At 69.9% G+C, this 56,563-nt stretch carries 54 protein-coding genes (2 of these 54 cut by a window edge); 41 read left to right on the forward strand and 13 right to left on the reverse strand.

Annotated features, from left to right (window positions below):
• The 10 genes from ABLE88_RS15910 to ABLE88_RS15955 all read right to left on the reverse strand — a co-directional run.
• Nucleotides 1-572 carry the 5' portion of an ABC transporter permease gene (locus ABLE88_RS15910; RefSeq protein WP_348832675.1) on the reverse strand. Its footprint begins 211 nt before the window's first position, so only the first 572 of its 783 coding nucleotides appear in the window; its start codon is at nt 570-572; its stop codon lies beyond the left edge, outside the window.
• 13 nt (nt 573-585) lie between these two features.
• The gene (locus ABLE88_RS15915) at nt 586-1,407 is read right to left on the reverse strand and encodes an ABC transporter ATP-binding protein (RefSeq protein ID WP_348832676.1); all 822 of its coding nucleotides are present in this window, start codon (nt 1,405-1,407) and stop codon (nt 586-588) included.
• 75 nt (nt 1,408-1,482) lie between these two features.
• Complete coding sequence (locus ABLE88_RS15920; RefSeq protein ID WP_348832677.1) at nt 1,483-2,286, reverse strand: AraC family transcriptional regulator; 804 nt, start codon at nt 2,284-2,286, stop codon at nt 1,483-1,485.
• A gap of 134 nt (nt 2,287-2,420) precedes the next feature.
• Entirely contained in the window at nt 2,421-3,221 is an 801-nt protein-coding gene (locus tag ABLE88_RS15925; RefSeq protein WP_348832959.1) for an enoyl-CoA hydratase, read from the reverse strand.
• Nucleotides 3,222-3,289: 68 nt separating this feature from the next.
• Nucleotides 3,290-4,288, reverse strand: a complete 999-nt coding sequence (locus ABLE88_RS15930) for a TRAP transporter substrate-binding protein (protein ID WP_348832678.1) — start codon at nt 4,286-4,288, stop codon at nt 3,290-3,292.
• 72 nt (nt 4,289-4,360) lie between these two features.
• Nucleotides 4,361-5,425, reverse strand: a complete 1,065-nt coding sequence (locus ABLE88_RS15935) for a branched-chain amino acid ABC transporter permease (RefSeq protein ID WP_348832679.1) — start codon at nt 5,423-5,425, stop codon at nt 4,361-4,363.
• 3 nt (nt 5,426-5,428) lie between these two features.
• On the reverse strand, nt 5,429-6,319 hold the full coding sequence (locus tag ABLE88_RS15940; protein ID WP_348832680.1) for a branched-chain amino acid ABC transporter permease: 891 nt from the start codon (nt 6,317-6,319) through the stop codon (nt 5,429-5,431).
• A gap of 11 nt (nt 6,320-6,330) precedes the next feature.
• Nucleotides 6,331-8,574: an ATP-binding cassette domain-containing protein gene (locus ABLE88_RS15945; protein WP_348832681.1), complete on the reverse strand. Its 2,244-nt coding sequence runs from the start codon at nt 8,572-8,574 to the stop codon at nt 6,331-6,333.
• 23 nt (nt 8,575-8,597) lie between these two features.
• Complete coding sequence (locus ABLE88_RS15950; protein ID WP_348832682.1) at nt 8,598-9,401, reverse strand: ABC transporter ATP-binding protein; 804 nt, start codon at nt 9,399-9,401, stop codon at nt 8,598-8,600.
• Nucleotides 9,402-9,504: 103 nt separating this feature from the next.
• A complete protein-coding gene (locus ABLE88_RS15955; RefSeq protein WP_348832683.1) occupies nt 9,505-10,884 on the reverse strand; it encodes an ABC transporter substrate-binding protein in 1,380 nt (459 codons plus the stop codon).
• Nucleotides 10,885-11,268: 384 nt separating this feature from the next.
• Between ABLE88_RS15955 and ABLE88_RS15960 the strand changes: the two genes are divergently transcribed.
• The 8 genes from ABLE88_RS15960 (at nt 11,269) to ABLE88_RS15995 (ending at nt 19,566) form a co-directional block, all read left to right on the forward strand.
• Nucleotides 11,269-12,294, forward strand: coding sequence for a phosphotransferase family protein (locus ABLE88_RS15960; protein WP_348832684.1), 1,026 nt, complete (start codon nt 11,269-11,271; stop codon nt 12,292-12,294).
• Between the two features lie 11 nt (nt 12,295-12,305).
• Nucleotides 12,306-13,511, forward strand: a complete 1,206-nt coding sequence (locus ABLE88_RS15965; RefSeq protein WP_348832685.1) for an acyl-CoA dehydrogenase family protein — start codon at nt 12,306-12,308, stop codon at nt 13,509-13,511.
• Nucleotides 13,511-14,320 (forward strand): SDR family NAD(P)-dependent oxidoreductase, encoded by an 810-nt coding sequence (locus ABLE88_RS15970; protein ID WP_348832686.1) that lies wholly within the window; start codon nt 13,511-13,513, stop codon nt 14,318-14,320. The genes ABLE88_RS15965 and ABLE88_RS15970 overlap by 1 nt, the downstream gene beginning before the upstream one ends.
• Before the next feature lie 15 nt (nt 14,321-14,335).
• Complete coding sequence (locus ABLE88_RS15975) at nt 14,336-15,538, forward strand: CaiB/BaiF CoA transferase family protein (RefSeq protein WP_348832687.1); 1,203 nt, start codon at nt 14,336-14,338, stop codon at nt 15,536-15,538.
• Nucleotides 15,539-15,571: 33 nt separating this feature from the next.
• Complete coding sequence (locus tag ABLE88_RS15980) at nt 15,572-17,242, forward strand: acetate--CoA ligase (RefSeq protein ID WP_348832688.1); 1,671 nt, start codon at nt 15,572-15,574, stop codon at nt 17,240-17,242.
• The gene (locus ABLE88_RS15985) at nt 17,226-17,963 is read left to right on the forward strand and encodes a FadR/GntR family transcriptional regulator (protein WP_348832689.1); all 738 of its coding nucleotides are present in this window, start codon (nt 17,226-17,228) and stop codon (nt 17,961-17,963) included. The genes ABLE88_RS15980 and ABLE88_RS15985 overlap by 17 nt, the downstream gene beginning before the upstream one ends.
• A 44-nt stretch (nt 17,964-18,007) precedes the next feature.
• Nucleotides 18,008-18,682 carry a nitroreductase gene (locus ABLE88_RS15990; RefSeq protein WP_348832690.1) on the forward strand — a complete coding sequence of 225 codons (675 nt, stop codon included), beginning with the start codon at nt 18,008-18,010 and terminating at the stop codon, nt 18,680-18,682.
• An 80-nt stretch (nt 18,683-18,762) separates the two neighbouring features.
• Nucleotides 18,763-19,566, forward strand: a complete 804-nt coding sequence (locus ABLE88_RS15995; RefSeq protein WP_510182907.1) for an SDR family NAD(P)-dependent oxidoreductase — start codon at nt 18,763-18,765, stop codon at nt 19,564-19,566.
• A gap of 19 nt (nt 19,567-19,585) precedes the next feature.
• On the opposite strand, the gene ABLE88_RS16000 is transcribed toward ABLE88_RS15995, so the two are convergent.
• Complete coding sequence (locus ABLE88_RS16000) at nt 19,586-20,350, reverse strand: FadR/GntR family transcriptional regulator (RefSeq protein ID WP_348832691.1); 765 nt, start codon at nt 20,348-20,350, stop codon at nt 19,586-19,588.
• A gap of 513 nt (nt 20,351-20,863) precedes the next feature.
• On the opposite strand from ABLE88_RS16000, the gene ABLE88_RS16005 reads away from it, so the two are divergent.
• Together ABLE88_RS16005 and ABLE88_RS16010 are read left to right on the forward strand one after the other, a co-directional pair.
• Entirely contained in the window at nt 20,864-22,117 is a 1,254-nt protein-coding gene (locus ABLE88_RS16005; protein WP_348832692.1) for a carboxymuconolactone decarboxylase family protein, read from the forward strand.
• 133 nt (nt 22,118-22,250) lie between these two features.
• The gene (locus ABLE88_RS16010) at nt 22,251-23,657 is read left to right on the forward strand and encodes an aldehyde dehydrogenase family protein (RefSeq protein WP_348832693.1); all 1,407 of its coding nucleotides are present in this window, start codon (nt 22,251-22,253) and stop codon (nt 23,655-23,657) included.
• A gap of 202 nt (nt 23,658-23,859) precedes the next feature.
• Here the strand turns inward: ABLE88_RS16010 and ABLE88_RS16015 are convergent, their stop codons facing one another.
• A complete protein-coding gene (locus ABLE88_RS16015; RefSeq protein WP_348832694.1) occupies nt 23,860-25,446 on the reverse strand; it encodes a class I adenylate-forming enzyme family protein in 1,587 nt (528 codons plus the stop codon).
• Between the two features lie 323 nt (nt 25,447-25,769).
• Between ABLE88_RS16015 and ABLE88_RS16020 the strand changes: the two genes are divergently transcribed.
• The 8 genes from ABLE88_RS16020 to ABLE88_RS16055 are packed head-to-tail and all read left to right on the forward strand — an operon-like array spanning nt 25,770 to nt 32,125.
• Nucleotides 25,770-26,981, forward strand: coding sequence for a CaiB/BaiF CoA transferase family protein (locus ABLE88_RS16020; RefSeq protein WP_348832695.1), 1,212 nt, complete (start codon nt 25,770-25,772; stop codon nt 26,979-26,981).
• Nucleotides 26,978-28,141: an acyl-CoA dehydrogenase family protein gene (locus ABLE88_RS16025; RefSeq protein WP_348832696.1), complete on the forward strand. Its 1,164-nt coding sequence runs from the start codon at nt 26,978-26,980 to the stop codon at nt 28,139-28,141. The genes ABLE88_RS16020 and ABLE88_RS16025 overlap by 4 nt, the downstream gene beginning before the upstream one ends.
• Complete coding sequence (locus ABLE88_RS16030) at nt 28,138-28,548, forward strand: MaoC/PaaZ C-terminal domain-containing protein (RefSeq protein ID WP_348832697.1); 411 nt, start codon at nt 28,138-28,140, stop codon at nt 28,546-28,548. Before ABLE88_RS16025 ends, ABLE88_RS16030 begins: the two co-directional genes overlap by 4 nt.
• A gap of 2 nt (nt 28,549-28,550) precedes the next feature.
• Nucleotides 28,551-29,000 (forward strand): MaoC/PaaZ C-terminal domain-containing protein, encoded by a 450-nt coding sequence (locus ABLE88_RS16035; RefSeq protein ID WP_348832698.1) that lies wholly within the window; start codon nt 28,551-28,553, stop codon nt 28,998-29,000.
• A gap of 8 nt (nt 29,001-29,008) precedes the next feature.
• Nucleotides 29,009-29,944, forward strand: a complete 936-nt coding sequence (locus ABLE88_RS16040) for a dihydrodipicolinate synthase family protein (protein ID WP_348832699.1) — start codon at nt 29,009-29,011, stop codon at nt 29,942-29,944.
• The gene (locus tag ABLE88_RS16045; protein WP_348832700.1) at nt 29,941-30,891 is read left to right on the forward strand and encodes a dihydrodipicolinate synthase family protein; all 951 of its coding nucleotides are present in this window, start codon (nt 29,941-29,943) and stop codon (nt 30,889-30,891) included. The genes ABLE88_RS16040 and ABLE88_RS16045 overlap by 4 nt, the downstream gene beginning before the upstream one ends.
• A complete protein-coding gene (locus tag ABLE88_RS16050) occupies nt 30,888-31,187 on the forward strand; it encodes a hypothetical protein (RefSeq protein WP_348832701.1) in 300 nt (99 codons plus the stop codon). Before ABLE88_RS16045 ends, ABLE88_RS16050 begins: the two co-directional genes overlap by 4 nt.
• Before the next feature lie 53 nt (nt 31,188-31,240).
• Nucleotides 31,241-32,125, forward strand: a complete 885-nt coding sequence (locus ABLE88_RS16055) for a LysR family transcriptional regulator (RefSeq protein WP_348832702.1) — start codon at nt 31,241-31,243, stop codon at nt 32,123-32,125.
• A gap of 39 nt (nt 32,126-32,164) precedes the next feature.
• Here ABLE88_RS16055 and ABLE88_RS16060 read toward each other — a convergent pair whose 3' ends face one another.
• A complete protein-coding gene (locus tag ABLE88_RS16060) occupies nt 32,165-32,686 on the reverse strand; it encodes an ureidoglycolate lyase (RefSeq protein WP_348832703.1) in 522 nt (173 codons plus the stop codon).
• 92 nt (nt 32,687-32,778) lie between these two features.
• Between ABLE88_RS16060 and ABLE88_RS16065 the strand changes: the two genes are divergently transcribed.
• The 23 genes from ABLE88_RS16065 to ABLE88_RS16175 form a co-directional block, all read left to right on the forward strand.
• A complete protein-coding gene (locus tag ABLE88_RS16065) occupies nt 32,779-33,702 on the forward strand; it encodes a FadR/GntR family transcriptional regulator (protein WP_348832704.1) in 924 nt (307 codons plus the stop codon).
• A gap of 316 nt (nt 33,703-34,018) precedes the next feature.
• On the forward strand, nt 34,019-34,855 hold the full coding sequence (locus tag ABLE88_RS16070; protein WP_348832705.1) for a transporter substrate-binding domain-containing protein: 837 nt from the start codon (nt 34,019-34,021) through the stop codon (nt 34,853-34,855).
• Between the two features lie 12 nt (nt 34,856-34,867).
• Nucleotides 34,868-35,548: an amino acid ABC transporter permease gene (locus ABLE88_RS16075; protein ID WP_348832706.1), complete on the forward strand. Its 681-nt coding sequence runs from the start codon at nt 34,868-34,870 to the stop codon at nt 35,546-35,548.
• Nucleotides 35,549-35,627: 79 nt separating this feature from the next.
• Entirely contained in the window at nt 35,628-36,338 is a 711-nt protein-coding gene (locus tag ABLE88_RS16080) for an amino acid ABC transporter ATP-binding protein (protein ID WP_348832961.1), read from the forward strand.
• Between the two features lie 31 nt (nt 36,339-36,369).
• Nucleotides 36,370-36,759, forward strand: a complete 390-nt coding sequence (locus tag ABLE88_RS16085) for a tautomerase family protein (protein ID WP_348832707.1) — start codon at nt 36,370-36,372, stop codon at nt 36,757-36,759.
• A gap of 25 nt (nt 36,760-36,784) precedes the next feature.
• Nucleotides 36,785-37,927, forward strand: coding sequence for an acyl-CoA dehydrogenase family protein (locus ABLE88_RS16090; protein WP_348832708.1), 1,143 nt, complete (start codon nt 36,785-36,787; stop codon nt 37,925-37,927).
• Nucleotides 37,924-38,412 carry a MaoC family dehydratase gene (locus tag ABLE88_RS16095; protein ID WP_348832709.1) on the forward strand — a complete coding sequence of 163 codons (489 nt, stop codon included), beginning with the start codon at nt 37,924-37,926 and terminating at the stop codon, nt 38,410-38,412. Before ABLE88_RS16090 ends, ABLE88_RS16095 begins: the two co-directional genes overlap by 4 nt.
• A 28-nt stretch (nt 38,413-38,440) precedes the next feature.
• Nucleotides 38,441-39,292, forward strand: coding sequence for an ABC transporter substrate-binding protein (locus ABLE88_RS16100; RefSeq protein ID WP_348832710.1), 852 nt, complete (start codon nt 38,441-38,443; stop codon nt 39,290-39,292).
• 197 nt (nt 39,293-39,489) lie between these two features.
• On the forward strand, nt 39,490-42,255 hold the full coding sequence (locus ABLE88_RS16105; RefSeq protein ID WP_348832711.1) for a cation-transporting P-type ATPase: 2,766 nt from the start codon (nt 39,490-39,492) through the stop codon (nt 42,253-42,255).
• Between the two features lie 116 nt (nt 42,256-42,371).
• Nucleotides 42,372-43,205, forward strand: a complete 834-nt coding sequence (locus ABLE88_RS16110; protein ID WP_348832712.1) for a universal stress protein — start codon at nt 42,372-42,374, stop codon at nt 43,203-43,205.
• A 226-nt stretch (nt 43,206-43,431) separates the two neighbouring features.
• Complete coding sequence (locus tag ABLE88_RS16115; RefSeq protein WP_348832713.1) at nt 43,432-46,284, forward strand: monovalent cation/H+ antiporter subunit A; 2,853 nt, start codon at nt 43,432-43,434, stop codon at nt 46,282-46,284.
• Nucleotides 46,285-46,287: 3 nt separating this feature from the next.
• On the forward strand, nt 46,288-46,641 hold the full coding sequence (locus ABLE88_RS16120) for a Na+/H+ antiporter subunit C (RefSeq protein WP_348832714.1): 354 nt from the start codon (nt 46,288-46,290) through the stop codon (nt 46,639-46,641).
• On the forward strand, nt 46,638-48,170 hold the full coding sequence (locus ABLE88_RS16125; protein WP_348832715.1) for a monovalent cation/H+ antiporter subunit D: 1,533 nt from the start codon (nt 46,638-46,640) through the stop codon (nt 48,168-48,170). The genes ABLE88_RS16120 and ABLE88_RS16125 overlap by 4 nt, the downstream gene beginning before the upstream one ends.
• 1 nt (nt 48,171) lies before the next feature.
• Nucleotides 48,172-48,663: a Na+/H+ antiporter subunit E gene (locus tag ABLE88_RS16130; RefSeq protein WP_348832716.1), complete on the forward strand. Its 492-nt coding sequence runs from the start codon at nt 48,172-48,174 to the stop codon at nt 48,661-48,663.
• Nucleotides 48,660-48,929, forward strand: coding sequence for a K+/H+ antiporter subunit F (locus ABLE88_RS16135; RefSeq protein WP_348832717.1), 270 nt, complete (start codon nt 48,660-48,662; stop codon nt 48,927-48,929). Before ABLE88_RS16130 ends, ABLE88_RS16135 begins: the two co-directional genes overlap by 4 nt.
• A 9-nt stretch (nt 48,930-48,938) precedes the next feature.
• Entirely contained in the window at nt 48,939-49,298 is a 360-nt protein-coding gene (locus tag ABLE88_RS16140; protein ID WP_348832718.1) for a Na+/H+ antiporter subunit G, read from the forward strand.
• Between the two features lie 128 nt (nt 49,299-49,426).
• Nucleotides 49,427-50,086 (forward strand): DUF502 domain-containing protein, encoded by a 660-nt coding sequence (locus ABLE88_RS16145; RefSeq protein WP_348832719.1) that lies wholly within the window; start codon nt 49,427-49,429, stop codon nt 50,084-50,086.
• A gap of 101 nt (nt 50,087-50,187) precedes the next feature.
• On the forward strand, nt 50,188-50,889 hold the full coding sequence (locus ABLE88_RS16150) for a phosphatidylserine decarboxylase (RefSeq protein ID WP_348832720.1): 702 nt from the start codon (nt 50,188-50,190) through the stop codon (nt 50,887-50,889).
• Nucleotides 50,890-50,892: 3 nt separating this feature from the next.
• Nucleotides 50,893-51,774 (forward strand): CDP-diacylglycerol--serine O-phosphatidyltransferase, encoded by an 882-nt coding sequence (gene pssA / locus ABLE88_RS16155; protein WP_348832721.1) that lies wholly within the window; start codon nt 50,893-50,895, stop codon nt 51,772-51,774.
• A gap of 257 nt (nt 51,775-52,031) precedes the next feature.
• Nucleotides 52,032-53,654: an ABC transporter substrate-binding protein gene (locus ABLE88_RS16160; protein ID WP_348832722.1), complete on the forward strand. Its 1,623-nt coding sequence runs from the start codon at nt 52,032-52,034 to the stop codon at nt 53,652-53,654.
• A gap of 204 nt (nt 53,655-53,858) precedes the next feature.
• A complete protein-coding gene (locus ABLE88_RS16165) occupies nt 53,859-54,872 on the forward strand; it encodes an ABC transporter permease (protein ID WP_348832723.1) in 1,014 nt (337 codons plus the stop codon).
• On the forward strand, nt 54,869-55,753 hold the full coding sequence (locus ABLE88_RS16170) for an ABC transporter permease (protein WP_348832724.1): 885 nt from the start codon (nt 54,869-54,871) through the stop codon (nt 55,751-55,753). The genes ABLE88_RS16165 and ABLE88_RS16170 overlap by 4 nt, the downstream gene beginning before the upstream one ends.
• Before the next feature lie 11 nt (nt 55,754-55,764).
• Nucleotides 55,765-56,563, forward strand: the 5' end (the start) of a protein-coding gene (locus ABLE88_RS16175; protein ID WP_510182908.1) for a dipeptide ABC transporter ATP-binding protein. Its footprint extends 1,049 nt past the window's final position; only the first 799 of its 1,848 coding nucleotides appear in the window; the start codon lies at nt 55,765-55,767; its stop codon lies off the right edge, out of view.

The raw sequence follows: 56,563 nt of genomic DNA on the forward strand, positions 1-56,563 counted from the left end.
ATCAGCGCGTAGGGAACCGACAGGCGCAACCCCGCGAAGACCCATGTAATAGCGGAAGGTAGGACGACTTTCGTGAGCAGATGACCCTCGTTTGCCCCCATGATGCGAATGACGGTAAGCTGTTCCCGGCTCACATTGCGCACGCCCGTATAGGTGTTGAGAAACACAAGGAAAAATACGGTCACCGCGGCGAGAATGATCTTCATCTCAATGCCGATGCCGAACCACAACACAAACAGCGGCGCGAGTGCGACCTTCGGCAGGCTGTAGAATGCTGTCAGGAACGGATCAAGGACGTCGGCCAGGAATTTGGAGCGGCCGAGCCCCACCCCAACAAGCATGCCGGCGCCACCGCCGATCGCGAAGCCGAGAAAGGCCTCGGCGGTGGTGATCGACGCGTGAAACAGGAAGGCGCCCGAGCGCAGAAGGTGCCAGAAGCTCTCCCCGATGGCGATGGGGCTCGAGATGTAGAACTCGAAGCCACCACGCGTTGAGCCGACTTGCCACAGCGCCAGAAGCGCAAGCAGAAAGGCCAGCCGGGTCACGTAAAGCAGATTTCGGTGGGTTGTCATGGGGGAAATGCCTTCAATGCATCTGGGCTGCGCTCGACGCGGGCGGCACGGCAAGGTCCGGGGTCAGCATTGCCCAGAGTTCGTTGGTGAAGGCGTGATGGCGCGGATCGAACCGCAGAGCGCGCAGATCACGGTCCTTCGGCAGCGGGTTCTCGATCACTTTGGCAATCGTGCCCGGCAGTCCCTGGAACACGACGCATACGTCGGCCAGGGCAGCGGCCTCCTCTATGTCATGGGTGACGAAGAGAACCGTCTTGTTGAGCGCGCGGCAGACCTGGAGGAGCTCGACCTGCAGCGTCAGCCGGAGCTGGGCATCGAGAGCGCCGAACGGCTCGTCCAGAAGCAACGTCTCGCGATCCGCGGCGAGCAGGCGGGCGAGCGCCGCTCGCTTCCTCATGCCGCCGGACAACTGGTTCGGATAGGAACTCGCGAAATCCGAAAGGCCGACCAGGGCAAGAAGTTCGGCCACCCGCGCGGTGCGCTGGGCGCGCGATACTCCGGCGATCTCCAGCGGCACGCCGACGTTGCCGGCAACCGTTCGCCATGGGAAGAGATGATCGGCCTGCGTCATGTAGGCGACGCTTGCGTTCAAGCCATCCATCGGCCGGCCCGCATAAAGAACCTGCCCATGAGTGGGTGCAATCAGGCCTGCTGTCAGGTTGAGGAGCGTGGATTTTCCGCAGCCTGACGGCCCTAGCAGGATGACGATGTCGCCGCGCCGCACGCGCAGGGTTACGTCTTTGATGGCCGTGAAACTGGCCGCGCCCAGCGCGAAGGTCTTCGTGACCTCGGTAAAGATCACCAGGTCGCCCGAGCGGACTTCTAGCAAACCCATGTCCCGTTCCGATCTCTGATTGTTATTCGGAACAGGCTAGAAAAAATCGCCCAGGTGCGCGCTTCCGCGCGGGCCCTAACTATTGACCGAACGGGCCATGCCGGCGCGCCGAAGTCGGGTTGGCGAGGAGCCCTCCTGTCGCCGCATGGCCCGCGAGAGCGCGGAGCAACTCTCGAAGCCGACCCGGTAGGCGATCTCGCTGACGGGCAGGTCCGTCTCGACGAGCAGGCGGCGCGCAGCGGCCAGTCGGGTGGCGGCCTGGAACTCGCCGATGGATTGCCCGGTTCTGTCGCGGAACAGGCGGGTCAAATGCCGGCGGGACACGCTGAAGCGGCCGGCAAGCTCATCAAGCGCAAGGTCTTGCCCGATGCGCGTTGCGATGTAGGCCTTCAATTCCGCGACAAGACTGCCGCCGTGGGCGCGATGGGACGCGGGCGGCAGCATCTCTCCCCGCTCCACCACGGCAAGGCACCCGATCAGGAGCGCGGCCGAAAGGTGGTGGCGCATGGTCTCCACGCCGAGAGGATTCGGGGATTCGTCCTGGCACAAGGCCTGGAGGGCGCGGATCTCCGGCGTGACGGGAAAGAGCCCCGTGGCATGGGCAAGGCGCCGGACGCCCGCGAGGGAGCCCAATTGGGACTCCATCCGCGCGAGCGCCGTGTCCGTGACATAGAGCGCCACGTGCGCATGGGGCTCGCGCCAGGCACACGTTTCATGGGCCCGATGGGCCGGGACGAGCGCAAATCGGTCTTCAGAGACCCAGACACCGTCCCGCTGGTCTTCGTGCCGCAGGTCGAGTGCTCCGACGCTCGGCAAAATGAGCATGAGACAATCATGCCAATGCCACGGCATGGCATAGCTGCCTCCGCCTTTCAGCACGGCGCGCTCCTCATCCGCCGAGATCACGGCAGCGGATGTCGCGCTGTGTCGGAGCAAGTCAAAGGACCTCAGCATCCCGGCAAACTACATCAGATTGGCCGACGGTAAAGCCATCATGAGGTGGCCTCCGCAAGTCATCCATGGCGAAACCGAGGTGGGCGCTTTTCCACGAAGGCTGCCATTCCCTCCTTTTGGTCCAGGGTTGCAAAGAGCGCGTGGAAGGTCCGGCGCTCGAACAAAAGCCCCTCCGAGAGGGAGGTCTCAAAGGCGCGGTTGACGGATTCTTTGATCGCCATCGTATTGATGCGGGATTTTGCTGCAATTTCTTCGGCGACGGCCTGCGCCTCGGCGAGCAGAGCCGCGGCGGGTACGACACGCGAGACCAGCCCGGAGCGCTCCGCCTCCGCGGCGTCCATCATCCGCCCCGTCAGGCAGAGATCCATGGCCTTCGCCTTGCCGACGGCGCGGGCGAGGCGCTGGGTGCCGCCGGCGCCCGGCATGACGCCGATCTTCACTTCCGGCAGGCCGAACCGTGCCGTATCCGCAGCGATCACGAGGTCGCACATCAGCACGATCTCGCAGCCGCCGCCCAAAGCATAGCCCGCGACCGCGGCGAGCACCGGCTTGCGCACGCGCGCGATCGCATCCCAGGAGGCGAGAAAGTCCTCGAGAAACGTCTCGGGATAAGTGCGATCCGCCGCCTCCTTGATGTCCGCCCCCGCCGCGAAGGCGCGCTCGGAGCCGGCCACCACCATGCAGCCGATATCGGGATCGCCGCCGAACCCGGCGAGGGCGCGCGCGATCTCCTCCACCATCGCGGCGTTGAGCGCGTTCAGCGCCTCCGGGCGGTCGAGGGTGATCCATCCCACGCGGCCGCGAACCTCTGCGCGGATGGATTTGAATGCCGCCGCCTGCCGCTGCGGAGATGCGTTCATCGCGTGCGCTCCCTGTGTCCCACCGATGGCACGGCGCGCGCCGGACGGGCGGCCGGCGCGCTGACCGGTCACTTGCCTTGCGGCCCGATCTGGGCCTGGAGCGCGCCCCAGGTGTCGGGGAATCGCGCCGCGAACGCGGCCCCGATCGGGGCCACGGCTTCGCGCCACGGCTTGAGGTCGGCGACCGTGATGATCGCCGCGCCCTTCGTCGCCATGTCCTTGAGGATGGCGGCGTCATCCGCCTCCATGCGTCCCCACCCTTCCGTGATGTCCGCGCGGGCGGCAGAAAGCAGCGCCTCGCGATCGGCCGGCGCCAGGCGTTCCACTGCGTCCTTGCGAGCGACGAGAACGTAAGTGATCATCATCAGGCCGGGCGCATGGGTGGCCTTGGGGGCACCCATCCCCAGCTGCGACATCCAGGCCCCGGGCGAGGTGAACACGCCGTCGAGGGTGCCGCGCTCGAACGCCGGCTTCATCTGGGGGATGGGCAGAACGACCGGCTCCGCGGAGAGGCGGCGCATGATCTCCTCATAGGTGCCGGCGCCGGCGACGCGGATCTTCAGGCCCTTGAGGTCCGCCGGTGCGGCCACGCGCTTGTCGCGGAAGATGAAGAGCTGGTCCGCCCCGCGCATCAGGCCGATGACCCGCAGGTCCTGCTTCTGCGCAAGGCTGTCGAGCAGCTCCACCACGCCGCGCCGCGTGGCGGGCCGGGCCATGGCGGTGTCATCGAGGGCGAAGGGCAGGTTGACGAAGCCGAAGCGCGGATCAAGCCGCTCGAGGTTCGCGGCATTGACGAAAGTGAGCTCGGCTTTGCCGTCCTTCAGCGCCTCGATGGAGGCATAGCCGGGATAGATGGTGCCGCCCGGATTGGCCGTCAGCGTCAGCCGGCCGGAGGTCGACCGCGCCACCGCATCGGCCATGGCGGTGAAATAGGGAACGCGCGGATGGTTGAGCGGGATGTCGAAGACGAGCCGCAATTCCTCGGCCGCCGCTGGCACCGGGACGGCAGCAAGGGGCGCGAGCGTCATCAGCGCCGCCAGCGCGAGGCGGCGGTAGACTTTCTTCATGGCGTTTCCTCCAGTTGCACGCGCTTTGGTGCGCGTTGTTCGGCGCGGCCCGGGGGGCACTTTGGGCCAAGCTCAATAGGGCAGGGGCCAGCGGCGCAGGCGCTCCTTCGCCTTCACCGCGAGGCGGGCAAGGCCGCTCGGCTCGATGATGAGGAAGCCCACGATCAGCCCGCCGAAGATCATCAGCTCGAGATTGGCCAGCACGTCCGGCTTCAGCGCCGCGCCGAACATGGTGGCGGCGTTGGCGATGGCCACCGGCAGCAGCACGATGAAGGCGGCGCCGAGGAACGAGCCGAGGATGGAGCCGAGACCGCCGATGATGACCATGAACAGGATCTGGAACGAGCGGTGCAGCGAAAAGGCCTCGATCTCCACGTTGCCGAGATAGAGGAAACTCCACAGCGCCCCCGCCACCCCACAATAGAAGCCGGAGACGGCGAAGGCGGTGAGCTTGGCGCGGGCGGTGTCCACGCCGGTCAACTCGGCGGCGGTCTCGTGGTCGCGCACCGCCATCAGCGCGCGGCCGGCGGAGGAGCGCACCAGATTCTTGGCGAGGAGCGCCAGCACGACCACCGTCGCGAAGGCGGCGAGATAGCGCGCCGGCACCGAGGAGAAGTCGACGCCGAACAAGAAGAGCGTCGGGGTGGAGACGACGCCGGAGGGGGTGTTGAGCACCAGCCACGGAACGTGGGTGCAGAACCATTCGATGAAGAATTGCGCGGCGAGCGTCGCCACCGCCACGTAGAAGCCGCGGATGCGCAGGGAGAGGAGCCCGAAGGCGAGGCACGCGGCCCCGGCCACCATCCCGGCCAGCGCGAAGGAGACCGGGAACGGCAGCCACGGCAGGCGGATGACGAGGTTGATCGCCGCATAGGCCCCCACCGCCATGAAGGCGCCGGAGCCCAGGGACAGCTGGCCGGCATAGCCGGTGAGGAGGTTGAGGCCGATGGCGGCGAGCGAGAGGATCAGGAAGGGCAGCAGGATGGAGCCGAGCCAGTAGGGCCCCGCCACCAGCGGCACCACCAGCGCCCCGACCGCCAGCACGATCGCCACCCCCCAGCGATCGAGGGCGACGGGGAAGATCGCCTGCTCCTGGGCGTAGGAGGTCTTCAGCGCCCCGGCGTCACGGTAGAACATGGCTCAGACCCTCGCGATGCGGGCGGCGCCGAACAGGCCGGCGGGGCGGATGAGGAGGACGGCGATGGCCAGCGCATAGGGAAACCAGTTCTCGATGCCGCCGCCGATGATCGGGCCGAGATAGATCTCGGCGAGCTTCTCGCTGACGCCGATGACGAGCCCCGCCACGATGGCGCCGGCGATGGAGTTGAAGCCGCCGAGGATCATCACCGGCAGCGCCTTGAGCGCCACCAGGGTCAAGGCGAACTGCACCCCGAGCCGGGCGCCCCACACGAGGCCGGCGACCAGCGCGATGAAGCCCGCCGCGCCCCACACCACCGCCCAGATGAAGCCCAGTGGCACGCCGGCCACCTGCGCCGCCTGGGTGTCGTCGGCCACCGCGCGCAGCGCGCGGCCCACCTTGGTGTAGGAGAAGAAGGCCGAGAGCACCGCCACCAGCGCCGCCGCCATCGCCGCGGCGGAGAGGTCGAACTGGGAGATCAGGATGCCGCCGATCTCGATCGGCTCGTCGGAGATGCCGAGGTCCAGCCCGCGCACCCTTGTGCCCCAGATGAGCTGGGCGAAGCCCTCCAGGAAGATGGACAGGCCGATGGTGGCCATGAACAGGATCATGTGATCCTGCCCGACGAGCGGGCGCAGCACCGTGCGCTCGATGGCCACCGCCAGCACCAGCATGGCGGCGAGCGCCGCGAGGAAGGCGGCCCACGCGGGCAGGCCGAATTCCAGGAAGCCGACGAAGGTGAGCGCGGCGAACAGCACCATGGCGCCCTGGGCGAAATTGAACACGCCCGAGGCCTTGAAGATGAGCACGAAGCCCAATGCCACCAGCGTGTACATGACGCCGGACAGCAGGCCGCCCACCAGGACTTCGAGGAAGAAGGAGAAGTCGCTCATGTGCTGTTCCTTCAGGCGGCCTCGCCCACGGCGACGGAGCCGAGATAGGCGGCGATGACCTCGGGATTGGCCCGCACCTCGGCCGGCGTGCCGTCGGCGATCTTGCGGCCGTAATTGAGGACCGCGACGCGGTCGGACAGGCCCATCACCACGCCGATGTCGTGCTCGATGATGAGGATGGTGGTGCCGAAGCTCCCGTTGACCCGGCGGATGAAGCCGCACATGTCGCGCTTCTCCTCGTGGGTCATGCCGGCCATGGGCTCGTCGAGCAGCAGGAGCCTCGGCTCGGTGGCGAGCGCGCGGGCCAGCTCCACCCGCTTCTGGATGCCGTAGGGCAGGCTCGCCACCCGCTCCTTGCGCAGATGCTCCAGCTCCAGGAAGGCGAGGATGCGCTCGGCCGCCTCCCGCTCGCGGCGCTCCTCCGCCGCCGTGGAGGGCAGGCGCAGCAGCTTGCCGAGGAGCGCACCCTTGAAGCGCGCGGCGCGGCCCACCAGCACGTTGTCGATCACGTTCATGCCCTTGAACAAGGCGACGTGCTGGAAGGTGCGGCCGATGCCCGCGCGCGCGGCGAAGGCCGGGCGCATGCGGGCGCGCGCCTTGCCGGCGAAGGTGATGGTGCCGGAGCGCGGATGGTAGACGCCGTTGATGACGTTGAGCAGCGAGGTCTTGCCGGCCCCGTTCGGCCCGATGATGGAGAGGATCTCCCCCTCATGGACGGCCAGCGACACGTCGGTCAGCGCCCGCACCCCGCCGAAGGCGACGTTGACGCCGCGCACGTCCATCAGCAGCACGCCGGCGCCCCGCCCGGCCGGCGCCCCGCGGGGCGCCTCCGCGGCGGCCGGGAACGGCGCGGAGGCGGCATGGCGGGTCTCGCCCTCCAGCGTCAGCTCGTCCGGCGCGAAGCCTCCGGCGGCGATCTCCACCGAGGTGATGGCCTCCGCTCCGGCTTCGGCCGCAAGGCGCGCATTGACCCGCTGGGCCGCCGCCTCGGCGCGACCGGCGCCGGCGCCGCCGTCGGTGGCGCTTCCGGCGGGCATGAGCGCGAGGCGGGCGAGGAGACCGTCCCCGGCCCGGGTTACGCGGGCGCGGTCGATTCCGTCTTCCCCGCGCAGCAGGGCCTCCACGCGCCGCAGCAGGAGCGCATCCCCCGCGGCAAGCGCCGCACGGGAGAGCGGCGCGCCGTCGCCGGCCAGGGCGAGGTCGAGATCGAGCGGCAGGCCCCAGGCCTCCAGCCGGGCGCCGCAGCCCGGTTCCAGCGTGCCGGAGGTGACGAAGGCGAGGCGGCAGCGGCTGAGCCCGAGGGCGTTGCGCAGCGGCGCCGCGAAGACCGGCCCGGAGCCCGGCGCGCCGCGCTCCGCCCGAGCTGCGAGCACCCGCGCCAGTGGCCCGCCGGCGGCGAGGCGGCGGCGGGCGTCGCGCTCCAGAAGCTCCAGCGCACGGGCCGGCGCGGCCAGCACCGTGGGCGCCACATCCCGCATGTCGCTCGGGAGGCTCGCCGGCCCTTCGACGCAATGCACCGTCGCGCCGCAGAGGAGCGGCGCGAGGAGGCTGAAGGCGGCATCGGCAATGCCCGACACGGGCAGGAACGCCATGAGCCGGTCGGAAGGTCCAAGGGCAAGCCGGGCCACGAGCGCCCTTCCGGCACCGAGGAGATGGCCATGGGAGAGCGCCACCGGCCGCGGCGGCCCGTCCGCGCCATCTGTCTGCAGCACGAGGGCGGTGCCCGCGCCCTCCACGGTGGCGGCCCGCCTGGCGAACCACGCGACCGCATCGTCGCCGGCCCCGCTCGGCGCCGCAGCGAGCTCGTCGAGCCTCCGCACCGTGCCGGCGCCGCCGAATGCGCGCCAGGCGCGCGCGGCCTCCTCGCTCTCGCAGATCATCAGCGCAGGCGCGGCCTGCGGGGCGCCGAAGCGGCGCAGGAATTCCGGCGCGAGCGGCATCACGGCGGCGCCGAGCCCCTGCGCGGCCAAGGTGGCGGCGTAGAGCTCCGGCCGGTTCTCGCCGAGGATCGCGACGAAGCCGCCCGACAGGCCGTCCCCCTCGAGCGCGCGGGCCATGGCGGCGACGCGGGCGAGCGTCTCCTCGAACGTCCAGCTGTGCCAGATGCCGCCGCGCTTGTGGCGCAGGGCCGGCTGCCCCGCATGGCGGCGGGCGGCGGCAACGAGCGCGCCCGGCAGCGCCTCCCTGAGGGAGGCGGCGGCCAGCGCGGCATGGTCCGGGGCGAGGTTCATGGCGGGGTCTGTCTCTTCGACCATGGCCGGATCGGCGGGGATGCGGATCACGAGAGCCAGCGCAGACGGCGCCGCGCGGCAAGGGCCGCGCCGTCCGCCGCGGCGGAGGCATCGAGCCCGAGATAGGAGGCGCGGATGTCCGGATCGGCGGCCAGCGCCGCGGCCGGTCCCTCGCGCACCACCCGGCCGCTCTCCACCAGATAGGCATAAGTGGCGTAGCGCAGGGCGACGGCGGCGTTCTGCTCGGCGAGCAGGAAGGTCACGCCCTCCTCGGCGTTGAGACGCCGCAGGGTGGCGAAGATCTCCTCCACCAGCAGCGGCGCGAGACCCATGGAGGGTTCGTCCAGGAGGATCATGCGCGGCCGGGCCATGAGGGCGCGGCCGATGACACACATCTGCTGCTCGCCGCCGGACAGCAGGCCGGCCTGCTGCCGCCGCCGCTCCTTCAGGCGGGGGAAGGTGCGGTAGACCAGATCCAGGCTCTCGGCCACGGCGCCGTCGCGACGCGAGAAGGCGCCGACCTTCAGATTGTCCTCCACCGAGAGGGTCGGGAAGGCGTGGCGGCCCTCCATCACCAGCGACAGGCCACGGCGGGCGAGGTCGGAGGCTTCGAGATGATCGATGCGCGCGCCGTCGTAGTGGATCGCGCCCTTCGTCACCTCGCCCCGCTCGGCGCGCAGCAGGTTGGCGATGGCCTTCATGGTGGTGGTCTTGCCCGCGCCGTTGGCGCCCAGAAGGGCGACGATGCCGCCCTTCGGCACGGCCAGGGTGAGGCCGCGGAGCACCAGCGCGAGGCGCGCATACATCACCTCGATCCCGGCGACGGACAATAACGGTCCCTGCCCGCTCATGGCGTGCCCCGTTCAGTGCTTGGCGTGGGAGGGGGCCGATGCGCTGGCGCGTCGGCACGGTGCGCGGGAACGGCCGATGCGCCGGCGCGCATCGGCCTTGGCGTCAGTTGGTCTCGCTGGCGCAGTCGCGGGGCGCGATGCCCTTTTCCTTGGCGAATTGCGCGGCGGACGCCTCGATCAGCGGGCGCACCATGGACTGGTCCGACTTGATCCAGTCCGAGATCATCACCCATTTGGCGCCGTCCCATTGCTGGAAGCGGATGGCGCCATCGCCCTCGTGGTCGGCGCAGGTGACCTTGATTTCCGGCATCAGGCCTTCGAGGCCCAGTTCCTTGATGCGGTCGGCGGTCATCACCAGATGCTCGAGGCCCCAGCGCACCTCGTCGCCGGTGAGCGGCCGGTTGCCGAACTTCTTCATGGCGGTGCGCATGGCCTCGGTCACGGCGACCCCGTGCAGCACGCCGCGCACGTAGTAGACCGAGCCGATGCGGTTCTCCTCCACATTGCCCTGGCCCTTGGCGTAGACGTATTTCTTGATGTCCTCGAACACCGGATAGTTCGGCCCGGTGGCGTGGAACTGGGCGGTGATGAAGCCCTTGGCGGCGTCGCCCGCGGGGGTCACGTCTTCCTCGGAGCCGGACCACCACCAGCCGATGATGCGGTCGCGGGCGATGCCGGCACGGGCGGCTTCCTTGATGCCCGTGGGGGTGGCCGCGCCCCAGCCGCGGAACAGCACCCAGTCCGGGCGATATTGGCGCACCTGCAGCCACACGGCGCGCTGGTCGAGGCCGGGCGGGGCGATGGGGAAGGTGGTCACCTCGAAGCCATAGCGCTTGGCCTGGGCATCGAGGATGGCCTGGGTCTCGCGGCCGGCGGCAAAGTCCATCACCACATTGGCGATCTTCTTGCCCTTGAGCTTCTCGAGGCCGCCCTCGCGCCCGGCGATGTAGCGCAGGGTGGCGGTGTTCTCGCTCCAGTAATTGGAGATGAGCGGGAAGAAATAGGGGAAGACCCGCCCGTCGGAGGAATCCGTGCGGCCGTAGCCGATGGTGACCGAGGGGATCTTGTCCGCCGTCATGCGGTCGATGAGGGCATAGACGCCGCCGGTGCCGGAGGGAGTGAAGGCGGCCGCTCCGGTGGGGCCCTTCCCCTTCTGGCGCTCGTAGCACTCGATCATGCGGTCGGGCTGGTAGCCGGTCTCGCACTCCTCATAGACCAGCTTCACGCCGTTCACCCCGCCGTCGCGGGCGTTCACCAGCGCCAGATAGTCCGCATAGGCGCCGTAGATGCCCGAGCCGCCCGGGGCGTAGGGGCCGGTGCGGTAGATGGCGATCGGCACGAACTGCTCCATCGCTTTGGCCGCGCCGGGCGCAGGCGCTTGGGCGGCAGCGGGCAGGGACTGCGTGGCGGCAAGGGCCGCGACACCGAGAGCACAGGCGAATGCAAGGGTCGGCACGCGGCGCGTGCCAGGGCGTCGAGACATTGGCGCTTCCTCCCGAGACCGGTGTTTTGATCCGGCATTTTGATCTGATAGTCAGACCATAAATCGAAGAATGGTCAATCGTCAATAGACCGGTGTCTGGGGCTAGGACTGAGCTTAAATATTTGTTTTATATGTATTTATCTCATATCAGAGACGAGGTTTGCTGCGTCGCAGTGACGAATTTTCACTTGACCAAACTTTTTCAGTCGGACAGTTTTGGTCCGACAAAACCCCAACCGGTGCTCCATGGTCGAAGCCGAACGCATGCCCCCTGGTCTGCCATCGCCGTCTCCGGACGAGGGGCCCGCGGCGGTCCCGGCCCGTGGGCGGCAGGCTCCGTCGCCGCCGCCGGGCGTGGCCCTGCGCAGCCGGGCGGAAAGCCGGGTGCTCGACTGGGATGCGGTGGCCATCCATCTTGCCGGCCACGGCATCGGGCTTGACCGCGCGTTCGCGCCACGCCAGTTCGCGGGCGGGCTTGCCAACCTCAATTACCTGGTCCGCCTCGATGGCGGCTGGGCGGTGCTGCGCCGTCCTCCGGACGGCCCCCTGCCGCCCGGTGCCCACGACATGGCGCGCGAGCACCGCATCCTCTCGAACCTCTGGCGGGAGCTGCCGCTGGCGCCCCGCAGCCTGCATCTGTGCGCCGATGCCGGGATTGCCGGCGCCCCCTTCCAGCTGCTGGAATTCCGCAATGGCATCGCCCTGCGCGGCGACAGCCTCGCGCCCTTGCCCGCCACGGCGGAGACCGGCGTCGCGATCTCGCGCCTGCTGGTGGAGACGCTGGCGGCCATCCACGCGGTGGATCCGGGACGCGTCGGGCTGGGCGACCTGGGCCGGCCCGCCGGCTTCTTCGCCCGCACCGCCGCCGGCTGGATCGGCCGGGCCGAGCGGGTGGCGACGGGCGCGCTCTCGCCCGCCGCCCGCGCGGTGTCGACCTGGCTGGCTGCCGCCGAGGTGGCGGACGCCCCGTCGCCGACCTTGCTGCACAACGACTTCAAGCTGGACAACGTCCTGCTCGATCCGGCGACCCGCGCTCCCGTCGCCGTGGTGGATTGGGACATGGGCACCCGCGGCGACCCGCTGTTCGACCTCGCCACCCTGCTCAGCTATTGGACCGAGCCGGGCGATCCGGCGTGCATGCACGATCTGGCGCAGATGCCCACGGCCTATCCCGGCTTCCCGACCCGCGCAGAGGCGGCGCAGGCCTATGCCCGCGCTACGGGGCGGGACCTCTCCCAGCTCAAGCCCTACCGGGTGCTGACCATGCTCAAGCTCGGCGTGGTGTTCCACCAGCTCCATGCCCGGCACCTCGCCGGCGAAACGGCGGACCCGCGCTATGCCGGCTTCGGCCAGCTCGCCGAAGCCCTTTTCGATTTCACCCTCGACATCGTCAACGACAAGACATTCTGAGGCGACGCCCCATGGATTTTGCGCTTCCCCAAGAGCTTGCGGCGCTGGAGGCCGAGACGCAGGCGTTCGTGCGACAGGAGGTCCTGCCCTTCGAGGCCGACCCCCGCCGCACCGCCCACGGCCCCACCGACGATCTGCGCCGCGACCTGGTGGCCAAGGCACGGACCGCCGGCCTGCTGAGCCCCCATGTGCCGCGGGGCTGGGGCGGGCTCGGCCTCTCCCACCTCGGCAAGGCGGTGGTGTTCGACGCGGCGGGCTATTCCATGCTCGGCCCGGTGGCGCTGAACATCGCCGCGCCGGACGAGGGCAACATGCACCTGCTCGCCGAGGTGGCGAGCCCTGAGCAGAACGCGCGCTTCCTCGCGCCCCTGGCGGCGGGCGAGACCCGCTCCTGCTTCCTGATGACCGAGCCCCATCCGGGCGCCGGGGCCGATCCGTCGCTCATGAGGACCACGGCGGTGAAGGAGGGCGACCACTTCGTCGTCAACGGCGTGAAGTGGCTCATCACCGGCGCCGAGGGCGCCGCCTTCGCCATCGTCATGGCGCGCACCGTCGTGGATGGCCGGGACGTGGGCGCCACCATGTTCCTCACCGACCTTCCGGCGGAGGGCTTCCGCATCGCCCGCGCCCTCGACACCCTCGACAGCTCCTTCACCGGCGGCCATGCGGAGGTGGCGCTGGAGAATGTGCGCATTCCCGCCGCCGACGTGCTGGGCGCGGTGGGCGAGGGCTTCCGCTATGCCCAGGCGCGCCTCGTGCCGGCGCGCCTCACCCACTGCATGCGCTGGCTCGGCGCCGCCCGGCGCGCCCACGACATCGCCACCGAATATGCGGGCCGGCGCGAGGCGTTCGGCGGCACGCTGCTGTCGCACGAGGGGGTGGGCTTCATGCTCGCCGACAACGAGATCGACCTTCACACCACCCGCCTCGCCATCCGCCACGCCGCCTGGCTGCTGGACCAGGGCGAAAAGGCGAACGTGGAAAGCTCGATGGTGAAGGTGTTCGCCTCCGAGGCCATCTTCCGCATCGTGGACCGGTCCCTGCAGGTGCTGGGCGGGCTCGGCATGACGCGGGACACGGAGGTGGAGCGCATCTTCCGCGACGTGCGCGGCTTCCGCATCTATGACGGCCCGTCCGAGGTGCACCGCTGGAGCATCGCCCGGCGCCTGGCGCGCGGCGCGGCGGCCAAAGCCATGCCGGCGGGGAGGGCGGCCTGATGAGCATCGCCGTCGCCATGCCTGACCGTGCTCTGGCCCCCGCAGCGCCGTCCGTCGCCGGCCTTCAGGGCAAGGTCGTCATCGTCACCGGCGGGGGCAGGGGGCTCGGCCGCGCCATCTCGGAGGGCTTCGCCGAGGCCGGCGCCCGCGTGGTGCTCACCGGCCGCACCGCCGCCACCGTGGAGGCCGCCGCCGCCGCCATCGTCGCGCAAGGCGGCACGGCGCAGGGCATCGCCGCCGACGTGTCCCGCGAGGACGACGTGGAGGCGCTGTGCCGGGCGGTGGTGGCGCGCCACGGCCGCATCGACGCCCTCGTCAACAATGCCGGCGTCAATCCCTGGTACAAGACCGCCGAGGACACCAGCCTCGAGGAATGGCGCGCCGTGGTGGACACCAACCTCACCGGCGTGTTCCTCACCGCCCGCGCCGCCGGCCGGGTGATGCTGGCCCAGGGCGAAGGCGCCATCGTCAACGTCAGCTCGGTCGCCGGGCGGGTGGGGCTGGCGCGCACCACGGCCTATTGCGCCGCCAAGGGCGGGGTGGAGCTGATGACCCGCCAGCTCGCCCTCGAATGGGCGAAGAGGGGCGTGCGGGTGAACGCCGTCGGCCCCGGCTATTTCGAGACCGAGCTCACCGAGGGCCTGCGTCAGAACCCGAAGCTCGCCGAGCGCGTCACCGGCCGCACGCCCATGGGGCGCTTCGGCCACCCCCGGGAGCTGGTCGGCGCCTGCCTGTTCCTCGCCTCGCCCGCGGCCTCCTACATCACCGGCGCCTCGCTGGCGGTGGACGGCGGCTGGACCGCCGCCTGATCCGAAAGACCACCCATGAACGCCCTCACGCCCACCGCCACGCCGCTCGCCCTCGCCGGCCTCAAGGTGCTGGACCTCACCCGCCTGCTGCCCGGCGCCTTCTGCTCCCTGATGCTGGCCGACCTCGGCGCCGACGTGCTCAAGATCGAGCAGCCGGAAGGCGGCGACTACAACCGAACCTTCCCGCCGCTGAACCGGGCGGAATCGGGCTCCTTCCTGCTGCTCAACCGCAACAAGAGGAGCCTGACGCTGAACCTGAAGTCCGAGGCAGGCCGCGCCATCCTCCTCAGACTGGTGGAAGAGGCCGACGTGCTGCTGGAGGGCTTCCGGCCGGGCGTGATGGACCGCCTCGGCCTCGGCTACGGGACGCTGGCCGAGATCAACCCGCGCCTCGTCTATTGCGCCATCTCCGGCTACGGGCAGGACGGGCCGAGCCGGCTGAAGCCGGGGCACGACCTCAATTACCTCGCCGAGGCGGGGGCGCTGCAACTGTTCGGCAAGGCAGGCGAAGGCCCCATCGTGCCGGGCCTGTCCATCGCCGACGTGGGCGGCGGCTCGCTCATGGCCTCCACCGGCATCCTCGCCGCGCTGCTGGCGCGGGCGACCACCGGGCGGGGCCAGTTCGTGGATGTGTCCATGCATGACGGCGCCATGTCCTGGCTGTCCCTGCACGGCGCCGACCACCTGTTCGCCGGCATCGAGCCGAAGGGCGGCGAGCGGCCCTTCATCGGCCAGGCGCCCTGCTACAATGTCTATGCCTGCGCGGACGGAAAACATGTGGCGCTGGGCCTCATCGAGCCGCATTTCTGGCACCGCTTCTGCGACGCCGTCGGCCTGCCCGCGCTGAAGGACGAGCAATGGCCGCAGGGCGAGCGCGCGGTGGCGCAGAAGGCCATTCTCGCCGACCTCTTTGGCCGCAAGACGCGCGACCAATGGGTGGTGGAACTTGAAGCCGCCGACATTCCCTTCGGCCCGGTCTTCTCCATGGCGGAGGCGTTCGCCGACCCCCACGCCCGCCACCGGCAGATGCTGCTGTCCATGGAGCATCCGGTGGAGGGCACCATTCCCCAGCTCGGCTTTCCGGTGAAATATTCCGGCACGCCCTGCACGCAGCGTTCGCCGCCGCCCTTGCTCGGCGAGCACACTGGCGAGGTGCTGGCGCGCCTCGGCTATTCGCAGGACGAAATCGCCGCGCTCAAGACGAGCAAGGTGATCTGAAAACGAGAGAGCGCAATGCTCCGGGAGGAAGCCATGGCCCCCAGTCCGACCGCCCCCAACATGACCGACTATGCCGAGACGGTCCGCACCTTCCGCTGGAACGTGCCGGAGACGTTCAATTTCGGCGCCGACGTGGTGGACCATCTCGCCGGCACGGCCGACGGCCCGGCCCTCATCTGGGCCAATGCGGCGGGGGAGGAGCGGCGGTTCTCCTTCTCCGACATCTCCCGTCTCACCAATCGCTTCGCCGCGGCGCTGGCGGCGCGGGGCATCCGCAAGGGCGACCGGGTGCTGGTGATGCTGCCGCGCATCCCCGAATGGCAGGTGGCCATGGTGGGCTGCCTGAAGCTCGGGGCGGTGCCGATCCCCTCCATCGAGATGCTCACCGCCAAGGACATCGCATACCGTGTCCGCCACGCCGGGGTTCGCGCCGTCGTCGCCCGGGCCGAACATGCGGCAAAGTTCGCCGATGTGATGGGCGAGGTGCCGGTGCGTCTTGCGCTTGCAGGCCCCCTTGGCGGCGCGCCCGGCTTCGAGCCGCTGGAGGAGGCGCTGGCGACGGGCGACGAGAGCTTCGCGCCGGTGGCAGTCAAGGCCGAGGACCCGGCTGTCCTCTATTACACCTCCGGCTCCACCGGGCAGCCGAAGGGCGTGCTGCACGCCGCCCGCGGGCTCTATGCCTGGCGCGGCTCGGCGGTCTGCTGGCTCGACCTGCGCCCCGGCGACACCATCTGGTGCACGGCGGATACCGGCTGGAGCAAGGCCGGCACCTCCATCCTGTTCGGGCCGTGGAGCTGCGGCGCCGCGAGCTTCTTCTACGACGGTCCGTTCGACCCGAAGGAGCGCCTGCGCCTGCTGGAGAAATATGGCGTCAGCGTCTATTGCGCGCCGGGCACCGAGCTGTTCCGGGTGGTGGATGCGGGCGTCGCCGAGCACGACCTCTCGCGCCTGCGCCACACCGTCTCCTCGGGCGAGACGCTGAATCCGGCGGTGGCGGCACGCTGGCAGAAGGCCACCGGCATCCCCATCCTCGAAGCCTATGGCCAGACCGAGACGCTGATGACGCTGCTCAATTATCCCTGCCTGCCGACGCGGGAGGGCTCCATGGGCAAGCCTTTGCCGGGGCTCGACCTCGCCGTCATCGACGACGCGGGCAACCGCCTTCCGCCCGGCGTGGAGGGCGACATCGCCCTTCTTACCCCGAACCCGCAGATGATGCTCGGCTATCTGGACGAGCCGGAACGCACCGAAGCCGCCCATGTGGAGGGGCCGGAAGGACGCTGGTTCGTCACCGGCGACCTCGGGATGGTGGATGCGGACGGCTATTTCTACCATCGCGGCCGCAATGACGACGTCATCAACTCCGCCGGCTACCGCATCGGCCCGTCCGAGGTGGAGAACGCTCTGCTCGACCATCCGGCGGTGCAGGAATGTGCGGCGGTCGCGGCACCCCACCCGGAGCGTGGCGAGATCGTGAAAGCCTTCGTCGTGCTCCGCCCGGGCTTCGCCGGCGACGAGGCGCTGGCCGCCGCCTTGCAGGATCACGTGAAGCGTGTCACCGCTCCCTACAAATATCCTCGCGCCATCGCCTTCATCGACGAGCTGCCGAAGACCATGACCGGGAAGGTGCAACGCAAGGTGCTGCGTGATCTGGAGAAGGCCCGCGCGGCCGAGAGGACGATCGCCGATGTCGCTCGCGCTTGACCCGGTGCTGGTGGAGCCCGCCTTCCGCCTCGTGGCCCGCACCATCGAGGGCAAGATCCTGTCGGGCGAGATCGCGCCGGGGGACTTGCTGCCCTCCGAGGCGGGGCTCGCGGAGAGGCTGGGCGTCAACCGCTCCACCATCCGCGAGGCCATCCGCGTGCTGGAGCAGAACGGCTTCGTGAAACGCGAGGCGGGGCGCAAGAAGCTCTACGCCTCCATCCCGCACTCGGGCGACATTTCCAAGCGCCTCACCGCCGCCATGGTGCTGCACCAGGTGACGTTCGAGGAATTGTGGGAAGCCATGTATGCCCTTGAGCCGGCGGCTGCGGCCTCCGCCGCCCAGCGCAGCGATGCGCAGGATATCCAGAACCTGGAGCGGAACCTGGAAGCCACGCGCAAGGCGCTCAAGGATTCCACCAGCCTGACCGCGCTCGACATCGAGTTCCACGATCTCGTCGCCCGCGCCACCCGCAACCGCGCCATCCAGGTGGCGCGCATGCCGATCTCCGAGCTGTTCTACCCGCCCTTCCTGAAGGTGATGTCGCGCCTCAATGCCGGCGAGCGCCTGTTGGTGGCGCACGAGGCCATCTATGCCGCGATCCGCGACCATGACGAGAAGCGGGCGCGGGAATGGATGGAGAAGCACATCCTCGATTTCAAGCGCGGCTACGAGCTCGCCAATCTCGACATGGCAACCCCCGCGGACATGCCCGAAAAATGAACGCCCCGCCTTCTGCGCCCTCCGCCCCACCGGCCCGAATCCCCATGTCCGTCGAGGAGGCGATCCGATCGCGCCGTTCGGCGCGTGCCTTCCTGTCGACGCCGGTGCCGGACGCGACGGTCGCGCGCATCCTGGAACTGGCGGCGCGCGCGCCGTCGGGCACCAACATCCAGCCCTGGCGCGTGCAGGTGCTCAGGGGCGAGCCGCTGGCCGCTCTGGCGCGGGAACTCCACGCCCTGGCCCTCGCCGGCGATCCCGGCACGGAGGAATTCGCCTATTATCCCCGCCGCTGGCGCGAGCCCTATTTGTCCCGGCGCCGCAAGGTGGGCTGGGACCTCTACGGTGCGCTGGGCATCGCCAAGGGCGACGCCGAGCGCATGCGGCACCAGCACGCGCGCAACTTCCTGTTCTTCGATGCGCCGGTGGGCCTCATCTTCACCATCGACCGCGACATGGAACGCGGCTCCTGGCTCGATTACGGCATGTTCCTCGAGAACATCATGATCGCGGCGCGCGCGTTCGGCCTCCATACCTGCCCGCAGGCCGCCTTCATGACCTATGGTGCGGTGATCGCCCGGCGCCTGGTCATTCCCGACAGCGAGATGGTCCTGTGCGGCATGGCCCTCGGCCACGCCGATCCCGCGGCGCCGGAGAACAATTTCGCCACCGAGCGCGAGCCGCTGGAGCGCTTCGTGCGGTTCGTCGACACCCTCGCCTGAACCCGCCGCACGGCCGCCCCCCGGCGATCCGCCGTCCTTCCGAGCGGCGGAACGGTTCCGCACGCCTGAAGGAATCCACCATGGCACCGACCGACACCCCTGCGTCCATGCTCCGCCCAGACACCTTCGCCCCCGACACCCTCGCCATCGTCACCGGCGCCGGCTCCGGCCTTGGCAACGCCACCGCCCGCAGGCTCGCCGCCATGGGCGCGCGGCTCGCTTTGGTGGATTTGAAGGCCGAGGGCATGGCCGCCCTCGCCGGCGAGACCGGGGCCCTCGCCCTCGCCTGCGACGTGGCCGACGGCCCGGCCTCGCAGGCCGCCTTCGCCCGCATCCTCGCCGAGCGCGGGCGGCCGCGCGTGCTGGTGAACTGCGCCGGCATCGCGCCCGGCGCGCGCATCATCGAGGCGGACGGGCCCGGCCCGCTCGAGGCGTTCGAGCGCATCGTGCGCGTCAACCTGTTCGGCACCTACAACTGGCTGCGCCTCGCCGCCTGCGCCATGGCGCAGAACCCGCCCGACGCCGAGGGCCAGCGCGGCGTCATCGTCAACACCGCCTCGGTCGCCGCCTTCGAGGGCCAGATCGGCCAGGCCGCCTATGCCGCGGCCAAGGGCGGGGTGGCTTCCCTGACCCTGCCGGCGGCGCGCGAGCTGGCGCGGCACGGCATCCGCGTCGCCGCCATCGCCCCCGGCCTGTTCGGCACGCCCATGGTGGAGGCGATGGCCGACGAGGTTCAGGCGCGGGTGCGCGACATCATCCCCTTCCCGCAGCGCCCCGGCCGGCCCGACGAGTTCGCCCGGATGGCGGTGGAGATCATCACCAATCCCATGGTCAACGGCGCCGTCCTGCGGCTCGATGCCGGGCTGCGGATGCAGGCGCGCTGAGCCCGCGCGGCCCGCGCGATCAGTTCGAATGGCGCGCGGTGCCACCATCCACGGGCTGGTTGATGTCGAAGTCGGCCAGTTCGTAGCCGCGGCGGAAGTCCATGATGTGCTTGTCCATCCAGACCGCGGCGTGCCGGGGATCGCCGTTCTTGATGCCGTTGACGATCTCGCGGTGGGCGGCGAGCATCCGCTCCTTGGCGTTGAGGCGCGACATGACCCGGTAGAAGGCCGGGTAGAAGAACTGCCCGATGGGCTCGCGCGCCAGCAGCAAAGCGCGGTTCCGCGAGGCCTTGGCGATGATGTAGTGGAAGGCGATGTCGAGCGCGACGAGCTCGGCCTCGTGCTCCAGGCAGCGGCTGGTCGCCGCGAGGTTGGCTTCGAGCAGGGCGATCTCCTCCGCGCTCGCGCGCTCGGCGGCCAGCTCGGCGGCCCTCACCTCCAGCGGCAGCATGACCTCCCACAGCTCGAGGAAGGTGATCTCGTGCAGGATCATGGCGCGGGTCATCTGCTGCGCCAGATCCTTTTCCTGCGGCACGCTGATGACGAGGCGGCGCGCGCTCTTGCGGAAGACGAGGCCGTTCTGCTCCAGCACGCGGATCGCCTCGCGCACGGTGGAGCGGTTGACGCCGAGCTGCTTCGCCAGATCCAGCTCCGACGGCAGTTGCTGCCCCGGCGTGAACACGCCCTCGAGAATGCGCTTCTCGATGGAGGAGGCGACGAGCTGATAGGTCGGTAACGTCTCGACACGCTCCAAAGCGAGCGTCTCGTTCCGGGCCTGCCCCATGATCCTGCTTTCGCTTCCATGATCGCCCCGACGGTCGATTTGTCGGGGCATGTCTCACCATAGTCACGGCGTGGCGGCGAGCAACCCGAATCGGTGCAGGCGCGCCCCGTCTTCTATATCATATTGATATTAATAAATAATACTGAGATTCGGCTGCGCCCGAGCGCATCGCGCCATCGGCCTCCTGCCGCTGGACAGGGCCGATTGCGCAAGTTATAGTCCGATAGTCCGACTATAAATGAAGGTGTGCCCTCCCAGACCCGCGCACCGGCCCGCGTGCCGCCAAGCACCGGCCGGACCTGTCGAGCCGCTCGAAAAACGGAAAGTCGATCAGCGGCCTGAACAAGCGGCGGCGGCGCAGCACCTCGGACGACCGGAGGAAGCCCCATGCACGACGCCCAGCCGATTTCCGCCAGCACCCGTCCGTCCGGAGTCCCCGATGGCCCGACATCGTCCGCCCCTTCGCGCCGAGCGCTCCTCTCCACCGCCGTCGGCGCGCTGGGGAGCCTTGGCATGATGGCGGCCGGGCCCGCCGTCGCCGCCACCGGCAACGACACCGCCGACACGCGCTATGCCCGCGGCATCGACGTGCTGAAGCGCATCGGCGGCGCAGGCTACGACATTCCCGTGAAGCGCCTCGCCGAGGTGGCGCCGGACCTTGCCCGCTTCACCGTTGAATATCCCTATGGCGACATTCTCTGCCGCCCCGGCCTCGATCTGCCGACCCGCCAGATCTGCACCCTCTCGGCGCTGATCGCCAACGGCAGCGCCCAGCCGCAGCTCACGTTCCACCTCACCGGCTTCCTCAATGCTGGCGGCAAGCCGCGCGAGCTGGCGGAGCTGATGTTCGTGGCCATCGCCATCTGCGGCTACACCGCGGCCATCAACACCGTCGGGCTGCTGCGCGAGGTGTTCAAGGAGCGCAACATCGCCTTCGAGGCGCTGGCGCCCGTCACCGACGATGGCTCGCAGCGCTATGCGCGCGGCATGGCGACCCTCATGGCGTGGTCGCAGAAGGGGCCGGACGCGGTCACCGGCCCCATTGCCAAGGTGTCTCCCGACCTCGCCCGCTGGGTGGTGGAGGTGGCCTATGGCGACCTGCTCTCCCGGGACGGGCTCAGCTATCAGATGCGGGATTTGGCCATCGTCTCCATGCTGACGGCGGCGGGCAATCGCGCCGACGCGCTGCGCTTCCACATCGAGGCGGCGTTGCGCCACGGCGTCACCAAGGACCAGCTGATCGAGGCCATCACCCAGCTCAGCGTCTATGCGGGCTTTCCCGCCGCCCTCAACGCGTTCGGCGTCGCCAACGCCACCTTCAAGGCCTGGAGCAGCGATGCCGCCCAGGGTCCGGCGCCGGCCGCGCCGGCGGGCCCGTCCGAAACCCGCGAGGCCCGGCGCAAGCGCGGCTCGGAAGTGCTCTCCAGGACATCCGCCGCGGCCGGCGACGCGGTGGTCCGCAGCTTCGCCGACATCGCGCCGGACATCGGCGCCCTGATCGTCGAAAACGCCTATGGCGACGTGTTCGGCCGCCCGCAGATCACCTCCAAGACGCGCGAGCTGACCGCCTGCGCGGCTTTGGCCGCCGTCGGCAGCAAGACCATGGAAACGCCGCTGCGCGTCCATGTGAACGCCGCGCTGACCGCCGGGGCCAGCCGCGAGGAGATCATCGAGACGCTGCTGAACCTCGTGCCCTATTTCGGCTACCCGGTGGTGGAGCAGGCGGTCCGCATTGCCGGCGAGGAGATCGCCAAGCGACCCACCTGATGCGGCGCCCCACCTGACGCGGCGCCGCACCGCGCCGGCCTGCACCTTGACCGACGTGCCTCCCGGCCCGCGACCCGGCGCCGGCCGGGAGCCGTGCGCCCGCCATCCCGCCCCTCGGAACGAAAGCTCCCCCATGGCCCTTCCAACCAAGCTCCTCATCGACGGAAACCTGATCGACGGCGCCGGCGTGCTGAGCGTTGTCGATCCGTCAACCGGCGCGCCCTTCATCGAGGTTCCGCGCGGGTCGCAGGGCGAGATGGAGGCGGCCATCGCGGCGGCGAAGCGGGCGCAGCCCGGCTGGGCGGCGACGCCCCTCGTCGAGCGCCACGCACGGCTTGAACGCTTCGCCGACGCCGTGCACCAGAACGCCGACGAACTCGCCCGCACGCTGGTGATGGAGCAGGGCAAGCCGCTCGGTGAGGCGCGCACGGAGATCGCCCATGCGGAATTCTTCCTCCGCCATTTCGCCGCCGCCGACCTCCCAGCCGCGGTCGTGCAGGACGACGCGGCGCTGCGCGTCGAGGTGCACCATCGCGCGCTCGGGGTGGTCGCCGGCATCACGCCGTGGAATTTTCCGGTGCTCATCGCCTGCTACAAGCTCGGCCCCTCGCTGCTGCTCGGCAACAGCTTCATCCTCAAGCCGGCGCCGACGACGCCCGTCACCTCGCTCATGCTCGGCGCCCTGGCACGCGACATCTTTCCCGCCGGCGTGGTCAATGTCGTCACCGACGCCAACGACCTCGGCGCGCTGCTCACCGCCCATCCGGACGTGGCGAAAATCTCCTTCACCGGCTCGACGCCGACCGGGCGGCGGGTGATGGCGAGCGCGGCCTCGACCCTGAAGCGGATCACGCTGGAGCTCGGCGGGAACGATGCCGCCATCGTGCTCGACGACGTGGATGTCGCCGCCGCGGCGCCGAAGATCTTCGCCGGCGCCTTCCTCAATGCCGGGCAGGTTTGCATCGCCATCAAGCGGCTCTACGTCCACGATCGGATCTATGACGCGCTCTGCAGCGCATTGGTGGCGCAGGCCGGCACCACGGTGCTGGGCAACGGCCTCGACGGCGGCACCTCCATGGGGCCGGTGCAGAACGCCGCGCAATACGCCAAGGCGCGGCACCTGCTCGACGTGGCCGAGGCCGATGGCAAGATCGTCGCGGGCGGCATCGAAGCACGCAACGGGGGCTACTTCGTTCGGCCGACCATCGTCCGCGACATTGCCGACGGCAGCGCGCTGGTCGACGACGAGCAGTTCGCCCCGATCCTTCCCGTGGTGCGCTTCGACGATGTCGACGCCGTCGTGCGCCGCACCAACGCCTCGCCTTACGGTCTGGGAGGCTCCGTATGGTCCGATGACCTCGACCGCGCCTACGCACTGGCGCAACGGATCGACAGCGGCACCGTGTGGATCAACCACCACCTGCATTTCGGCCCGCACATTCCGTTCTCCGGCGCCAAACAATCGGGCTACGGCGTCGAGTTCTCCGAGGCCGGTCTCGCGGAGTTTGGCCAGACCCACGTCATAAGCATCGCGAAGTAAAAGGATGGCTGGGCTTCGATCGGACGGGACGGCGGCTTGTCGCCGACCGACGCTCCAACCGGGTTTTCGCCCTTCGACACCGCCAAGACCCGCAGCGTGGCTGGCTCTGGTCGCAGAACGCCGGCCGCACTCACGCGGCCGGCACGTCCCGATTTTTGTCGGGCGCGATGGGCCGGCGGCACCGTGCGCGCCGGTCAATCCATCAGGCTCCTAGAGCGGGCGGGATCGGGGGCGGGGACGCCGTCCGCTCCGCGCCGTCCGCCTCCAGAGCGGCGCGCACGGCCCGGCGCATGACCTTGCCGAAGCCGTCGCGCGGAAGCGCAGGACGAACGGTGAGGCCCTTGGGCAGCTCGGCCGCCGTGAGCTGTCCCGCGCAGTGGCGACGCAGGGCGGCCAGATCCGGCGGCGCCCCGGCATCCACGGGCTCGGCGACCGCATGCACCGTCTCGCCCCATTCGCGGTCCGGCAGGCCGATCACGACCACGTCGCGCACCGCCGGATGGGCGAGCAGGACCGCCTCGATCTTCTCGGGATGCACCTTGATCCCGCCGGTATTGATGACGTCGTCGCGCCGCCCGGCGAGGTAGACGTAGCCCTCGCCATCCATGCGCGCCATGTCGCCGATGCTGGTGAAGCCGTCCGCGTCGGTGCGCATCTTCGCCTCGGGATCGAGATAGCGCACCGTGCCGTCATCGGCCTGGCGGCGCATGAAGAGCTCGCCCACCGCGCCGGCGGGCACAGGGCGGCCATCGGGGTCGAGGATGCGCGCGTCGGTCTCGAAGGGGCGGCCCACCGTGCCGGGATGGGCCAGCCAGTCGCGGCCGCCGACGATGGTCTGGCCGACATTCTCGCCCGAGCCGTACATCTCGAACACCCGGTCGGGGCCGAGGATGTCGATCCAGCGCCGCTTCAGCCATTCCGCGCACGGCGCGCCGGTATGATAGAACGAGCGCAGCGCGGACCAGTCGCGGCGCTCGATGCCGGGCAGGTCCGCCATGCGCACCATCATGGTGGGCACCGCCACCAGGAACTCGACCCGGTGGGTCTCGATGGCGGCGACCGCGCGTTCGGCCTCGAATTGCTCCAGCACCACCAGATGATGGCCCTCGAACAGGCCGATCTGCGCCCAGGTGAGCGCCGCATTGTGCGACATGGCGGCCGCCACCAGTTGGACCTGATCGGGGCAGAAGCCGAGCGCCGGCGCGACGTTACCCCAGGCCCGGCCCGGCGCGCGCTGCCAGGGCCGATCGTCCGCCATCAGCTTGGGCACGCCGGTGGAGCCGCCCGACTGGACGATCTTGCCCGGCAGCGGCACCAGGTCGGCGACCGGCGCGGCGGCAGCCGCAAGGCAGGCCTGCTCGAAGGCGGAGCGCTGCACGAAGGCGATCCCCTCGACGCTGCGCCCATCCTCGGCGAGCGCGAACCGGGCGCCGGCGCGGCGCAGCACGTCCGCGGCGCGGGCCGCCGGCTGGGCCGCATCGAAGGTGATGATGGTGGCGCCGAGCCGCCAGGCGGCGAGCACGGCGACCACGTGGGCGAGGCAATTGCGCAGGCCGATGCCCACCACCATGCCGGGGCCGACGCTCCGATCCGCCAGCACGTGGGCGGCGCGGTCCACGAGTTCGTCAAGGCCGCGCCAGCTGGCCGCGGCCGGGAGCAGGCCGGGCCCGGTGCGGGCGTCGACGACGGTCACCGCGGGCGCGTCGCCGCGCCGGGCGGCCTGCTGGCGCAGGCGCGCGCCAAAGGAGATTTCGCTGTCGGCGGAAGGGGCGCTGGGTTGGTCGGGCATGGCCGCAAAACTGCCGCCGGGTGTTCGCGCCTGTCAAACCCGGCCGGCGCCCGTTTCGGAGGCGGTCCATCCCTTAGGCCGCGCGATCGCTGCCTGTCCCCGGATCGCGCCGGCCGGCGTAAAATCACATGAAACCATATGGTTAGCGCCGAACGGTGGGGAGCGGACGCCGCTGGCCGCGGGAGGCAGAAAATATCTAAATCGAATAGTGTATGGCGTTATAATAATAATCCTATATTCTTTACCCGGCCGGTCGCCGGGCCCTAGGTTGGGGGTCATCGGGCGCCGGACGTGATCGGCGCCCTCCCACCAAGAGGGCTCAGATGGATCTCCTCGCCGGCGTGCGGGTCGTCAGCTTCAACCATTTCCTGAACGGCCCCGTCGCCGCGCAGATCCTTGCCGACCTCGGCGCCGACGTCATCGCGGTGGAACCCGTCGAAGGCGCCTTCCACCGCAACTGGGCGGTGGCCGACCGCTTCGTGGGCGGCCAGAGCGTCAATCTGCTCACCAGCGGCCGCAACAAGCGCAGCCTCGCGGTGGACCTCAAGAGCGAGGAAGGCCGCCGCGTGGCCCGCCGGCTCATCGCCGGGGCTGACGTGGTGATGGAGAATTTCCGGCCCGGCACCATGGAGCGCCTCGGCCTCGGCCAGGAAGCGCTCCGCGCCGAGTTCCCGCGCCTCATCTATGCGGCGGCGAGCGGCTATGGCTCCGACGGCCCCGATCGCGACAAGCCGGGCCAGGACCTGCTGATCCAGGCGGCTTCCGGCCTGGCCGCCCATACCGGGCGCGCCGACGGGCCGCCGGTGGCGGTGGGCTCGGTGGTCATCGACCACCATGCGGCCGCCTTCTATGCCATGGGCATCATCGCCGCGCTGTTCGCCCGCGCCCAGACCGGCAAGGGCCGCCTCGTGGAGGTGAGCCTGCTGCAGGCCGCCCTCGATTTGCAGGGCGAATCCATCACCGCCTGGGTCAACGGCGCGCGCACCGCTTCGCCGCGGGCGCCGGGCGGGGTCGCCGCCTGGTTCAGCCCCGGCCCCTACGGCATCCACGCCACGGCGGACGGGCACATCGCCTTGTCGCTGTCGCCGCTGAAGGACCTCGCCGGCGCGCTGGAGGTTCCCGCCCTCGCGGCGTTCAGCGCCGAGGAGAGCTTCAGCCGCCGCGAGGAGATCACCGCCCTGGTCGCCGCCGCCCTGAAGGCCCGCGCCACCGCGCAATGGGTGCCGCGGCTTGATGCCGCCAAGGTCTGGTATGCCGAGGTGAAGGACTACGACGCCCTCCTGGACGACCCGCAACTGAAGCATCTCGGCGTGTTCGAGACGCTGGAGGGGGCGGGCGGTGCGCCCGTGACCCTGCTCAAGCACCCCGTGCGCTATGACGGCGTCCTGCCGGAGGTGCGCCTCGTGCCGCAGCCGCTCGGCGCGCAGACGCGGGAGATCCTCGCCGAGGCCGGCCTCGGCGCGGACGAGATCGCCGGCCTCGAGGCGCGTGGCGTCATCCGCTCCACCCCCGCCGGCGCGGAGGACCGCCCGTGATCGACTTCGCCATTCCCGAGGACATCCGCGCGGTGACCGACACGGTGCGCCGCTTCGTCGAGACCGAGGTCCAGCCTTTGGAAGCGGAGGTGGAGGCGCAGGCCGCGATCCCGGCCGAGAAGCTGAAGGCGGTGAAGGCGAAGGCGCAAGCCCTCGGCCTCTATGCCATGAACATGCCCGCCGAGGTGGGCGGCGGCGGGCTCTCCACCGTCGAGATGTGCCTGGTGGAGGAGGAGTTCGGCAAGACCTCCGACGCCTTGATCCGGCGCGTCTTCGGGCAGGTCTATCCCATGCTGCTGGCCTGCACGGGGGACCAGCGCGCGCGCTATCTCCTGCCCACGGTCTCGGGCGAGAAGATCTGCGCCATGGCCATCACCGAGCCCGGCGCGGGCTCGGACGCCGCCGCCATCTCCACCACGGCGCGCCGCGACGGCGAGCTATGGGTGATCGACGGCACGAAGCACTTCATCAGCGACGGCGACATCGCCGACTACGTCATCGTCATGGCGGTGACCGACAAGGAGAAGCGCGCCCGCGGCGGCATCACCTTGCTGCTGGTGGACAAGGGCACGCCCGGCTTCAGCGTGGCCCGCCACCAGCCCATGATGGGCCATCGCGGCTACGGCCATGCCGAGCTCGTGTTCGAGAATTGCCGCATCCCCGCCGCCAACGTGCTGGGCGAGGTGGGCGAGGGCTTCCGCCTCATCATGCGCTCGGTGAGCGCCATCCGCCTGTGCCACATCGGCGCGCGGGCGGTGGGCATGGCGCGGCGCGTGCTCGCCATGATGGCCGAGCACGCGCAGAGCAGGCGCCAGTTCGGCCAGGCGATCGGCGAGTTCCAGATGGTGCAGCAGATGATCGCCGACAGCGCGATCGAGATCTTCGCCACGCGCTCCATGGTGCTCAACGCCGCCTGGGAGATCGACCAGGGCCTCGAACCCCGCGACAAGGTCTCCATGATCAAGGTCTACGCCTCCGAGATGCTGGGCCGGGTGGCGGACCGCGGCATCCAGGTGTTCGGCGGCTCCGGCTTCTCCAAGGACCTGCCGCTGGAGCGCATCTACCGGGATGCGCGCGTCACGCGGATCTATGACGGCACCTCCGAGGTGCACCGCATGCTGATCGCCAAGAGCGTCATCAAGAACGGGCTTCCCCTATGACCAGCGCGCCCTCGACGCCGGCTGTCGGCGACCGCGTCTCCTTCCGCAAGACCATGACCGTGGCGGAGCAGGCCATGTTCACGGGCATCAGCGGCAATCTCGGCCCGCTGCATGTGGACGAGGTGCGCGCCCGCGCCGCCGGCGCCTCCGGCATGGTGGCCTTCGAGCTCGCGGTCGCGGCCCTCGCCACCACCTGCCTGTCCCGCCTCGGCGGGCCGGCGCGGCGCATCGGCCGGCTCGATCTTGCTTTCCCCGCCATGGTGCCGGTGGGCACCACGGTGGAGGCGAGCGCGCTGGTGACCCGCGCCGCGGACGGCATCCTCACCTGCCGCATCGCCTGCATCCTCGATGGCGGTCCGGTCGTCGTCGAGGGCACGGCCGACCTCGTGCCGGTCGCCGGGGCCTGACCATGTACGACGTCAAGCCCTTCGACAGCCTCGCCGTGGGCGACCGGGTCAGCGTCTCCAAGACCGTGACCGAGGCCGACGGCGCCCTCTACATCGCCGCCACCGGCGATTTCGGGCCGGTGCACATCGACGACGGCTATGCGGCGGGAACCCGCTTCGGCCGCCGCCTCGCGCCCGGCATCATGGTGGCCGGGCTGTGCACCTCCGTGCTCACCGCCGAGCTCGCCGGGGTGCTGGGGGTCTCCATCGAGGACCGCTTCTGGTTCACCGGGCCGGTGTTCTACGGCGACACCATCACCATCGACGTGTGGATCGCCGCGCGCGAGCCGGAGACCCGCACGCTGGTGTGGGAAGCCTCGGCCCGCAACGAAGCCGGGCTCGAGGTGCTGAAGGCCCGCGCGACGCTGAAATATCCCCGCCCCAAGGCGGCTGCGCCCGCCAATCCCGCCTGAGGAATTCCATGTCCAGCCTTGATCTGCGCGGCGTCACCGTCGCCACCGTCCTGCCGTTCCACGCCGACGGCGCCATCGACTGGGACGGCTATGCCCGCGTGCTCGATTACTGCGCCGTGCCCGACGCCATCGCCGCCGTGTTCGTGAACGGCCATGCGGGCGAGGGCGGCTCGCTGACGCACGCGGAGCGCGCCGAGGTGATCGTGCGCACCCGGCGGCAGATCGGCGCCAAGCCGCTGCTCGCCGGCATCATCGCCCACGGCACCGCCGAGGCGATGGCCGAGGCGCGCCGGGCGGAGGCCGCGGGCGCGGACTGCGTGGTGCTGTTCCCGCCCGCCCCCCTCGGCGGCGGCGCCGCCGCCACGCCGCGCGCGCCGGTGGCCTATGCCCGCGCGGTCGCGCAGGCGGTCGGCGTGCCTGTCTCCCTGTTTCAGTATCCGCTCGCCTCCGGCTTCGGCTTCTCCACCGAGACCCTGGTGGCGCTGGCGCAGGTGCCGGGCGTGATCGCGGTGAAGGAAGGCAGCGACGACATGCGCGCCTATGAGGAGAACCTGCGCGCCATCAAGGCGGTGGCGCCGCACGTGGCGATCCTGCCCTCCAACTACAACTGGTTCTTGGCCCAGCTGGCGGTGGGCGGCGACGGCCTGCTCTCCGGCCTTGCGAGCCTCACCCCGCTCTGGCTGGCGGACCTCTGGCGCGCCAGCGAGGCGCAGGACCTTTCCGCCATGCGCCGCGCCGCCGACCGGCTCTATCCGGTGGTGCGCGCCATCTATGCGGCAAAGCCCGTCATCGACATGCACACCCGCATCAAGGTCGGCCTCAAGGAACTGGGCATCATCAAGGACGCCACGCCGCGCCCGCCGCTGCTGCCGGTGCTGCCGGAGATCTGCGCCGACATCGCCCGCATCGTGGCGGAGAGCGGCCTCAAGGCCGCCGCGCGATGACCCGCCGCGCGCCGGAGAGCTTCCGCGGCATCTATGCCTCCATCGTCTGCCCCATGCGGGCGGACGGCTCGGTGGACGAGGCCGCCCTGGCCGCCCACGCCGCCGCGGTGGCCGGGGTGCCGGGCATGGCCGGCCTGCTGGTCAACGGTCATGCGGGCGAGAACGCGCTGCTGACCCGCGAGGAGGCGCGCGGCGTGCTGCGCGCGGCCCGCCGAGCGGCGCCGGGCGCGCGCATCGTCGCCGGCATCAATGCGGAGGCGAGCCAGGCCGCCGCCGCCTTGGCGCAGGACGCCGAGGCCGAGGGGGCGGACGCCGTGATGGTGTTCGCGCCCTTCTCCTGGGCGCTCGGCGCGGACCGCAGGACCATCGTGCGGCACCACCAGACCATCGCCGGCGCCACCGGCCTGCCGCTGTTCCTGTTCCAGGGCTCGGTCTGGGCGGGTCGCCTTGCTTATGACGCCGGGACGCTAGAGGCGCTGCTGGCGCTCCCCGCCGTCGTCGCCATCAAGGAAGGCAGCTGGGAGACCTCGGCCCACGAGGTCACCTGCCGCATCGCCGGACGCTGCCGTCCCGACGTGCTGGTGATGGCCTCCGGCGACGAGCACCTGCTCTCCACCTTCATGCTCGGCAGCGCCGGCAGCCTCGTGAGCCTCGCGGCGGTCGCGCCCGAGCTGGTGGTGGCGCTCGACCGGGCCGTCACGGCGCAGGATTTTGGCGCCGCGCTCGCCTGCCACCGCCGGCTCACGCCGCTGGCGGAAGCCATCTACCGCGCGCCCCCGCCGGGCCTCGTGGCGGCGCGGCTGAAGGCCTGCCTGCATCTGCTCGGCGCTCTCGCGGCGCCCGCCTGCCGGCCGCCGGTCGGCCCGCTCTCGGCGGCGGAAATGGCGGCGCTCGCCGAAGCTTTGGAGGCCGCCGGCCTCCCTCCTGCCAAGGACGCCACGCCATGAGCGCCGAACGCCATCTGCACATCGTCCGCGTGGACGTGGACCCGCAATTCGAGGCGGCGTTCAACCGCTGGTACGATGAGGTGCACCTGCCGGCGCTCCTCGCCTGCCCGGGCTGGCTCTCGGCGCGGCGCTTCGTGGCCGTGGACGACGGGCCGAAATACGCCGCCGTCTACGAGATCTCCGGCCCCGAGGCCTATGACACGCCCGAGTTCCACCGCGTGAAGGGCTTCGCGGAATTCACGCCGCACGTGCGTAATTTCACGCGCCTGCGGCTGAAGCCGGTTGACACGATGTGACGGACAGGGGTCTGTTGCCCCCGCAAGCGTGGCGGGGAAGCCAAGGTCCGTCGATGAATCTGCGTCAGCTCGAGATCCTGCGCGCCGTCATGCGCTGCGGAACGACGGTGGACGCGGCGCGCGAGCTGGGCATGTCCCAGCCGGCGGTCAGCAATGCGGTGAAGCACGCGGAATCCCAGCTCGGCTTCGTCATGTTCGACCGCCAGAGCAACCGCCTGCTTCCCACGGAAGAGGCGAAGATCCTGCTCGCCGAGGCCGAGCCGCTGTTTGCCGTGCACGAGGCGGTGCTCAGGACCGCCCGGGACCTGCGCTCGCGCAAGCGCGGGCGCATCCGCATCGTCGCCACGGCGGAGTTGTCCGCGACGCTGATGCCGCATGTGCTGAAACGCTTCCTGCGCCGCGATCCGGACGTGGACGTGACGCTCGACACCCGGCTGCTGGGCGAGGTGGTGGAGGCGGTGGAGCTCGGCACCTTCGACGTGGGCATCGCCATCGAGCCCTACGGGCGGCCGGACCTGACGCTGACGCCGCTGATAAAGCTCGACATGATGTGCATCTGCCCGCCGGACAGCGCGGTGGCGCAGCGCGCCGTGGTGACGCCGGAGGACCTCGCGCACGAGCGCCTGATCGGCCTCCACACCACGAGCCGCCTCAAGGCCATGATCGAGGATGCCTTCCGCCGGCGCGGCGAGACCTTCCAGCCCAATATCGAGGTGCGCTTCTTCAACATCTGCGCGGCGCTGGCGGCGGAGGGGATCGGCGTCGCCATCGTCGATTCGCTCACCGCGCGCTCGCCGGCGGCGGTGCCCTTCGTGGTGCGGCCGTTCGAGCCGGCGATCCAGGTGACGCTCTCGGCGGTCACCGCCAAGGACCGGCCCCAGTCGCGCCTGGTGCGCGCCTTCCTCGAGGATCTTTCGGCGGTTCTCGCCGCGGGCTGAATCTTGCCTGGCCGAACGGTGCGGCGGCCGGGCGCGTCGTCAGCGCGCCGCGCTTTCATCCGGCTCCGGGGCCAAAACCGACGACGCGCTCCCATCGATCGTGAAGGGGCGATCGAGCCGGCGGATCTGCGTGTCCGGCAGATCGCCCGACCAGGTCGCCATCTGGAACTGGCCGGCCCTGTCCAGGCTCGTGAGGCCGAGGTGCCAGACCCCCGGTGCATAGAGGATGCCGTCGCCCGGCGCCGCGATGAACGCTGCCATGGTGTCGAGATCGACGTCGCCCTCGGCCGTCGTGCCGGCCACGACCACGAGCGCCCGGCATGGGGAGACGGGCAGGAAGACCTGGGCCGAATAGGGATGGCGTTCAAGCTCGGAAATGACGATGAACGCCGGGCGCACGCCGACGTCGAACAGCGACAGGCACAGCCGGGCGCTGGGATCGCTGCAGGCTAGGTCGGCGAGCGCATCGCTGCGGGTGGCGAAGCCGTCATTCACCCGGACGGGGTCGCCGCGGCGCAGCACCGAACCATAGGGTGCGAAGGCGTCCTGCGACAGGCGCACGGGAACGAGACGGTCCGGTCCGCCCGCGCCGGCGCGCGAAGACGTGCGGGGCCGCACGGACGTCGCCGCTGTCCCGGGGACGGAGGAGGGGGGTGGGGATTGCGCCTGCGTCGTGCCTGGTGCGTCGAGAGAGGGTCCGCGAGCATCGTCGTCGGGAAGCACTGTCTGCCTTTTCGCGTTTTGACCTGGATCCCAAGCCGGAATCCGAAAATAACATATCTTACCGGTCTGACCAGATGGGCTTGTGCGGATTTTCGTTATGGGTCAAGTCTTCGGCATCCGCCGCGGGCGCAGACCGGCGGGACGGGAGGACGAACGGGATGATGAAGAGCTTCGAGCGGACGCGTCAGCCGGTCCCCATGAAGACCGCCGAGGCGATCCACGAGATGATCCGGGAGCGCAATCTCAAGCCGGGCGACCAGCTGCCCTCGCAGCGGGAGCTGGCCCTTGCCCTCGGCGTCTCCCGCCCCTCTTTGCGCGAGGCGCTGTCGGTGCTCGAGACCCTCGGGCTGATCAGCATCCAGGCCGGGCGCGGCGTGTTCGTGGCCGAGGAGCGCAGCGAGGTGGCGCCGGCGGAAAGCTGGCGCTTCGGCGCCCATTATTCCCTGCGGGAGGTGTTCGAGATCCGGCGCGCCATAGAGGGCGCCGCGGCCTTCCTCGCGGTCCCGAACATGGGGCCGGAGGATCTTGATATGCTTGAGGAAATGAGCCGCGAAATCGAGACGGCCGCGGCCAACCGGGACGTGGTCAAGGTCGCCGAGAACGACGTGCGGTTTCACGATCTGATCTTCGCGCGCTGCGGAAACCGGCTGTTCCGGGACATTTATGCGGAGGTCCGGCGCTTCGTCGTGGAAAGCCAGAAGGTGCCCATGCTCGAGCGCAACCGCCTCGCCGAGACCGCGAAGGAACACCGGCGCCTCGTGGAGGCGTTCCGCGCCGCCAATGCCGACGGCGCGCGCCGCGCCATGGAGCAGCACATTCGCGGTGCCGCGGAGCGGGCGCGCATCTTCCTTTAGCGCCCTGCGCCATCGGGCCGCCGCCGTCGCGGGACGCTCGGAGGACGCGCCTTCCGGCCGCGCTTCGGGCAAAAGCAGGCGCGGCGCCGATGCGCGCGCGAGCTGCATTGCCTTCCCGCCCATCGCCGGGCTCCCGGCGGGGATTGATGGAATTTAGTGCATCCGGCGCCAAAAAATAGGTCTTGCCTGTGATATGGGCTTCGAGACAGACTGTGGTCTGACCAGTCAGAACTGTTGACCTGGACGTTTCTGGATCCCTGACCGCCGGGCATCGACCCGCACCACCCGCCTTCCCTGGACGAACGGACCACGCGCAATGACCAAGACATTGAGCACCCTCTTCGCTTTCGCCGTCCTGTCCGCGACCGCGCTTCAGGCCCGGGCCGCCTGCATCGCTGAGATCAAGCCTGAGGATCTGGTGACGGCGGGCAGCGTGCAGCTCTCCATCAACCCCACCAATCCGCCGCAGCAATATGTGGATTCCGACGGCACCCTGAAGGGGCTCAACGTGGAGCTGGCGGCCGAGATCGCGAAGCGGATCTGCACGCCCGTCATCCTGGTGCGCATGGACTTCCCGGGCATGATCCCGGCGGTGAAGTCCGGGCGCCTCGACGGCATGAACACCGGCATGTTCTGGAACGAGGAACGCTCCAGGATCCTGTTCATGGTGCCGTACGGCACCCAGGGCATGTCGATCGTCGTGGCGCCCAAAGGCGAGGCCGCAATCAAGTCCGCGGCCGATCTCGCCGGCACCGCGGTCGGCGTCGAGAACAACAGCTTCCAGCAGAAGTGGATGAACGAATACAATGCCGCCCAGGTGGCGAAGGGCGCCAAGCCCATCACCATCCGCTCCTTCAACACCGCGACCGACGTCACCGGCGCGCTTCTCGCCGGGCAGGTGGACAGCGCGCTGCTGATCGACAGCGTCGCGCGCGTCCTGGTCGAGAAAGGCCGCGCGCGCGAGGCCGTCACCGGCCTTGGCGAAAACCGCATGTCCATGGCCTTCCGCAACAAGGCCGTGGCGGACGCCGTGGTGAGAGCCTTCAATTCCATGCAGCAGGACGGCACCTACAAGGCGCTGTTCGACAAGTTCGGGCTCAGGGGCCTGCCGGACGGGCAGATGGTGGCCATCGTCGGCCCCGGCCCGCAGTAAAGCGCGCCCGCCATGCACGTTTTCAACGTCGACGCGTTTCTGGGATATCTCGGCAACTGGTTCCTCATCGGCGGCGTCGGCGTCACCATCGCCCTGACGGGCGCCGGCGTGGTCGGCGGCCTCATCCTCGGCATGGGCATCGCGCTGATGAAGATGGCCGAGGCGCGTCCCCTGCAATGGATCGCCGGCTTCTACATCTGGCTGTTCCGCGGCACCCCGCTCTTGGTGCAGCTGGTGGTGATCTATACCGGCCTGCCGCAGCTCGGCATCAAGCTCGGCGCGGTGGAATCCGCGCTCCTGGGCCTCGTTCTGCACGAGGCGGCCTACATGGCGGAGATCATCCGCTCCGGCTTCCTCTCGGTGCCCGCCGGCCAGCGCGAGGCGGCCTGGGCCCTCAGCCTGAACGGCGGCACCGTCTTCTGGCGGGTGATCCTGCCGCAGGCCTTCCGGCTGATGATCCCGCCGCTCGGCAATTCCATCAACGGCCTGCTGAAGGCGACCTCGCTCGCCTCGGTGATTTCGGTCGAGGAACTCATGCGGCGCAGCGAGATGCTGATGCAGGAGCAGTTTCTGACGCTCGAGGTCTATGCGGCGGCGGCCGTCTACTATCTCGCGCTCACCACATTGTGGGATCTCGTGCAGCGGCCGCTGGAAAAGCATTTCGGCCGTTTCGTCCAGAAGAAGAGCCGGTGATGCGCCGACGAGAGAGGATCCGGCCGTGAGCAGATATGTCGACACGTTCAATATCCCCGCCGATGAACGGGCGGTGCGCATGGAGGCCGTCTATAAGAGCTTCGGCGACTTCACGGCGCTGCGCGAGATCGATCTCACCGTGCGCAAGGGCGAGACGGTGGTGATCTGCGGCCCCTCGGGCTCCGGCAAGTCGACGCTCATCCGGTGCGTCAACCACATCGAGAAGCACGACCAGGGCCTCATCTTCGTCAATGGCGTCGAGCTGAAGAGGGGCAATGTGGACCGGGTGCGCCGCGACACCGGCATGGTGTTCCAGAGCTTCAATCTGTTTCCCCACATGTCGATCCTGGAGAATTGTATGCTGGCGCCCATGAGCGCCCTGAAGATGCCGCGCAAGGAGGCCGAGGCGGTGGCCATGGCGCAGCTCGAGAAGGTGCATGTGGAGGACCAGGCGCAGAAATTCCCGAGCCAGCTGTCCGGCGGGCAGCAGCAGCGCGTCGCCATCGCCCGGGCGCTGAGCATGAACCCCAAGATCATGCTGTTCGACGAGCCCACCTCCGCCCTCGACCCCGAAATGGTGAAGGAGGTGCTCGAGACCATGAAGCGTCTCGCGCTGGAGGGCATGACCATGCTGTGCGTCACCCACGAGATGGGGTTTGCGCGCGAGGTATCGGACCGCGTGATCTTCATGAACGACGGACAGATCGTCGAGGTCGAGCAGCCCGAAGAATTCTTCCGCAATCCGAGGTCGGAGCGCGCGAAGCTGTTTCTCAGCCAGATCATCCACTGACGGCGCCAACATCCCGGCGCAAGGACGGCCCATGCCCTATGTCGAAATCCTCTCGTCGGCCGACGCCGCAGCGGCCGCGAAGCAGGCCCTGGTGCGCGCGATGACCGACGCGATCACCGGCGCGTTCAACGTGCCGCCCACCGCCGTCACGGTCTTCTTCCTGCCGGTGGCGCCGGAGAATTACGGGTATCGCGGCGCGTTGGGCGAAGCCGGGGACGGGCCGCGCGTGTTCATCAAGATCCACGCCTACCAGCGCCCGGCCGGTCCCCGCCGGGCGGTGGCCCTGCCGATCTCGCAGGCCGCGAGCACCTGCTTCGGGACGCCCCTGAAGCACGTTTCCATCTACTTCCTCGAGCGCGCTTTCGACGAGGTGGTCCACGACGGACACCTGGTCTGCGATGGCCCGGCACCCGTGCTGTGAAACTTTGAAAAGACGAAACACCGCCATGCCGGCTTTCCTCACCGACGACCAGCGGGCCGTAAGGGATGCGGCGCGCCGCTTCTCCGACGCGCAGGTGGCGCCCATGGCCCGGGCGCTCGACCGCGACGACACGTTTCCGCGCGCCATCTACGCGGCCATGGCCGAGCTCGGCTTCTATGGCCTGAGCCTCGCCGAGGATCTCGGCGGGGCGGGCCTCGATACGCTCTCCCTGAGCCTCGTGATGGCGGAGCTCGCGCGCAATTCCGCCGCCGTCGGCAATGCGTTTGCGATCCCCGTGGAGGCGGCGCTGTTCCTGGCGCACCACGGCAGCGCCGGCCAGCGGGCGCTGATCCCCGACATCCTCGCCGGCCGCCTCGTCTTCGCCACCGCCATGACCGAGCCGGATTTCGGCTCCGACGCCGCCGGCATCCGCACCCGGGCGCGGAAGGTGGAGGGCGGGTTCCGCCTCACCGGCACCAAGGCCTGGGTGACGCTGGGCGGCGTGTGCGACCGCATCATCGTGTTCGCCCGCACCGGCGAGGGGCCGGGCCATAGGGCCATGAGCTGCTTCCTCGTGGATGCCCACGAGGCCGGTGTCACCCGCGGCAAGGCCGAGGAGCTGCTCGGCATGCACGGCCTCGAGGATTGCCAGATCGTCTTCGAGGACGTCTTCGTGCCGGACGCGGGGCTGATCGGCCCGCGCGACGGCGCCTTCAAGCTCGCCATGGAGAATTTCAACTTCTCCCGCCTGCTGATGTCGTCTCTGGCGCTCGGCGTCGCCCAAGCGGCGCTGGAGGACGGCGTCGCCTATGCGCGCACGCGCAAGCAGTTCGGCGCGCCGATCCTCTCGTTCCAGGCGGTGCAGTTCATGATCGCCGACACCTCCACCGAGGTGGACGCCGCGCGCCTGCTCATCCACCACGCCTGCCGGCTCCACGACGCCGGGCTGCCTTATGTGAAGCAGGCGGCGCAGGCAAAGCTCTTCACCACCGACATGGCCCAGCGGGCGGTGACGAGGTCGCTGCAGATCCACGGCGGCAACGGCTATTCGCGCGACTACCGCATCGAGCGGCTCTATCGCGACGTGCGCCTGACCCAGATCTATGAGGGCACCAACGAGATCCAGCGCCTCATCATCGCCCGGCAGGTGGAACAGGAGCTGGCATGATGGACGGCGCCCCGATCCGCACCGAAATCCCGCGCGACGTCCATTTCGAGGACGTCGAGATCGGCGCGCGCTACCGCACCCCCGCGCGCACCATTTCCGCCGGCGACATCCGCGCCTTCTGCGACCTCACCGGCGACCACCACCCGCTTCATACGGACGCCGCCTATGCCCGCAGCCAGGGCTTTGCCGACATCCTCGCGCACGGCCTCTTCTGCCTGTCCCTCATGGAGGGGCTGAAGACCGCGAGCGGCCTCTACGAGCACACCTCGGTCGCCTCCCTCGGCTGGGACGCGGTGAAGTTCCTCGCCCCGGTGGTGGCGGGCGACACGGTGCACGTGGAGTTCGCCTTCGCCGCCAAGCGGCCCTCGGCCAAGGGCGGCCGCGGGGTGGTGACCGAAGAGGTGCAACTCATCCATCGCAACGGCCGCGTGCTGGTCGGCGCGCGCCATGCGGCGCTCGTGATCATGCGCCTGTCCGCAATCTAAAGCTGAACCGGAAACAGGAGACCATTTCATGCGCAGGCTGCTCGCTCTCTCCCTCTTGCTGGGCGCGCTCGGCGCCGCCCCGGGCGCCCTGGCCCAAAGCGCCCCGGCCCAAGGCTGCGCGCCCAAGGTGTCGGCCGATCACCTGGTGGCGCCGGGCAAGCTGCAGATGTCGATCAACCCGACCCTGCCGCCGCAGCAATTCCTCGACGAGAAGGGCGAGCTGCAGGGTCTCAATGCCGAACTCGGCAAGGCCATCGCCGCCAAGCTCTGCCTCGAGCCGGAATTCGTGCGCATGGACATGCCGCCCATGATCCCGGCGCTGAAGGCGAGGCGCTTCGACGCCATCAATACCGGCCTGTTCTGGACCGAGGAGCGTTCGAAGCTCCTGTTCATGATCCCCTACGCGCAGCAGGCCATCAGCATCTACACGCTGCCGGACAGCCCCCTGAAGATCGCGAAGTTCGAGGATCTTTCCGGCCACTCCGTGGGCATCGAGACCGCCACCTACCAGGAGCGGCAGGCCAAGGTGCTGAACGAGAGGATGGTGGCGCAGGGCCTCAAGCCCATCGACTTCCGCTCCTTCAAGACCGCCTCCGAGACCACCGCCGCCCTCAAGGCCGGGCAGATCGAGGCGGGCATCAACATCGACGAGACGGCGCGCGTGTTCGAGGAGAAGGGGCTGGTCAAGATTTGGGTGCAGGGCCTCAACGGCACCGACATCACCCTCGACTTCATCGACCGCCCGCTCGCCGAGGCGGTGGCCAAGGCGCTCGCCGAGCTCAGCGCCGACGGCACCTACGACAAGCTGTTCGACAAGTTCAAGATGACGCGCCTGAAGGATCGCGCCTTCGCCATCCGCGGCACCGGCCCGGCGCAGTAAGGCCTGAGGCCGCCGCCGCATCCTGCCGCGGGCATGCGCGGTGCGGCGGCAACGCCCTGGGGCGCGTGAGGCTGCGCGCGTCCGTCGCAGAGGTAGCCTCCGGGCTTGCCGCCACGGTATGTAGGACGGCGGGAGCGCGCGGCAGGGCAGGGGCGGTGGCGGCCGCGCCGACGACCGCCGCACCGGAGCCGGAGGCCATGCACCAGCCGAGCGCAGCACGCAAAGCCGCCGGGTCGTCGACGGGGCACAACGCGCCGCCCGACCGGTCGGCCCCCGCCCCCGCCTGGCATGCTCTCGCGCCCGATGCAGCGCTCCACGCGCTTCGCACCGGCCCCGACGGCCTTAGCGAGGCGGAGGCGGCGCGCCGGCTTGCGGCCCATGGCCCCAACCGCCTGCCGCAGGGGCGCCGCCGCGGCGCGCTGGCGCGCTTCCTGATGCAGTTCCACAACCTGCTGATCTATGTCCTCATCGCCGCCGGGGCGCTGTCCGGGGCGAGCGGCCACGCCACCGACGCGCTCGTGATCCTCGCCGTCGTGCTGCTCAACGCGGTCATCGGCTTCGTGCAGGAGGGCCGCGCCGAGGCGGCGCTGGACGCCATCCAGGCGATGATCGATCCGCAGGCCGCGGTCCTGCGCAATGGCCGCCGCGTCACCATCGCCGCCGACGCCGTGGTGCCCGGCGACATCGTTCTGCTGGAGGCCGGCGACCGGGTGGCGGCGGACCTCCGGCTGGTCAAGGCCCGCAGCCTGCGCGTGGACGAGGCCGTGCTGACCGGCGAATCCCTGCCGGTGGACAAGGCGGTGCGCGCCGTCGCCGCTGCCGCCGCCCTCGGCGACCGCCTCTCAATGGCGTTCTCGGGCACCTTCGTGACCGCCGGACAGGGCGTTGGCGTCGTCGTCGCCACCGGCCCGGCCACGGAGCTCGGGCGGATCAGCAGCCTGATCGGCGGGGTGAGGCAGCTCACCACGCCCCTGGTGCGGCAGATGGACCGGCTGGCGCGCCAGATCACGGTGGCGGTGCTCGCCGTTTCCGCGCTGGTCTTCGCCTACGCCACCCTGGCCCGGTCCTTCGGGCTGGACGAGGCCTTCATGGCGGTGATCGGCCTTGCCGTCGCGGCCATCCCCGAGGGTCTGCCGGCGGTGATGACGATCACGCTCGCCGTCGGTGTCCGGCGCATGGCGCGCCGCAACGCCCTGATCCGGCGCCTGCCGGCGGTCGAGACTCTGGGATCGGTCTCGGTGATCTGCTCCGACAAGACCGGCACGCTCACCCGCAACGAGATGATGGTGGGCGCGGTGGTGACCGCCGACCGCCAGATGACGGTCGAGGGCGCGGGCTACGCCCCCGAGGGCGGGTTTCGCACCGCAAGCGGGGCGGCGGTCGATCCGGCGGCCGATCCGCTGCTGGAGGAACTCTCGCTCGCCGCGCTTTTATGCAACGACGCGCATCTCAACCGGCGCGGCGCGGTCTGGACGGTGGAGGGCGATCCCATGGAGGGGGCCCTGGTCGCGCTCGCCGCCAAGGCCGGGCACGACGTCGCCGCCGCCCGCGCCGGCTTTCCCCGGCTGGACGAGATCCCATTCGATTCGCGCCATCGCTACATGGCGACGCTCCATGCCCGCGACGGGGATCCGCCCGTGGCCTATGTGAAGGGCGCGCCCGAGCGCATCCTCTCCCTCTGCACCCGGGAGGCGACGGGCGGCGGTGACCGCCCGCTCGATGCCGCCGCCTGGCATCGCCGGATCGATGCGCTCGCCGCCGGCGGGCAGCGCGTCATCGCTTTGGCCCGGCGCCCGCTCGACGCCGCCTCGCGGGAGGTCTCCCCGGCCGCGCTCGGCCGCCATCTCACGCTCATCGGCCTGGTCGGACTGATGGATCCGCCGCGCCCGGAGGCGATGGCGGCGATCGCCGAATGCCAGGCCGCCGGCATCGCGGTGAAGATGATCACCGGCGACCATGCCGCCACGGCGCGCGCCATCGCGGTCCAGCTCGGCCTCTCCGCCGATCCCGAGACGGTCACCGGCCAGGACCTCGACGCTTTGTCGGATGCCGACCTCCAGCGGCGCGCCCGGGAGGCGAGCGTGTTCGCCCGCACCAGCCCCGAGCACAAGCTGCGCCTCGTGGAGGCGCTGCAGAAGGATGGCTCGATCATCGCCATGACCGGCGACGGGGTAAACGACGCGCCGGCTCTGAAGCGCGCCGACGTGGGCGTGGCCATGGGCCGCAAGGGGACCGAGGCCGCCAAGGAGGCGAGCGAGATGGTGCTCGCGGACGACAATTTCGCCACCATCGTCGCCGCCGTGCGCGAAGGGCGCACGGTCTACGATAATCTCACCAAGGTGATCGCCTGGACCTTGCCCACCAATGGCGGCGAGGCGGCCACCATCGTCCTCGCCATCCTGTTCGGGCTGACGCTGCCCATCACGCCGGTCCAGATCCTGTGGATCAACATGGTCACCGCCGTCGCGCTCGGCCTCACCCTCGCCTTCGAGCCGACCGAGCCGGGCGTCATGCGGCGCCCGGCGCGCCCGGCCGGCCAGCCGCTGCTCTCGGGCCGCCTGCTGTGGCGCATGCTGTTCGTATCGGCCCTGATGGTCGCCGGCACCTTCGGCATCTATGGCTGGGCCACCGCGCGCGGCCTCGGCATCGAGACCGCGCGCACCATGGCGGTGAACACGCTGGTGGTGATGGAGATCTTCTACCTGTTCAGCGTCCGCTACGTGCACGGCACCGCGTTGACCTGGCAGGGGGTGCTCGGCACCCGCGCCGTGCTCGCCGGCGTCGCCACCGTGGCCGTGGCGCAGGCCGCCTTCACCTATCTGCCGGCCATGCAGGCGGTGTTCGGCAGCCGCGCGGTGTCGCCGGGCGATGCCATCGCCGTCGTCGCCACGGGCATCGCGCTGCTGGCCGTCGTGGAGGCGGAGAAGAGCCTGTTCGCCCGCTGGGCCGGGAGAGGCGGCTGAACCGGGCGGTCGATGCGCATCTGCGCGTGCCCGCATGTCATGCTAGAAGCGGATGCGGTCACATCGACGGCGACTCGGCATCGCGACCAGGGACGCCAATCTGCGGAGGAAACGCGATGGTGAAGAACGTGCTGCTCCTGCTCGGCGAGAGCCCCTCCGGCCTTGCGGCGCGCGCCTGCGCCCGCAAGCTCGCCCGGGCGCAGGACGCGCGGATCACGTCGCTGTCCGGCGTCGACCTGGCCTTCATCGAGGCGCCGATGCCCGGCGCCATTGGCGGGGCGGCCTACCACGCGCAGATGGAGACCAGCCTCAAGACCGAGGCCGTCGCGGCGCGCCGGCGCGCCGCCGAGACCTTCGCGGCGGAGTGCGCCGGCGAGGGGCTCGCGCCGATCCATGTCAGCTTCGACGGCGATCCGTTCGAGCAGGTGACCGCGGCGAGCGCCACCGCCGATCTGGTGATCACCGGCCACGACGTCACGTTTCGCGGCACCGGCAGCGAACCCCATTCGGATACCCTCAACCGGCTGCTGTTCACGACGCCGCGCCCGGTTCTCGTCTGTCCCGATGACCTGCCGCCCGAAGGCGAGGTCCTGGTCGCCTATGACGGCAGCCTGCCGGCCATGCGCGCGCTGCAGCTGTTCGTGCTGCTGGGCGCCTGGACGGGCCGCCGGGTGCAGGTCGTGTCCGTCGACACCCGCCTCGAGACCGCGCGGCATCTGGCCGAGCGCGCAGCCGAGTTCCTCAAGCTTCATGGCTACGACGCCGCTGCCCGGCCCCTGCGCTCGGCGGAGCCGGCGCCGGAGGTCCTCGCCGCGCAGGCCGCGCTCGGGACGGTGGAGCTGCTGGTCATGGGCGCCTACGGCCACCGCGGGCTGAAGGAGCTGCTGTTCGGATCGACCACGCAGAGCCTCGTCGGTGCGCCGAGCTGCTGCATCTTCCTCTATCACTAGGACGCCGCCCGCGCGCCAGCGCCGGCACCGCCGCAGCGCCGGCCGCCTCCCGCCCCCGCCAACCGGCACTTGAACCAACAGGACTTCCACCAACAGGACTTCCACCAACAGGACTTCCACCAACAGGACTTCCACCAACAGGACTTGCACCAACAGGACTTCCGCCGGGGCTCCGCGCGAGCTTCATCCACCTGACCCTCCGCCAGGCGTGACGAGGCAACCGACGATGACATTGCTGCTTGTGGTCCTGATCCCCTTCCTCGGCGCGCTCATCCCGCCGCTGGTGATCCGCGCCGGCCGCGACACCTGCGCCCTGGCCACCGGCGGCGTGACGGCGCTGTCCCTGGCTCTGCTCTTGTCCCACGCGCCGGCGGTGTTCTCGGGCGCGGTGCCCAAGGCGGGCGTCACCTGGGTTCCAGCCATGGGGCTGTCGCTGTCGGTGTTCGCGGACGGGCTCGGCTTCTTCTTCGCGGCCATGATCCTCGCCATCGGCCTTCTGGTGATCGTCTATGCGCGCTTCTATCTGTCGCGCGAGGATCCCATGGGCCGGTTCTTCGCCTATCTGCTGCTGTTCCAGGGCGCCATGGTGGGCGTGGTGCTGTCCGACAACGTCATCCTGCTCCTGGTGTTCTGGGAGCTGACCAGCCTCACTTCGTTCCTGCTGATCGGCTTCTGGCGCAAGCGCGCCGATGCCCGGCAGGGCGCGCGCATGGCGCTGGTGGTCACCGGGGGCGGCGGGCTCGCGCTCATCGGCGGGCTGCTGCTGGTGGCAGAGGCGGCGGGCACCTACCAGCTCTCGGAGATCCTTTCCCGCGGCGAGATGGTGCGCGCCTCGCCGCTCTATCTGCCGGCGCTGGCGCTGGTGCTGGTCGGCGCGTTCACCAAGTCGGCCCAGTTCCCGTTCCATTTCTGGCTGCCCCACGCCATGGTGGCGCCGACCCCGGTCTCGGCCTACCTGCATTCCGCCACCATGGTGAAGGCCGGCGTGTTCCTGCTGGCGCGCCTGTGGCCGGTGCTCGCCGGTACCGAGGTCTGGTTTCTCGTCGTGGCGCCGGTCGGCCTCGCCACCATGCTGATCGGCGCCGTCATCGCCCTGTTCAAGGACGACCTGAAGGGGCTGCTCGCTTATTCGACGGTGAGCCATCTCGGCCTGATGACCATGCTGCTCGGCCTCGGCACGCCGCTCGCGGCGCTGGCGGCGGTGTTCCACATCCTCAACCACGCCACCTTCAAGTGCGCGCTGTTCATGAGCGCCGGCATCGTCGACCACGAGGCCGGCACGCGCGACATCCGCCGCCTCGGCGGCCTTTTGGTGCTCATGCCGGTGACCGGCACGCTGGCGCTGCTGGCGGCCGCCTCCATGGCCGGCGTGCCGCTGTTCAACGGCTTCCTCTCCAAGGAGATGATGCTGGAGCACGCGGCGCACACCTCCTATCTGGGGCTCGACTTCCTGTTCCCCGTTCTGGCGACGCTGGCGGCCGCCTTCTCGGTCGCCTATTCGGTGCGCTTCGCCTTCGGCACCTTCCTCGGCCCGGCCCGGAGCGACTATCCGCACCCGCCCCACGATCCCGCGCTTGGCATGTGGCTGCCGGTGGCGGTGCTGGTGGTGCCGGTGGTCGCCATCGGCCTCGTGCCGGGGCCGATCGCCGGGCCGCTGGTGGCGCTGACCGCCGGGGCGGTGATCGGCGGGCCGGTGCCGGAGCATCACCTTGCTCTGTGGCACGGCGTCACGCCGGCGCTGGTGATGAGCCTCATCGCCTTCGCCGCCGGCGCCGCGCTCTTCCGCGCCTTCCGCCAAGCGCAGGCGCTGCGCGCGCGGCTGCCGAGGTTCGAGGCGAAGGACCTGTTCGAGCAGGTGACGGGCGGGCTGGTGCTGGCCTGCCGGCGCACCCTCGGCCTGCTGCATGACGGCGCTCTGCCGCGCTATCTGGGCGTGATCCTCGCCACCCTGGTCGCGGTCGGCGGCTATGGCTTCTGGAGCGCCACCCACGGGCCGGGGACGCGCCCGCCGCTGCCGGTGAGCGTGCCCGCCGTGACCGCCTTCCTCGCCCTCGTCCTGGCGAGCGGGGCGGTGCTGCTGTTCCACGCCGAGCGGCTGACGTCGCTGATTCTCACCGGCGTGGTCGGCGTGGTGGTGGCGCTCGCCTTCCTCCAGTTCTCCGCGCCCGACCTTGCATTGACGCAGATCTCGGTGGACGTGGTGACCACCATCCTGCTGCTGCTCGCCCTCAATCTGCTGCCCAAGACCACGCCGCCGGAAGAGCGCCGCGCCGTGCGCTGGCGCGACGGGCTGCTTGCCGGCCTCGCCGGGCTCGGCGTCGCCGGGCTCGCTTATGCGGTGATGACGCGCAGCGGCACCTCGATCTCGGACTTCTACCTCGCCCAGTCCAAGCCCGGCGGCGGCGGCACCAACGTGGTCAACGTGATCCTGGTGGACTTCCGCGGCTACGACACGTTCGCCGAGATCATCGTGCTCGGCATCGCCGCGCTCGCCATCTACGCGCTGCTCGATCCGCAGCTGAAGGGCGCGGCGGTGCGGCGCATCAAGGCCCTGCTTCCCGACGAGGAGGCCAAGGACGCCCATCCTTTGATCCTGGTGGTGGCGACCCGGGTGCTCCTGCCGTTGTCGCTGGCGGTCGGCGCCTACATCTTCCTGCGCGGCCACAACGAGCCGGGCGGCGGCTTCGTCGCCGGCCTGGTGGTCGCCATCGCCCTGATCATCCAGTACATCGCCTCCGGCTACGGCTGGGCGGCGGAGCGCATGAAGGTGGATTCCCAGACCCTCATCGGCGCCGGCGTCGCCGTCGCCGGCCTCACCGGCATCGCCGCCTTCGCCTTCGGCCGGCCGTTCCTCACCTCCACCTTCGGCTATTTCGACTGGCCGATCGTCGGCCATTTCGAGCTCGCCTCGGCCATGGGCTTCGACCTCGGCGTCTTCCTCACGGTGGTCGGGGTGATGCTGCTGTCGCTGGCCCAGCTCTCCCGGGTGGCGCGGCGCATCGATCCGACGCCCGAGAGCGCGAGCCCCATGGACGTGCCGCTGGAAGGCGCCGCGTCCGGCGCCGGCAGGGAGGGCTGAGCCATGGAGCTGCTCGTTGCCGCCGCCATCGGCCTGCTCACCGCCGTCGGCCTCTACCTCCTGCTGCGGGCCCATACCTTTCCGGTGATCCTCGGCCTTACCTTCCTGTCCTACGCGGTCAATTTGTTCCTGTTCACCATGGGGCGCCTCGTCATCGACCTGCCGCCGGTGATCGCGCCCGACGCCCGCGCCTATGCCGATCCGCTGCCGCAGGCGCTGGTGCTCACCGCCATCGTCATCTCCTTCGGCATGACCGCGCTCATCGTGGTGCTGGCGCTGCGCGGCTATCTGGAGACCGGCTCCGACCGCTGCGACCTCGACGCGCCGCGCCACGGCGGCGAGGAAGGCGGGGCATGATCTTAGCCCGCGACCAGCTCATGATCCTGCCGGTGCTGCTGCCGGCCATGACGGCGGCGTTCCTGGTGCTCGCGCTGCGCCACCATCTGAGGCGCCAGCGCATCGTCTCCATCGCCGCGACGGGGCTGCTGGTGGTGCTCGCCGCCATCCTGTTCGCGCAGGCCGCCGACGGCACCATCCGCGCCTACCGGCTGGGCGACTGGCCGGCCCCCTTCGGCATCACGCTGGTGCTGGACCGGCTGTCGGCGACCATGCTGCTGCTCACCGCCGTCCTCGCCTTGGGCGTTGTGCTCTATGCGGCGGGCGGGGTGGACGGGCGCGGGCGGCATTTCCACCCGCTGCTGCAGTTCCAGCTCATGGGCATCAACGGCGCGTTCCTGACCGGCGACGTGTTCAACCTGTTCGTGTTCTTCGAGGTGATGCTGATCGCCTCCTACGGGCTGATGCTGCACGGCGGCGGACCGGTCCGGCTGAAGGCGGGGTTCCAGTACGTCGCCATCAATCTTCTCGCCTCCACGGTGTTCCTGGTGGCGGTCGGGCTGATCTATGCCGTCACCGGCACGCTCAGCATGGCCGACCTCGCGGTGAAGGTGCCGCAGGTGGCGGCGGCCGACGCGGCGCTGCTGAAGACCGGGGCGCTGCTGCTGTTCCTGGTGTTCGCCACCAAGGCCGCCTTGGTGCCGCTGCACTGGTGGCTGCCGGCGACCTATGCCGGGACCTCGGCGCCGGCCGCCGCCATGTTCATGATCATGACCAAGGTGGGGGCCTATGCCATCGTGCGGGTCTACGGCCTCGTGTTCGGCGCCGATGCGGGTCCGCTGGCGCTGGCGGCGGCGCCGTTCGTCCTCCCCGCCGCCCTCGCCACGCTGGTGGTCGGCACGGTCGGGCTCCTCGGCAGCCGCACCCTGCGCGACCTGTCGGCCTTCGCCGTCATCGCCTCCATGGGCACGCTTCTGATCGCGCTCGGCCTGTTCGACGCGGCCGGATTTGCCGCCGGCTTCTACTACCTCGTCCATTCGACCCTCGCCGGCGGGGCGCTGTTCCTCGTCGCCGGCCTGGTCCAGGAGGGGCGGGGGGCGGCCAGCGACCGGCTCGTGCCGGCCCCGCAGATGGGCGCGGAGACGCTCATCGGCGGCCTGTTCTTCCTCGCCGCCATCGCCCTCGTCGGCCTGCCGCCGCTCTCCGGCTTCCTCGGCAAGGTGATGATCCTTCAGGCCGCGCAGGCCTCGTCCTGGTGGCCCTTCATCTGGGCGCTGATCCTTGCCGCCAGCCTCGTCATGACCTTCGGCTTCGCGCGGGCCGGCTCGGTGCTGTTCTGGGCCAGCGGCCCGACCACCGGGGAGCGCCCGCCGCCGCCGGCCGCGGGGCTCGCGGCGGTGGTGCTGCTGCTGGCGCTCACCGTCGGCTGGACGCTCGCCGCCGGCCCAGCCATGGAGGCGCTCGAGGCCACCGCGCGGCAGGCGCTCGACCGGGCGGCCTATGTCGGCGCGGTGCTGGGGCCGGACGTGCGCCTCGCGGGGGGAAACTGACATGCGCGCGCGGCTTCTGCCCCATCCTTTGCTCACCGTGCTGGTCACCCTCGTGTTCATCCTGCTGATGAACGCGGTGACGCCGGGCGTGGTGGTCCTCGGCCTGGTGCTCGGCATCGCCATTCCGCTCGTCACCGCGCCGTTCTGGCCCGGCCGGCCGCGGCTGAAGGCGCCGCTCGCCATCGCCGAATATGCCGGGCTGGTGCTGTGGGACATCGTGGTGTCGAACATCGAGGTGGCGCGGCTGATCCTGTTCCGGCGCGGCGACAGCCTCAGGACCCACTACGTCGCCGTGCCGCTCGATCTGTCGACGCCGGAGGCCATCGCCATGCTGGCCGGCACCATCACCATGACGCCGGGCACCGTGAGCGCCGATTTGTCCGCCGACGGCAAGGCGCTGCTGGTGCACTGCCTGGAGACCGCCGACCCGCAGGCGACGGTCGCCGCCATCAAGGCGCGCTACGAGCGCCGGCTGAAGAGGATCTTCGAATGATCGCCGCCGCCGTCACCATCGCCGGGGCCGCCATCTGCCTCGCCATCGCGCTCACGCTCTACCGCCTCGCGGTGGGGCCGGACGCCACCGACCGCGTGCTGGCGCTCGACACCCTGGTGATCGAGACCATCGCCCTCATCGTGCTCGGCGGCATCGCCTACGGCACGGCCATGTATTTCGAGGCGGCGCTGCTGTTCGCCATGGTGGGGTTCGTCACCACCGTGGCGTTCTGCAAGTTCCTGCTGCGCGGCAACGTGATCGAATAGGAGACGCTCATGCCTGTCCTCATCGAGGCGCTGGTCGCGGCGCTGATCCTCGTCGGCGCCTTCTTCCTTCTGGTGGGCGCGCTCGGCCTTGCCCGACTGCCGGACATGATGCGCCGGCTGCACGGCCCCACCAAGGCAACCACGCTCGGCATAGGCGCGCTGCTCATCGCCTCCATGGTCTATTTCGCCGGCGTGCGCGGCAGCTTCTCGATCCACGAGCTGCTCGTCACGCTGTTCCTGTTCCTCACGGCGCCGGTGAGCGCGCAGATGCTGGCCAAGGCGCACATCCTGCGCGCGCGGGCCGAACGCAAGCGCCTGCCGCCCACCGGGACCGCCACCGGGTGGGCGACGCTGGACGCGGGCGAGTAGGGCCCGGCAGGACCCCGCCGGCGCGCGGCGGCGCGCCGGGGCTCGCGCGGCCGCGGCGGGGAGGGTACGATCCCGCCTGTTCTCCCCCCTGGCGCCGCACCAGCCACCTCCGGAGCCTTGACCGATCCATGGGGCATCTCCAGCGCACCATCCTCGCCGGCATCCTCGCCTTCCTGCCCCTCGCCATCACCATCTGGGCCGTCGGGCTGATCCTCGACCTGCTGTCGGGCGTCGGGCGGCCCTTGGTGAACGCGCTGGCGGGCTGGGCCGGGATGGTGGTGCCGAAGCTCACCGACGTGCTGACCAGCGACACCGTCGCCTGGGCGCTTGCCATCGTCACCACGATCCTCCTGTTCTACCTGCTCGGCCTGCTGACGCGGGCGGTGATCGGCCAGCGGCTCCTCGGGCTGGTGGACACCGTCATGAACCGGGTGCCGGTGGTGGAGAGCCTCTATCGCGCGGTGCGCCAGCTCCTCGCCTCGTTCGAGGCCCGGGACGGCGGCAGCCAGCGGGTGGTGCTGATCGAGTTTCCCTCGCCGCAGATGAAGACCATCGGCCTGGTGACACGGGTGTTCACGGACGTGGACAGCGGCGCGCAGATCGCCGCCGTCTACGTGCCGACGACGCCGAACCCGACCTCGGGCTACATGGAGCTGGTGCCGGTGGAGCGCCTCGTCTGGCTCGACTGGACGGCGAGCGAAGCGATGCAGTTCATCGTCTCGGGCGGAACCGCGGCGCCGAACAGCATCCGCTTCAACGGGAACACCCCTCCGCCGCCTGCCGGCTGACGGCGCGGCGGCGCCGGCCGGTTCCCATTTGACGGGGCGGGCGGGCCTGACTACCTGTGCCTCAGCGCCCGCGTCCGCGGCGCGCGCCCGGAGGCCTGAAGGTGTCGCTCGTCGCCACGATCCGCAAGTCGCTCGTGCCCGTGCATCGGCAGGGCTACCCCTTCATCGCCGGAGCGGCGGTGATCGCGCTCGCCATCCTCTCGCTCAACACCTTCTTCGGCATGATCGCGGTGGGCCTCGCGCTCTGGACGGCGCTGTTCTTCCGCGATCCGGTGCGGGTGACGCCGGTGCGCGAGGGCCTGGTGGTGGCCCCCGCCGACGGCACCATCTCCTCGATCGGTCCGGCCCGGCCGCCGCGCGAGCTCGACCTCTCGGACGAGCCGCTGCTGCGCGTCTCCATCTTCATGAGCGTGTTCAACGTGCATGTGAACCGGGCGCCGGTGACCGGGCGCATCGAGCGCGTCGCCTACAAGCCCGGCATCTTCCTCAATGCCGACCTGGACAAAGCGAGCGAGGACAATGAGCGCAACGGCCTCGTCATCCGCACCATGGCGGGGCGGGTGGGCTGCGTGCAGATCGCCGGCCTGATCGCCCGGCGCATCGTGTGCTTCGTGCGCGAGGGCGAGGAGATCGGCGCCGGCGATCGCTTCGGCCTGATCCGCTTCGGCTCGCGCCTCGACATCTATCTGCCGCCAGGCACCAAGGTGCAGGTGGCGGAGGGCCAGCTCACCACCGCCGGCGAGACCATCATCGCCGACCTCACCGGGGCGGGCGCGCGCGACGTCGCCTACCGGGTGTCCTGAGCCATGGAGACGCCGTTTCCCCCCTTCGACCCGGAGGGCCGCCCGCGCTTCGGCCGGCTCGGCCGCATCCCGCTGCGGGTGCTGCTGCCGAACCTCGTGACCCTGCTGGCCCTGTGCTCGGGGCTCACGGCGGTGCGCCTCGCCATCGAGGAGCGCATCGAGCTCGCGCTCGCCGCCATCGTGTTCGCCGCGCTGCTGGACGGCATCGACGGCCGGCTCGCCCGCGCGCTCAAGGGCACCTCGCGCTTCGGCGCCGAGCTCGACAGCCTCGCCGACTTCGTGAACTTCGGCTGCGTGCCGGCGCTGATGCTCTATTTCTGGGGGCTCAACGAGGCCGGCGCGTTCGGCTGGATCGCGGCGCTCACCTATGCCATCTGCGCGGCGCTGCGCCTCGCGCGCTTCAACGTGATGCTGGACGACCCCGACCGGCCGGCCTTCGCCGCCGACTTCTTCACCGGCATCCCGGCCCCGGCCGGCGCCATCACCGTGCTTTTGCCGGTCTATCTGGAGCTGCTCGGCGCGCCGCACGGCTTTTGGAGCGCGCCGCTGGCGCTGATCTACTGCCTCGCCATCGCCTTCCTGATGATCTCCAACGTGCCCGCCTGGTCCGGCAAGACGCTGGGCGGGCGGGTGCGCCGCGACATGGTGCTGCCGCTGTTCGTGCTGGTGGCGCTCTACTTCGCGCTGCTGGCGAGCTTTCCCTGGGCGGTGCTCGCCACCTGCTCGGCGATCTATCTGGCGCTGCTGCCGGTGTCGGCGCTGCGCTACCGCAGGCTCATGGCCGCGCATCGCGCCGAGAGCGCCCAGCACGGCCGGCCGCGGAGCGAGCGGGCGGCCGAAGACCCCGCAGCGCCCGCGCCGCCGGCGCCCGGCCCTTCAGCCTGACGCCTGCCGCGAACACAGGCGGCGCAGCGGCCCGCGGTGCCGCAGCGCCTACGCTGCGGGCGGTTATTGTATGCAATGTGCAGCTAATGACTAAATTCTGCGCATTATTGCACTCCGAAGCTCCCCTCCGATTGAACTCATTGTGAAAAAACTTCAATAAAATCAATATATTATAAATTATTGCATACAACTGGCACGACCCTTGAATGGGGATGGGCAGGATTCGCTTGCCATCCGCCATGAGGGGACATCGCCACATGAACCGCCGCGAGTTTATGACCTCCGCCTCCGTCACGGCCGTCGCCACCGGCGCGGGCGTCGCCGCGCCCGCCGTGTTCTCTCCCGCCAAGGCGCAGGCGCGCAACGAGACGCTGCTCATCGTCTCGGAGAGCGGGCCGAACAATCTCGACATCATGGGTGTCGGCACCAACGTGCCCGGCTACGAGGCGAGCTGGAACTGCTACGACCGCCTGATCACCCACGAAATGACCGAGAAGGACGGAGTGCGCTATTACGACCGCGACAAGCTCAAGGGCGAGCTGGCGGATGACATGAGCATCGGCGACATGTCGGCGACCTTCAAACTGAAGAAGAACGCCACCTTCCAGGACGGCACCCCGGTCACCGCCAAGGACGTGAAATGGTCGCTCGACCGCGCGGTCTCGGTGGGCGGCTTCCCCACCTTCCAGATGAAAGCGGGCTCGCTGGAGAAGCCGGAGCAGTTCGTGGTGGTGGACGACCACACGGTGCGCATCGACTTCATCCGCAAGGACCGGCTCACCATTCCCGACCTCGCGGTGATCGTGCCCTGCGTGGTGAATTCCGAGCTGGTGAAGAAGAACGCCACCGAGAAGGACCCGTGGGGCCTCGAATACACCAAGCAGAACACCGCCGGCTCGGGCGCCTACAGGGTCACCAAATGGACCTCCGGCACCGAGGTGGTCTATGAGCGCTTCGACGACTGGAAGGGCGGCCCGCTGCCCAAGATCAAGCGCGTGATCTGGCGCATGGTGCCGTCCGCCGGCAACCGGCGCGCGCTTCTGGAGCGCGGCGATGCCGACATCTCCTACGACCTGCCCAACAAGGATTTCGTGGAGCTGAAGCAGGCCGGCAAGCTGAACATCACCTCCGTGCCCTATTCCAATGGCCTGCAATATATCGGCATGAACGTCACCAAGCCGCCGTTCGACAACCCGAAGGTGCGCGAGGCGGTGGCCTATGCCATTCCCTACCAGAAGATCATGGACGCGGTGCTGTTCGGCCTCGCCAAGCCCATGTTCGGCGCGCCGGCCGACTATCAGACCAAGGTCGCCTGGCCGCAGCCCACCAAGTTCAACACCGACCTCGCCAAGGCCAAGGCGCTGCTCGCCGAGGCGGGCTATCCGGAGGGGTTCGAGACCACGATCTCGTTCGACCTCGGATTTGCCGGCGTCAACGAGCCGATCTGCGTGCTGCTGCAGGAGACCCTGGCGCAGATCGGCATCAAGACCACGATCAACAAGATCCCCGGCGCCAACTGGCGCGGCGAGCTGACCAAGAAGACGCTGCCGCTCTACACCAACGTGTTCTCGGGCTGGCTCGATTATCCCGAATACTTCTTCTTCTGGTGCTATCATGGCAACAACGCCATCTTCAACACCATGAGCTACCAGTCGAAAGCCATGGACGCCTTCATCGATGCCGCCCGCCAGTCCGCGGCGGTGGGTGACAAGGGCGCCTATGACGCGGGCGTCAAGGGCATGGTGGACCTCGCCTTCGCCGACGTGCCGCGGGTGCCGCTCTACCAGCCCTATGTGAACGTCGCGATGCAGAAGAACGTCACCGGCTACGAATACTGGTTCCACCGTCGGCTCGACTATCGCGCATTCGCCAAATCCTGAGGCGGCGCGATCCCGAGGTCGCGCCTCGCAAGGTGCGCGCGGGAGGGGTGGCGCCGGAGGGGCGCCGTGCGTCACCCCTTTCTCCGTTCCCGGGGCGGCGCCGGGCCCGGGAGGCAGGCTCCGGCCGGGCCGGAGCATGATGCAGGGGCAGCGGGCGGGCCGAGCCGTCGTGCCGCACGCCCGGGACCATACGAGGAGAGGGCCATGCTGAAGCTCATCGCCAGCCGTCTCGCCACAGCCGTGCCGAGCCTGATCGGCGTCGTCATCGTCACCTTCCTGCTGACGCGGGTGCTGCCCGGCGATGCCGCGGCCTATTTCGCCGGGCCCGCCGCGACGCCGCAGGCGATCGCCGAGATCCGCGCCAAGCTCGGGCTCGACAAGCCGCTGCCGGTGCAGTTCGTGGACTATGTGGGGGCGCTCGCCGCCGGCGACCTCGGCACCTCGCTGTCCACCGGCCAGCCGGTGGCGCAGGAGATCGCCGCCCGGCTGCCCGCTTCGGCCGAGCTGACGCTCAGCGGCCTCGTCCTCGCGCTCGCCATCGCCGTTCCGTTCGGCATCATGGCGGCCGTACGGCAGGGCTCGTGGGTGGACCACGCCTGCCGGCTCATCACCACGGCGGGCGTGTCGCTGCCGGTGTTCTTCACCGGCCTGCTGCTGGTCTATGTGTTCTACTTCAAGCTCGGCTGGGCGCCGGCGCCGCTGGGGCGGCTCGACGTGTTCTTCTCCGCCCCGCCCACCATCACCGGCTTCTACCTCATCGACAGCCTGCTCACCGGCGAGTTCGAGACCTTCCGCGCGGCGCTCGCGCAATTGGCCGTGCCCTCCATCACGCTCGCCATCTTCGCGCTGGCGCCCATCGCCCGGATGACGCGCGCCTCCATGCTGGCGGTGCTGTCCTCCGAGTTCGTGCGCACCGCACGGGCGGCGGGGCTGACCGACTATACCGTGATCATCACCTACGCCTTCAGGAACGCCATGCTGCCGGTGATCACCACGCTCGGCATGGTGTTCTCCTTCCTGCTCGGCGCCAACGTGCTGGTGGAGAAGGTGTTCGCCTGGCCCGGCATCGGCTCCTACGCGGTCGAGTCGCTCATCACCTCGGACTATGCGCCGGTGCAGGGCTTCGTGCTCGCCATGGCGGTGCTCTACGTGGCGCTGAACCTCGTCATCGACATCACCTACGGCATCATCGATCCCCGCGCGCGGAGCGAAGCATGACCATCGCCTCGGTCGAAGAGACCCATCAGAGCGGCCTGGCCGCCACGCTGAAGCATGCCCGCTACGTGATCTCGGACAATCCTGTCACCGGCGTCGCCTTCGGCATGGCCCTGGTGCTGGTGGTCGCGGCGCTGATCGGGCCCTATGTGGTGCCCTACGACCCGCTCGCCAGCGACACGGCGGCGGCGCTGAGCCCGCCCTCGGCCGCCCACTGGTTCGGCACCGACAATCTCGGGCGCGACATCTTCTCCCGCGTGGTGGCGGCGACCCGGCTCGACCTCGCGATCGCCGTGTTCTCGGTGGCCCTGGTGTTCGCGGCGGGCGGCGTCGCCGGCATCGCCTCCGGCTTCTTCGGGGGGTGGACCGACCGCATCGTCGGGCGCATCTCCGACACCATCATGGCCTTCCCGCTGTTCGTCCTGGCCATGGGCATCGTCGCGGCGCTGGGCAATTCGGTCACCAACATCGTGATCGCCACCGCCATCATCAACTTCCCGCTTTATGTGCGGGTCGCCCGCGCCGAGGCGGCGATCCGGCGGCAGGCGGGCTACGTGCAGGCGGCGCGCCTCACCGGCAATTCGGAATGGCGCATCCTTTTGACGACCATCCTGCCCAACATCATGCCGATCATGATGGTGCAGATGTCGCTCACCATGGGCTACGCGATCTTGAATGCGGCGGGCCTTTCCTTCATCGGCCTCGGCGTGCGCCCGCCGACGCCGGAATGGGGCATCATGGTGGCCGAGGGCGCGGCCTACATCGTCTCCGGCGAATGGTGGATCGCGCTGTTCCCGGGCCTCGCGCTGATGTTCGCCGTGTTCTGCTTCAACCTGCTGGGGGACGGTCTGCGCGACATCGTCGATCCCCAGCGCCGCACCTGAGGGAGGGGAGAATGCACGGCGTCGCCGATCTGTCCGCCGCCTTGTCCGCCCCCGTCCGCGAGGTGGCCGGCGGGCCGCTCCTGGAGGTCCGGGACCTCACCGTCGAGTTCCTCACCCGCCGCGGCATCGTCACCGCGGTCGAGAAGGTGAACCTCACGCTCGCCAAGGGCGAGACTTTGGGCATCGTCGGGGAAAGCGGCTCGGGCAAGTCGGTCACCTCCTACACGGTGATGCGCATCCTCGACCGTGCCGGGCGGATCGCGGAGGGCTCCATCACCTTCTCGGGGCTGGACGTGGCCCACGCCCCGGAAAGCGCCATGCGCGATCTGCGCGGGCGCGAGATGTCCATGATCTTCCAGAACCCGCGGGCGGCGCTGAACCCGATCCGCAAGGTCGGGCACCAGATCGGCGACGTGCTGCTCCAGCACGTGCAGGCCGATGCGCGCACCGTGAAGGACAAGGTGATCGAGATCCTGGAGCAGGTGCGCATCGCACGGCCGCAGGAGCGCTACCATGCCTATCCCTTCGAGCTGTCGGGCGGCATGTGCCAGCGCATCGTCATCGCGCTGGCGCTCGCCTGCCGGCCGCAGCTGATGATCGCCGACGAGCCCACCACCGGCCTCGACGTGACCACCCAGAAGGCGGTGATGGACCTCGTCACCGAGCTCACCCGCGCGCGCGGCATGTCCACCATCCTCATCACCCACGACCTCGGCCTTGCCGCCGCCTATTGCGACACGGTGATGGTGATGGAGAAGGGCAAGGTGGTGGAGACCGCGCCCGCCGAGCGCATCTTCCGCGACCCGCAGC

This window comes from Xanthobacter luteus (assembly GCF_040049235.1).
Taxonomy (GTDB): Bacteria; Pseudomonadota; Alphaproteobacteria; order Rhizobiales; family Xanthobacteraceae; genus Xanthobacter.

Coding starts and splice junctions, on each gene's coding strand:
- ABLE88_RS15915 (WP_348832676.1), bottom strand. CDS start 1,407: ATGGGTTTGCTAGAAGTCCGCTCGGGCGACCTGGTGATCTTTACCGAG.
- ABLE88_RS15925 (WP_348832959.1), bottom strand. CDS start 3,221: ATGAACGCATCTCCGCAGCGGCAGGCGGCGGCATTCAAATCCATCCGC.
- ABLE88_RS15930 (WP_348832678.1), bottom strand. CDS start 4,288: ATGAAGAAAGTCTACCGCCGCCTCGCGCTGGCGGCGCTGATGACGCTC.
- ABLE88_RS15935 (WP_348832679.1), bottom strand. CDS start 5,425: ATGTTCTACCGTGACGCCGGGGCGCTGAAGACCTCCTACGCCCAGGAG.
- ABLE88_RS15940 (WP_348832680.1), bottom strand. CDS start 6,319: ATGAGCGACTTCTCCTTCTTCCTCGAAGTCCTGGTGGGCGGCCTGCTG.
- ABLE88_RS15945 (WP_348832681.1), bottom strand. CDS start 8,574: ATGGTCGAAGAGACAGACCCCGCCATGAACCTCGCCCCGGACCATGCC.
- ABLE88_RS15950 (WP_348832682.1), bottom strand. CDS start 9,401: ATGAGCGGGCAGGGACCGTTATTGTCCGTCGCCGGGATCGAGGTGATG.
- ABLE88_RS15955 (WP_348832683.1), bottom strand. CDS start 10,884: ATGTCTCGACGCCCTGGCACGCGCCGCGTGCCGACCCTTGCATTCGCC.
- ABLE88_RS15965 (WP_348832685.1), top strand. CDS start 12,306: ATGGATTTTGCGCTTCCCCAAGAGCTTGCGGCGCTGGAGGCCGAGACG.
- ABLE88_RS15970 (WP_348832686.1), top strand. CDS start 13,511: ATGAGCATCGCCGTCGCCATGCCTGACCGTGCTCTGGCCCCCGCAGCG.
- ABLE88_RS15975 (WP_348832687.1), top strand. CDS start 14,336: ATGAACGCCCTCACGCCCACCGCCACGCCGCTCGCCCTCGCCGGCCTC.
- ABLE88_RS15980 (WP_348832688.1), top strand. CDS start 15,572: ATGGCCCCCAGTCCGACCGCCCCCAACATGACCGACTATGCCGAGACG.
- ABLE88_RS15985 (WP_348832689.1), top strand. CDS start 17,226: ATGTCGCTCGCGCTTGACCCGGTGCTGGTGGAGCCCGCCTTCCGCCTC.
- ABLE88_RS15990 (WP_348832690.1), top strand. CDS start 18,008: ATGTCCGTCGAGGAGGCGATCCGATCGCGCCGTTCGGCGCGTGCCTTC.
- ABLE88_RS15995 (WP_510182907.1), top strand. CDS start 18,763: ATGGCACCGACCGACACCCCTGCGTCCATGCTCCGCCCAGACACCTTC.
- ABLE88_RS16000 (WP_348832691.1), bottom strand. CDS start 20,350: ATGGGGCAGGCCCGGAACGAGACGCTCGCTTTGGAGCGTGTCGAGACG.
- ABLE88_RS16005 (WP_348832692.1), top strand. CDS start 20,864: ATGATGGCGGCCGGGCCCGCCGTCGCCGCCACCGGCAACGACACCGCC.
- ABLE88_RS16010 (WP_348832693.1), top strand. CDS start 22,251: ATGGCCCTTCCAACCAAGCTCCTCATCGACGGAAACCTGATCGACGGC.
- ABLE88_RS16015 (WP_348832694.1), bottom strand. CDS start 25,446: ATGCCCGACCAACCCAGCGCCCCTTCCGCCGACAGCGAAATCTCCTTT.
- ABLE88_RS16020 (WP_348832695.1), top strand. CDS start 25,770: ATGGATCTCCTCGCCGGCGTGCGGGTCGTCAGCTTCAACCATTTCCTG.
- ABLE88_RS16030 (WP_348832697.1), top strand. CDS start 28,138: ATGACCAGCGCGCCCTCGACGCCGGCTGTCGGCGACCGCGTCTCCTTC.
- ABLE88_RS16035 (WP_348832698.1), top strand. CDS start 28,551: ATGTACGACGTCAAGCCCTTCGACAGCCTCGCCGTGGGCGACCGGGTC.
- ABLE88_RS16040 (WP_348832699.1), top strand. CDS start 29,009: ATGTCCAGCCTTGATCTGCGCGGCGTCACCGTCGCCACCGTCCTGCCG.
- ABLE88_RS16045 (WP_348832700.1), top strand. CDS start 29,941: ATGACCCGCCGCGCGCCGGAGAGCTTCCGCGGCATCTATGCCTCCATC.
- ABLE88_RS16050 (WP_348832701.1), top strand. CDS start 30,888: ATGAGCGCCGAACGCCATCTGCACATCGTCCGCGTGGACGTGGACCCG.
- ABLE88_RS16055 (WP_348832702.1), top strand. CDS start 31,241: ATGAATCTGCGTCAGCTCGAGATCCTGCGCGCCGTCATGCGCTGCGGA.
- ABLE88_RS16070 (WP_348832705.1), top strand. CDS start 34,019: ATGACCAAGACATTGAGCACCCTCTTCGCTTTCGCCGTCCTGTCCGCG.
- ABLE88_RS16075 (WP_348832706.1), top strand. CDS start 34,868: ATGCACGTTTTCAACGTCGACGCGTTTCTGGGATATCTCGGCAACTGG.
- ABLE88_RS16080 (WP_348832961.1), top strand. CDS start 35,628: ATGGAGGCCGTCTATAAGAGCTTCGGCGACTTCACGGCGCTGCGCGAG.
- ABLE88_RS16085 (WP_348832707.1), top strand. CDS start 36,370: ATGCCCTATGTCGAAATCCTCTCGTCGGCCGACGCCGCAGCGGCCGCG.
- ABLE88_RS16090 (WP_348832708.1), top strand. CDS start 36,785: ATGCCGGCTTTCCTCACCGACGACCAGCGGGCCGTAAGGGATGCGGCG.
- ABLE88_RS16095 (WP_348832709.1), top strand. CDS start 37,924: ATGATGGACGGCGCCCCGATCCGCACCGAAATCCCGCGCGACGTCCAT.
- ABLE88_RS16100 (WP_348832710.1), top strand. CDS start 38,441: ATGCGCAGGCTGCTCGCTCTCTCCCTCTTGCTGGGCGCGCTCGGCGCC.
- ABLE88_RS16105 (WP_348832711.1), top strand. CDS start 39,490: ATGCACCAGCCGAGCGCAGCACGCAAAGCCGCCGGGTCGTCGACGGGG.
- ABLE88_RS16110 (WP_348832712.1), top strand. CDS start 42,372: ATGGTGAAGAACGTGCTGCTCCTGCTCGGCGAGAGCCCCTCCGGCCTT.
- ABLE88_RS16115 (WP_348832713.1), top strand. CDS start 43,432: ATGACATTGCTGCTTGTGGTCCTGATCCCCTTCCTCGGCGCGCTCATC.
- ABLE88_RS16120 (WP_348832714.1), top strand. CDS start 46,288: ATGGAGCTGCTCGTTGCCGCCGCCATCGGCCTGCTCACCGCCGTCGGC.
- ABLE88_RS16125 (WP_348832715.1), top strand. CDS start 46,638: ATGATCTTAGCCCGCGACCAGCTCATGATCCTGCCGGTGCTGCTGCCG.
- ABLE88_RS16130 (WP_348832716.1), top strand. CDS start 48,172: ATGCGCGCGCGGCTTCTGCCCCATCCTTTGCTCACCGTGCTGGTCACC.
- ABLE88_RS16135 (WP_348832717.1), top strand. CDS start 48,660: ATGATCGCCGCCGCCGTCACCATCGCCGGGGCCGCCATCTGCCTCGCC.
- ABLE88_RS16140 (WP_348832718.1), top strand. CDS start 48,939: ATGCCTGTCCTCATCGAGGCGCTGGTCGCGGCGCTGATCCTCGTCGGC.
- ABLE88_RS16145 (WP_348832719.1), top strand. CDS start 49,427: ATGGGGCATCTCCAGCGCACCATCCTCGCCGGCATCCTCGCCTTCCTG.
- pssA (WP_348832721.1), top strand. CDS start 50,893: ATGGAGACGCCGTTTCCCCCCTTCGACCCGGAGGGCCGCCCGCGCTTC.
- ABLE88_RS16160 (WP_348832722.1), top strand. CDS start 52,032: ATGAACCGCCGCGAGTTTATGACCTCCGCCTCCGTCACGGCCGTCGCC.
- ABLE88_RS16165 (WP_348832723.1), top strand. CDS start 53,859: ATGCTGAAGCTCATCGCCAGCCGTCTCGCCACAGCCGTGCCGAGCCTG.
- ABLE88_RS16170 (WP_348832724.1), top strand. CDS start 54,869: ATGACCATCGCCTCGGTCGAAGAGACCCATCAGAGCGGCCTGGCCGCC.